The following is a 57671-nucleotide window of genomic DNA, read 5'->3' on the forward strand; positions in this document are numbered from 1 at the left end:
GTGTCGATTCGATGGTTTGGCGATTTTTGACAGTCATTGCACGTCGTTTCGGTAATCTCGCGCTCAATAACGAACGATTGGACGCGGGCCGCGCCGACGAGAATGAACAAGAATGCGCATCGCCTGATTAGCCTTGATCATTGAAGGTTTGCGATAGTGTGAACACACCCCATGGCGTGTTCACACTACATAAATTTAAGGTTATGCTTCGGAGATGGAAATCTCCGAAGCCCAATTCAAACAGATCGAACATTGCTTGCCGCGACAGCGGGGTAATGTGAGCCTGTCGAACCTGCAAGTGCTCAACGCGATCTTCTATGTTGCCGAGCACGGGTGTAAATGGCGCGGCCTGCCGCCACGTTTTGGCCGCTGGCACACGATCTACACGCGCATGAACCGCTGGTCTCGCAACGGCGTACTGGACCGAGTATTCACGGAGTTGCAGCGCGCACAGATCATCCGCGTTCGCATTGAAGCGGTGTCGCTGGATAGCACGATCGTGAAGGTTCATTCTGACGGTACCGGTGCGTTAAAAAAAATGGACCCCAAGCCATCGGCAAGTCTCGCGGAGGATGGACAACCAAGATTCATATGGTTGCCGCGGATGCTCGAACAGCCATAACGTTCGCACTGTTTCCCGGTCAGGCCGGCGATGCGCCGCACGGCCGTGCACTGCTCGAACGCCTGGGGCCGCCGAATCGACCGCTGCATCTATTGATGGACAAGGCGTACGAAGGGAATGAAACCCGGCAACTCGCGCTCGCTCTCGGCTTTATCCCTGTCGTTCCTCCGTTGAGCACGCGCGTTGAGCCCTGGGAGTACGACCGGGAAATGTACAAACGTCGCAACGAAGTCGAGCGGTTGTTTCGGCGGTTGAAGGGCTTTCGTCGCATCTTCTCCGCTTCGACAAACTCGATTTGATGTTCATCGCCTTTATCAACTTTGCCCTGATCGTCGAAGCCCTACGCTAGTGTGAACACGCCCTAGCCAATCGAAGCCAAGCGCAATCGCAGCTATCCCTATGAGTCCGAGGACGATACTGTCGATGCCGAACGCAGCAGTCCTGCGCCAAAAGCCGGCGCCCGTCGTGCAGTCTATGTTGAACGCCGCTTTGTCGCCATGGCCTGTTTCAACCATAGTTTGATTCGAATTCGATGATATGGAGTGTCGACCGCCCGCCTCTTGCCGGCGACTGCCAATACGGTCCGGCGACAGTTTGCGAGGAACTCCTTTAACCGAGCCGTCTGATCGCTGCGCCGTTACAACGAAGTTAACCATCCGGGCAGGTGGACGGAGCGGACGTGCCATAAACGCGCAGCCTCGGAAAAAGAGCCGCCAGACCGGGGAAATCTGGCGGCTCAGGAGCACGTGGACATCACAACGCCGGATAGCAGTTGCAAGAATCAGCTTAGCGATAAAATCGGGCCGTGACTGTCATGTATTGTCACGTCAGCTCAAAAAGGCGCCCCAATCAACTGACAGTTTCAAAATTGACGGCACACGATACTTCGTGTGCTGCTGGCGCCCCGCCGTCGACCATCCTTGCAACTGGGAGATCATGCTCCAAAATTCTCTCGAGTGAAGCGACGTCGGGCTGGCGATCCAGACAGCGCTACTGCACATGAATTTCGACGCGTCGATTCCCCGCATCCGGCGTATCGCCACTCACGCTCGCCGGTTTATCCAGGCTGACGCGTGATCCGTCGATACCAGTCGCCAACAACCCGGCCTTGACGGATTCAGCACGCTTCCTTGCCAATTCGGCGTTCAGCGTCGGATCGCCGCTCGAGTCCGTGAAACCCGACACACTCACCCTCGACGAGGGGTTGTCCTTGAGATAGGTGAGCACGTCTTTCACCTTGTCGGTGAAATCGACAGGCAGGTCGGCTTTGCCGAAATCGAAGAAGACTTTCAGTGCGGGCTTGCCTTCCAGCATCCCGGCAATCACACCAGCACCCTTCGGGATCACGTCCGTCACAGCACTTGCCGCATCCTTCGCCATCGTCGTCGCGGTGCTTGACGCCGCGATCTCAGTCGGCTGTGCCGTGTTCGGCGTGCGCTTCATGCAGAACCCGAGCGACAGGAGTGCCAAAAGCGCGAGCAACAGCAAACCGAGCAGTGTCCATATCCGCGTACGGTTGTTTACATCATGTTTGGCGGCCACCGCAGCGCGATTGGTATTGCCTTCATTCGGACGGATCTCACCACCGAGCTGCTTGTTTTTCGCGCCGAGCCAGCCAGCAAGGCCGCCGAGTCCTAGGACACCAAGCAACTTTTCCGAGAGGCGCCCGTCCAAGTGCTGACTTTGAGTGTCCAGTACAGTGCCGAGTACCGATGGCTCGAGCGGCCCCATGCGGGTCGCCGCCTGTTTGATCGAAGCCAATACAAAGGGAATCACCATGCCGGTGAGCAGTGTGGCGTGCTTCGACGCAAGATTGGTGGCTTCGGCAAGTGCGGCGTTAAAACCCTCTGTATTCGCACCGAACAGAAGCTCCAGTTGCGACTTGCCAAGATCGATCAGCTTGTGCGTTGCAGCTCCGCCGGCGAACATGCCCGCGAGATCCTGCGTGAGCAGGCTTGGATCGACGTTCGGCATACTCAACACGCGCAGGAGTGAATCCACTCCATTTGCGGTCGTGCCAAACCGTACGACGGCACCCAGCAAGTTCGACAGGGCCACACCGACGCCGTTGACCACACTCGTCCGCGATTCGGTGAGAAAAGCCGGTGCCTGTTGTGCAATCGGTTCGGTGAGCAGTGATTCCAGCGATTGCAAAAGATTGATCGGAGCCATCCAGATATCCTCATCGTTAGATACAAGTCGCGCCGCAGGATCCGTTGACATTGCCAAATTGATGTCGGGACTCCGCATCGTTCGAAGTGTGTTCCGGTGCGAATCTACCGGTATCGGAAATTTTCGACTGTCAAAGATTGCTAAGGCATCCGTACTCGCCATGTCGAACAATTCAGTAAAACAAATGAATCGGCGTCGCTGTTGAGAGCGGGCAACGTAAGCGTTGCCAACGCTGCGCAACTCAGTTCTGCAAAATAATTGACGATCATTGACACTGCGGGCAACCCGCATCGATCCCGGATTAAAATGCTGCATACCCGAAGATCCATGCGTCCGGCTTGTACCGGAAATCGCCGATCTGGTGATGACCTGCCGAGAGTGGGACGATACTCGTAGCTTTTGCGGCTCGTCCAGCGAGCTGCGGTTGGAGACGAGAACACACATGCAGATGAGCAATGACATCGTGTCGGCCGTATCGGGCCGATTTTCCGCCTGGCTTATCCGATTGGGATGGGGCGCGCTGTTCGCGAGCGGTGGTGTGTGTGGCTCGGTGATCGGGGTGTGGTTAGCGTTGGGGAGAATGCTGCGGTGGCCGTGAGTTCGACTCCCTCGTATGGGGCTGTGCTCGACAGTTTGCGACATGCTTGTCGTCGCCAAGTGGTGCGGTATCGGCATGGCCCGTTGTTCGACGTCCTTGCGCAGATCGGGTTGATCGTCTGGGTCCGCCAGCCGACTCGACTGTCGCAGCAGGTATCGGAACGGTCTCGGTACGTGCCCCCGCCGATCGAAACCGCCGAGTTGACGGCGCTCGGTCGCGCGGCGCTTGACCGGCTTGACGTGCTCGAGGCCACGACCCTATGGGAGACGTTGCGTACCCGGCCGTACGGCGCACGCGATCACCAAGGCACGTCTTGAGCCGCCCGCAGCCCGACCTGACTGCGGCGCCGCTATGACGGCCTGTGGATCATTGTTCCCGTCGCCGAGGGGCGACCGAGGACATTGGCGCTCGTCGAGAGGGGTAGGGTGCCTCCCACGGCATCAACACGGCGCGCTCACCGGCAAAAGTTTCTGGCCGGCACCCCGGGAACTACGCCGTAATACGTCGCCGTAGGCAAGTCCCGTCTCTGCGAAGTTTCATTGGAATCCAGTCAAGTTTTGTCAGTGCGCGATCGGATTGATTCTCGCCACTGCTGCAACTACGATGATTACATCGAGAATCGGGATCAATCGAGGCCGCTACAGTCTGGTGTCAAGTGCTGGAGTGTGGCGCTCGAGCGAACCAAGGCACAAATCCGCGCGCGGGTCGAACATCCGTTTCATGTCGTCAAGAACCTGTTCCGTCATCGCAAGGTGCGCTACAAGGGGCTACTCAAGAACACGGCGCAACGGTTCAGTCTGTTTGCCTTTAGGTAGATTTTAGGGCCTATTTCTTCGCACGACGGAACTGTTCCGATCGACGAGAGGGCAGGGCTCTGCCGAGGCATCACCGAACTCGCCGCCCCCGTCACAGCATGACCCCATACACCTCCCTCGCCGCCGCCCGAATCGCATCCGCCATCACCTCGACGGCCGGCGAATGCAGCCGGTCGGTGCGCGTGATGATCCCGAAATCGTCCATCCGGCAATCCATCTCCAGCGGCAGCACCGAGACGATCCCGTGTCGCGCGTAGTACAGCGCGACATCTTCCGCGAGCACCGCGATCATGTCGCTCTGCTCGATCAGCTGCGTGATGAACAGCAGCGCGGCCGTCTCGACGACGTTCGCGGGCGGCGCCAGGCTCGCGCGCTGGAACACGAGCTCGAAGCGGTGGCGAAGCACGCTGCCGGCCGGCGGCATCACCCACGCGGCGCGCTGCACGTCGGCGAGCGACAGCGGCGCCTGCGCGAGCAGCGGATGGCCGGGCCGCACGACCGCGGCAACCGGCTCGCCGGTCAGCGGCTCGTAGCGCAGGTGCAGCTTGTCGTGCTCGGCGGACAGCCGGCCGAGCACGATGTCGAGCTTGTCCTGCGCGAGGTGTTCGAGCAGCGCATTACTCGTGTCGATCGCGACGGACACGCGCACGTTCGCATGCGTGCCCTTCACCGCGGCGACGGCCGGCGGCACGAGCCGCAGCCCCGGCGACGTGATCGCGCCCACCGCCACGTGCCCGAGATGGCCGGCCTTCAGCGCGGCCAGTTCCTCGCGCGCCTGGTCGAGGCTGCCGAGCGCCGCGCGCGCGTGGCGGATCAGCACGTCGCCATACAGCGTCGGCCGCATCCCGCGCGGCAGGCGCTCGAACAGCACCGCGCCGATCGATTCCTCGAGCTCGCGCAGCAGCTTCGACGCGGCCGGCTGCGTCATGTTCAGCGCGGCCGCCGCGCGGTGAATGCTGCCTTCGTCGGCGAGCGCGACGAGCAGCAGGAGCTGGCGGGTCTTCAGGCGGTTGCGGTTTCCCCACGGGCTGGCTTCTTGCATCGTACGGGTTTATATCGATATCGGAATCGATATCGTAATCGCCTAAAACGTCATTAGCCAGTTATCAAAATTCTGCCTAGACTGCGCCGGTATCCCGTCACCACAGGACTGACGATGTCGGCAACAAAACCCAGGCTGCGCTCCACCCAATGGTTCGGCACGAACGACAAGAATGGCTTCATGTACCGGAGCTGGATGAAGAACCAGGGCATCCCCGATCACGAGTTCGACGGCCGGCCGATCATCGGCATCTGCAACACGTGGTCCGAACTGACGCCGTGCAATGCGCACTTCCGCAAGCTCGCCGAGCACGTGAAGCGCGGGATCTCGGAAGCCGGCGGCTTCCCGGTCGAGTTCCCGGTGTTCTCGAACGGCGAATCGAACCTGCGGCCGTCGGCGATGCTCACGCGCAATCTCGCGTCGATGGACGTCGAGGAAGCGATCCGCGGCAACCCGATCGACGCGGTCGTGCTGCTCGCCGGCTGCGACAAGACGACCCCGGCGCTGCTGATGGGCGCGGCGAGCTGCGACGTGCCGGCGATCGTCGTGTCGGGCGGGCCGATGCTGAACGGCAAGCTCGAAGGCAAGAACATCGGCTCGGGCACGGCCGTGTGGCAGTTGCATGAATCGCTGAAGGCGGGCGAGATCGACCTGCACCACTTCCTGTCGGCCGAGGCCGGGATGTCGCGCTCGGCCGGCACCTGCAACACGATGGGCACCGCGTCGACGATGGCGTGCATGGCCGAGGCGCTCGGCGTCGCGCTGCCGCACAACGCCGCTATTCCGGCCGTCGATTCGCGCCGCTACGTGCTCGCGCACATGTCCGGCATCCGCATCGTCGAGATGGCGCTCGAAGGGCTCGTGCTGTCGAAGGTCCTGACGCGCGCCGCGTTCGAGAACGCGATCCGCGCGAATGCGGCGATCGGCGGCTCGACCAACGCGGTGATCCACCTGAAGGCGATCGCGGGCCGCATCGGCGTGCCGCTCGAGCTGGAGGACTGGATGCGCATCGGCCGCGACACGCCGACGATCGTCGACCTGATGCCGTCCGGGCGCTTCCTGATGGAGGAGTTCTATTACGCGGGCGGGCTGCCGGCCGTGCTGCGCCGGCTCGGCGAAGGCGGGCTGCTGCCGCACCCGGACGCGCTGACGGTCAACGGCAAGTCGCTGTGGGACAACGTGCGCGAAGCGCCGAACTACGACGACGAGGTGATCCGTCCGCTCGACCGGCCGCTGATCGCGGACGGCGGCATCTGCATCCTGCGCGGCAATCTCGCGCCGCGCGGCGCGGTCCTGAAGCCGTCGGCGGCGAGCCCCGAGCTGCTGAAGCATCGCGGCCGCGCGGTGGTGTTCGAGAATCTCGATCACTACAAGGCGACGATCAACGACGAAGCGCTCGACGTCGATGCCAGCTCGGTGCTGGTGCTGAAGAACTGCGGGCCGCGCGGGTATCCGGGGATGGCCGAGGTCGGCAACATGGGGCTGCCGCCGAAGCTGCTGCGCCAGGGCGTCAAGGACATGGTGCGGATCTCGGATGCGCGGATGAGCGGCACGGCTTACGGCACGGTGGTGCTGCACGTCGCGCCGGAAGCCGCCGCGGGCGGGCCGCTGGCCGCCGTGCGCAACGGCGACTGGATCGAACTCGACTGCGATGCCGGCACGCTGCACCTGGACATTACGGACGACGAACTGCAGCGCCGCCTGTCGGACGTCGATCCGACCGCGGCGCCCGGCGTGGCCGGCCAGCTCGGCAAGGGCGGCTACGCGCGGCTGTACATCGATCACGTGCTGCAGGCCGACGAGGGGTGCGACCTCGACTTCCTGGTCGGCATGCGCGGTGCCGACGTGCCGAGTCATTCGCATTGAGCGGCAGGCGGGCGCGGGCGATGGCCCGCGCGACGCGAAGTGGCGATACGAAACCGTGAACGCTTGATGGCCTCGCCTCGAGGCCGACGCAGGACCGAACCATGACATCGAGCAGCACGCCGCGTTATCGCGGCATCTTTCCCGTCGTCCCGACGACGTTTTCCGACACCGGCGAGCTCGACCTCGCGAGCCAGAAGCGCGCGGTCGACTTCATGATCGACGCGGGCTCCGACGGCTTGTGCATCCTCGCGAACTTCTCCGAGCAATTCGCGATCACCGACGACGAACGCGACGTGCTCACGCGCACGATCCTCGAACACGTCGCCGGCCGCGTGCCGGTGATCGTCACGACGTCGCACTACGGCACGCAGGTGTGCGCCGCGCGCAGCCTGCGCGCGCAGCAGCTCGGCGCGTCGATGGTGATGGCGATGCCGCCGTATCACGGCGCGACGTTCCGCGTGCCCGAAGCGCAGATCTTCGACTTCTTCGCGCGCGTGTCGGACGCGATCGACATCCCGATCATGATCCAGGACGCGCCGGCGAGCGGCACCGCGTTGTCCGCGCCGTTCCTTGCGCGGATGGCGCGCGAGATCGAGCAGGTCGCGTACTTCAAGATCGAGACGCCCGGCGCGGCGAACAAGCTGCGCGAGTTGATCCGGCTCGGCGGCGACGCGATCGAAGGGCCGTGGGACGGCGAGGAAGCGATCACGCTGCTCGCCGACCTGCATGCCGGCGCGACCGGCGCGATGACGGGCGGCGGGTTTCCGGACGGCATCCGGCCGATCCTCGAAGCCTTCCGCGAAGGGCGGCACGACGATGCGTTCGCGCGCTATCAGGCGTGGCTGCCGCTGATCAATCACGAGAACCGCCAGTCCGGGATCCTCACCGCGAAGGCGCTGATGCGCGAAGGCGGCGTGATCGCGTGCGAGCGGCCGCGGCATCCGATGCCGGAACTGCATCCGGACACGCGCGCGGAGCTGATCGCGATCGCGCGCCGGCTCGATCCGCTCGTGCTGCGCTGGGCGCACTGAGCAAGTGGCGAAGGAGGAACGCAGATGAGCAACGTGATTTCGCTGGGCGTGATCGGGATCGGCAAGATCGCGCGCGACCAGCACCTGCCGGCGATCGCCGCCGAACCGGGTTTCGTGCTGACCGCGTGCGCGAGCCGTCACGCGGAAGTCAGCGGCGTGCGCAATTATCAGGACCTGCGCGCGCTGCTGGCCGCCGAGCCCGAACTCGACGCGGTGTCGCTGTGCGCGCCGCCGCAGGTGCGCTACGCGCAGGCGCGCGCCGCGCTCGAAGCCGGCAAGCACGTGATGCTCGAGAAGCCGCCGGGCGCGACGCTCGGCGAAGTGGCCGCGCTCGACGCGCTCGCGCGCGAACGCGGCCTCACGCTGTTCGCGACCTGGCATTCGCGCTGCGCGAGCGCGGTGGAACCGGCGCGCGCATGGCTCGCGACGCGCACGATCCGCGCGGTGCAGGTGCGCTGGAAGGAAGATGTGCGGCGCTGGCATCCGGGCCAGCAGTGGATCTGGGAACCCGGCGGCCTCGGCGTGTTCGATCCCGGCATCAACGCGTTGTCGATCGTCACGCGGATCCTGCCGCGCGAACTCGTGTTGCGCGAGGCGACGCTCTACGTGCCGAGCGACGCGCAGATGCCGATCGCCGCCGAACTCGATTGCGCCGATACGGAAGGCGTGCCCGTGCGCGCGGAATTCGACTGGCGGCACGGCCCGGTCGAGCAATGGGAGATCGCGGTCGACACGTCGGACGGCGTGCTCGCGATCAGCCGCGGCGGCGCGCAATTGTCGATCGGCGGCGAGCCGGTCGAGATCGGGCCGCAGCGCGAGTATCCGGCGCTGTATGCGCAGTTCCGCGCGCTGATCGCGCGCGGCGAAAGCGACGTCGACGTGCGGCCGTTGCGGCTCGTCGCCGATGCGTTTCTGTTCGGGCGGCGCGTCGGGACCGACGCGTTCGGCCGCTGACACCGTGCCGGCGCGCGCCATCGCGAGCGCGACCGCGCACGACGGTAGTTGAAGACCCAAGCCAATACAAGGAGACACCGCATGAACCGCACGATTCGCCGACACACCCTGCGCGCGCTGCTGGCCGCGCTTTGCATTGCGCCGCTCGGGATGCACGGCGCGGCGCACGCCGACGCGCCGCTGAAGATCGGCTTCCTGGTGAAGATGCCCGAGCAGGCATGGTTCATCAACGAGCAGAACGCGGCGTCCGCGCTGGGCCAGAAGGAAAACTTCTCGGTCGTGAAGATCGGCACGCCGGACGGCGAGAAGGTGCTGGCCGCGATCGACAACCTCAACTCGCAAGGCGCGCAGGGCTTCGTGATCTGCGCGCCCGACGTGCGCCTCGGGCCGGCGATCGCCGCGCGCGCGAAGCGCTACAACATGAAGTTCGTGACGGTCGACGACCAGCTCGTCGACTCGACCGGCAAGCCGCTCACGAACGTGCCGCACCTCGGGATGTCGGCGACCAAGATCGGCAACCAGGTCGGCCAGGCGATCGCCGACGAGATGAAGCGGCGCGGCTGGAAGCCCGAGGAAGTCGGCGCGCTGCGCATCACCAACTACGAGCTGCCGACGGCGAAGCTGCGCACCGACGGCGCGACGCAGGCGCTGCTCGCGAACGGCTTTCGCAAGGAGAACATCTTCGACGCGCCGCAGAAGACGACCGACGACAGCGGCGGCCTCGAGGCGGCCTTCCCGGTGCTCTCGCGCCATCCGAACGTGAAGAAATGGGTGGTCTTCGCGCTGAACGAGGAAACCGTGCTCGGCGCGGTGCGCGCGACCGAACAGCTGCACATCCCGGCGGCCGACGTGATCGGCGTCGGCATCAACGGCGCGGGCGAGGCGTTCGCCGAATTCCAGAAGAAGGAACCGACCGGCTTCTACGGAACGATCGCGGTCAGCTCGACGAACCACGGCAAGGACAGCACGCAGAACCTCGTCGACTGGATCCGTAACGGCAAGACGCCGCCCGCCGACACGCAGACGAGCGGCAAGCTGATGACGCGCACGAACTGGCAGGCCGTGCGCACCGAGCTCGGCATCTGAGCGTGCGGGGCGACGACGCGATGACGATGCAGACGATGACGGCCGTGTCCGACCACGACGACGCGGCCACGTCCGGCGATGCGCTGCTCGCGCTCGACGGCATCACCGTGACGTTCCCGGGCGTGCGCGCGCTCGACGGCGTGTCGCTGTCGGTGCGCGCGGGCGAAGTGCACGGGCTGATGGGCGAGAACGGCGCGGGCAAGTCGACGCTGCTGAAGGTGCTGTCCGGCGTCAACCAGCCGCAGGCCGGCACGCTGACGCTGAACGGCACGGTGCAGCGCTTCGCGTCGACGCGCGCCGCGCTCGAGGCCGGCATCGCGATCATCTACCAGGAGCTGCATCTGGTGCCCGAGCTGACGGTCGCGGAGAACTTGATGCTCGGCCAGTTGCCGAGCCGGCTCGGCGTGGTCGACGAACGTGCGCTTGCGGTGCGCGCGCTCGATGCGCTCGAGCGGCTCGGCGAGCATATCGATCCGGACATTCCGGTGAAGTATCTGTCGATCGGCCAGCGCCAGATGATCGAGATCGGCAAGGCGCTGATGCGCGACGCGCGCGTGATCGCATTCGACGAACCGACCAGCTCGCTGTCCGCGCGCGAGACCACGCAGCTGTTCCGCATCATCCGTTCGCTGCGGGCGGAAGGCCGCGCGATCATCTACGTCACGCACCGGATGGAGGAAGTCGACGCGCTGTGCGACCGCGTGACGGTATTCCGCGACGGCCGTCGGATCGAGACGTTCGAATCCGTCGCCGATCTCGACCGGGACCGGCTGATCGGCTGCATGGTCGGCCGCTCGATCGAGGACGTGTACGGCTACCGGCCGCGCACGGCCGGCGACGTGCTGATCGAGGCGAAGGGGCTGATGGGGCCCGGCCTGTCCGAGCCGGTGTCGTTCGCGGCGCGGCGCGGCGAGATCGTCGGCTTCTTCGGGCTCGTCGGCGCGGGGCGTTCGGAGCTGATGAAGCTGCTGTACGGCGCGGCGCGCCCGAGCGGCGGGCACGTCGAGCTGGGCGGCAAGCGCGTCGCGTTCGCGAGCCCGCGCGACGCGGTGCGTGCCGGCATCGCACTGTGCCCGGAGGACCGCAAGCAGGAAGGCATCGTCGCGATCGCATCGGTCGCCGACAACCTGAACATCAGCGCGCGCCGCCATTTCAGCCCGGCGCGCGTGCTGCTCGACGCGCGGCGCGAACGCGAACTCGCGCAACGCTACATCGAGCGGCTCGCGATCAAGACCCGCGACGGCGAGACGCCGATCGGCGCGCTGTCGGGCGGCAACCAGCAGAAGGTCGTGCTCGCGCGCTGGCTGGCCGAGCGCATCGACGTGTTCCTGATGGACGAGCCGACGCGCGGCATCGACGTCGGCGCGCGCGCGGAAATCTACAACCTGTTCTACGAGCTCGCGGAAGCGGGCCGCACGGTGATCATCGTGTCGAGCGACCTGGCCGAGGTGATCGGCGTGTCGGACCGCATCGTCGTGATGAAGGAAGGGCGGATCGCGGGCGAGATCGCGAAGGCGCAGGCGACGCCCGATGCGCTGATCAAGCTCGCGCTGCCGCGCTAGCGCAGTCAACCGGAAAGCAACCGATATGAGCCAGGCAATGCAACCCCAACGTACTTCCCCGTCCCCGGATGCCGCGGCCGCGCCCGCGCGAGCGCGCGGCGGCGTGTGGCAACTGATCAACCGCTCCGGCATCGTGATGGTGTTCCTCGTGCTGTTCGCGACGCTGTCGCTGACCGTGCCGGACTTCCTCACGCCGCGCAACATCCAGGGCCTGCTGCTGTCGGTCACGCTGATCGGCTCGATCGCGGTGACGATGATGTTCGTGCTCGCGCTCGGCGAAGTCGACCTGTCGGTCGCGTCGATCGTCGCGTTCTCGGGCGTCGTCGCGTCGACGCTGATCACCGCGACGCACAGCGTCGTGCTCGGTATCGCGGCCGGCGTGCTCGCGGGCGGCGCGGTCGGGCTCGTCAACGGCGTGCTGATCGCGCGCTGGCGGATCAATTCGCTGATCGTCACGCTCGCGATGATGGAAGTCGTGCGCGGGCTCGCGTTCATCACGTCGAACGGCGACGCGGTGATGATTTCCGAGGAGCGCTTCTTCGATCTCGGCGGCGGGTCGTTCCTCGGCATTTCGTATCCGATCTGGAGCAACATCGTCGGCTTCGTCGTGTTCGGCTTCCTCCTGCGCAAGACCGTGTTCGGCAAGAACGTGCTGGCCGTCGGCGGCAACGGCGAGGCCGCGCTGCTCGCGGGGCTGCCGGTGATGCGCATCAAGATCGCGGTGTTCGTGCTGCAGGGGCTCGTGACCGGCTTCGCCGGCGTGATGCTCGCGTCGCGGATGAGCCTCGGCGATCCGAAGACGTCGGTCGGCCTCGAACTCGGCGTGATCTCCGCGTGCGTGCTCGGCGGCGTGTCGCTGACGGGCGGCGTCGCGACGATTTCCGGCGTGCTGGTCGGCGTGCTGATCATGGGTTCCGTGCAGGACGCGATGAGCCTGCTGAACGTGCCGACCTTTTACCAATATCTGATACGCGGCGGAATTCTGTTGCTCGCGGTGCTGTTCGACCAGTATCGTCGCAACCAGCGGCGCGCGATGAAGATCTGACCCTGACGAACGCGCGTCCGCCCGCGAAGGCGACAGATATCGGGAGACGGCATGCAACAGATTGATCCGGGCGCGGCGGCGCTGCTCGTCGACAGCCGCAACACGCTCGGCGAAGGCGCGACGTGGTGCGACGCGACGCACGCGCTGTACTGGACGGACATCGAAGGCGCGCGGCTGTGGCGCTGCCGCGCGGACGGCTCGGACCTCGCGCAGTGGCCGATGCCGGAGCGGCTCGCGTGCTTCGCGCTGACGCACGAGCCGCATGTGCTGCTCGTCGGGCTCGCGACGCATTTCGCGTTCTTCGATCTGCGCAGCGGCGAATTCACGCGGATCGTCGACGTCGAACCCGATCTGCCGACGCGGCTGAACGACGGCCGCTGCGATCCGTTCGGCGCGTTCGTGTTCGGGATGAAGGACGAAGGCGGCGACCCGCCGCGCGCGGTCGGCGGCTTCTACCGGCTCAATCCGGACCTCACGCTCGAACGGCTTGCATTGCCGGCGGCGGCGATCGCGAACAGCATCGCGTTCTCGCCGGACGGCACGAAGATGACGTTCTGCGATTCGATGGTGCGCGAGATTTTCGTCTGCGATTACCGCGCGGGCGGCGACGTGGCCAACGCGCGGCCGTTCGCGCGACTGACCGATGCGGACGGCGACCCGGACGGCTCGACGATGGATCGCGACGGCGGGCTGTGGAACGCGCAGTGGGGCGGCCGGCGCGTGGTGCGCTACGGGCCGGACGGCGTCGAGACGGACCGCGTGACCGTGCCGACCGCGCAGCCGAGCTGCGTGACGCTCGACGGCGAAGGCCGGCTGTACGTGACGAGCGCGCGCGTCGGGTTGAGCGACGACGCGCTGGCGAGCGATGCGCACGCCGGCGGCGTATTCGTCGCCCGGACGCGCTACACGGGGCTGCCGACCGCAAGATTCGCGGGGGCGCCGCGCGGCTGACCGCGTGTCGGATCCCGTTCATGGGATGCGTCCGACGCAGCGAGCCAGGCGATCCGGCGCGCGGTCGGCCGCGCATGCACGCGCGCACGGAGGCGATCCGGCGTGCCGGAACACGCCGTTCGCTCCCCGACGTGCTGGTAAGATGGCCCGCAATTCCATCCTGCCCGCACCATGAGTTCCGCACCGACCAAGCCCGCGAACCCGAAAAACGCCGCGAAGAACGCCGCCCGCGCGACGGGCGACAAGCAGAAGGCCCGCGTGCCGCAGCGCCTGACCTATGTGGTCGGCAGTCTCGAACGGCTGCTGCGCCGCCACATGACCGACGCGCTCGCGCCGCTCGGCATCACGCTCGCGCAATACACGGCGCTGTCGGTGCTCGAGGCTCGCGGCGCGTCGTCGAACGCGCAACTCGCGGAACGCTCGTTCATCACGCCGCAATCGGCGAACGAGGTGATGAGCGTGATGGCCGCCCGCGGTTTCGTCACGCGCGAAGCCGACCCGTCGCACGGCCGCATCATCCTGCTGACGCTGACCGACGAAGGCGCGGCGATGCTGCGCGAATGCGAAGCCGTGCTGCGTCCGCTCGAGACGCGGATGCTCGGCGACGTCTCCATCGACGACGCCACGCACGTGCAGCGCACGCTCGAACTGTTCGCGCGCAACCTGCGCCGCTGACCCTTTCCCGAACCTTCACGACACGGGCCCGTGCGGCCCGTGTTCGCGTTCCCGCCTGCTCGCCGGTCGCCTGACCGTTCCCCGATTCCAGCGTCGCCGCCGCTTTCCGCTCCGGGTTTACACCGGCGCTCGTGCCGCTTGCAATATCAGGTAGCCTGATATTAAATGAAGCCGTCCGCAGCAGGAATGCTGCGCACCGAATCGCACAGGAACGAACGACAGGAACAGACATGAGCAAGTACGACAACCGCTGGCAGACCGTTGAAGTGAAAGTGGAGGCCGGCATCGCGTGGGTCACGCTGAATCGCCCCGAGAAGCGCAACGCAATGAGCCCGACGCTGAACCGGGAGATGCTGGAGGTCCTCGACGCGGTCGAATTCGACGACGAGGCGAAGGTGCTGGTGCTGACCGGCGCGGGCGCCGCGTGGACGGCCGGCATGGATCTGAAGGAATATTTCCGCGAGATCGACGGCGGCTCCGACGCGCTGCAGGAAAAGGTGCGGCGCGACGCGTCGGAATGGCAGTGGCGCCGCCTGCGGATGTACAACAAGCCGACGATCGCGATGGTGAACGGCTGGTGTTTCGGCGGCGGCTTCTCGCCGCTCGTCGCGTGCGACCTCGCGATCGCGGCGGACGAAGCGGTGTTCGGGCTGTCCGAAATCAACTGGGGCATCCCGCCGGGCAACCTCGTCAGCAAGGCGATGGCGGACACGGTCGGGCATCGTCGCGCACTGCACTACATCATGACCGGCGACACGTTCACCGGTGTCGAGGCAGCCGAAATGGGCCTCGTGAACAGCAGCGTGCCGCTGGCCGGCCTGCGCGACGCGACGATCGCGCTCGCCGCGCGGCTGATGGACAAGAACCCGGTCGTGCTGCGCGCGGCGAAGCACGGCTTCAAGCGTTCGCGCGAACTCACGTGGGAGCAGTGCGAGGATTACCTGTATGCGAAGCTCGACCAGGCGCAGCTGCGCGATCCGGAGCGCGGCCGCGAGCAGGGGCTGAAGCAGTTCCTCGACGACAAGACGATCAAGCCGGGCCTGCAGGCATACAAGCGCTGATACAAGCGCCGACGCAACCGACAGAAACAGGCAAGGCAGGAGACGACATGACCGACAGACGGATGCTGATCGCCGGCGAGTGGTGCACCGCCCGCGACGGCCGAACCTTCGACCGATTCAACCCCGCGACGGGCGCGCTCGCGTCGCGCGCGCCGGCGGCCGGCCCGGCCGACGCCGACGCGGCGATCGAAGCCGCGCATCGCGCGTTCCCCGCATGGGCGGCGCTCGCGCCGACCGAACGGCGCCGCCGCCTGCTGAAGGCCGCGGACCTGATGGATGCGCGCATCGACGCGTTCATCGCGACCGGCGTCGCCGAAACCGGCGCGACGCCCGGCTGGCTCGGCTTCAACGTGACGCTCGCGGCGAACATGCTGCGCGAGGCCGCGTCGATGACGACGCAGATCGACGGCGACGTGATCCCGTCCGACGTGCCCGGCAATCTCGCGCTGGCGATGCGCGTGCCGTGCGGCGTCGTGCTCGGCATCGCGCCGTGGAACGCGCCGGTGATCCTCGGCACGCGCGCGCTGGCGATGCCGCTCGCATGCGGCAACACGGTCGTGCTGAAGGCGTCCGAAGCATGCCCGGGCGTGCACGCGCTGATCGGCGCGGTGCTGGAGGAGGCCGGGCTCGGCGCGGGCGTCGTGAACGTGATCACGCACGCGGCGGCCGATGCGCCCGAACTCGTCGAGCGGCTGATCGCGCATCCGCACGTGAAGCGGATCAACTTCACCGGCTCCACGCACGTCGGGCGCATCATCGCGCGCCATGCGGCCGCGCACCTGAAACCCGTGCTGCTCGAACTCGGCGGCAAGGCGCCGGTGCTCGTGCTCGACGATGCCGATCTCGATGCGGCCGTCGATGCGATCGCATTCGGCGCGTTCTTCAACCAGGGGCAGATCTGCATGTCGACCGAGCGCGTGATCGCCGCGCGGCCGATCGCCGATGCGCTCGTCGAACGGCTGGCCGACAAGGCGCGCTCGCTGGTCGCCGGCGATCCGCTGGCGGGCCATGCGCTCGGCACGATGGTCGATGCGGCCGCGGCCGCGCGTGCCGCGTCGCTCGTCGAGGATGCGCGTGCGCACGGTGCGCGCCTGCCGCTCGGCTGCCGGATCGAGGGCGCGACGATGCAGCCCGCGATCGTCGACGGCGTCACGCGCGACATGCGGCTGTATCGCGAGGAATCGTTCGCGCCGGTGGTGGCGATCCTGCGCGCGGACAGCGACGACGAAGCGGTCGCGCTCGCGAACGACAGCGAGTTCGGGCTGTCGGCGAGCGTGTTCAGCCGCGATATCGCACGCGCGATGACGGTCGCGCGCCGGATCGAATCGGGGATCTGCCACATCAACGGGCCGACCGTGCACGACGAGGCGCAGATGCCGTTCGGCGGCACGAAAGCGAGCGGCTACGGCCGCTTCGGCAGCCGCGCGTCGATCGCCGAATTCACCGAGCTGCGCTGGATCACCGTGCAGACCACACCGCGTCACTACCCGATATGAGCGAGCCGACGATGAATGTTGCGACGCCCGTAAGCGGGCCGGCGAACGACACCGGCGGCGTGCGCTATCGCGCGGCGGCCGTCGCGGTCGGCGCGGCCGAGATTCGTCGCGCGGAAAACGGCACGTGGTACCTGCGCTCGCGCGAACCGCTCGGCGACTACCCGACGCGCCTGACCGACTGCCTCGTGCGCGGCGCGCACGCGCATCCCGACCGCGTGCTCGCCGCGCGGCGCGGCGCCGACGGCCGCTGGATCGAGATCACTTACGCGCAGATGCTCGAACGCGCCCGCACGCTCGGCCAGGGCCTCGTCGATCTCGGGCTGTCGGTCGAGCGACCGCTCGCGGTGCTGTCCGGCAACGATCTCGAGCATCTGCAGCTGATGTTCGCGGCGATGCTGGCCGGCGTGCCGTATGCGCCGATCTCGCCCGCGTATTCGCTGGTGTCGACCGATTACGGCAAGCTGCGTCACACGCTCGGCGTGCTGCGGCCGGGCGCGGTGTTCGTCGCCGAGCGCGCGCCGTTCGCGCGTGCGCTCGACGCGACGCTGCCGGCCGATGCGGCGCTGATCGTCGCGAGCGATGCGGATGCCGATGGCGCCGCGGCGGGCCGCGTCGTGCCGCTGTCGCGCCTGCTCGCGACCGTTCCGCGCACGATCGACGCGATCCATGAAGCGATCGGCCCCGATCATCTCGCGAAGATCCTGTTTACGTCGGGGTCGACGAAGCAGCCGAAGGCCGTGCCGACCACGCACCGGATGCTGTGCAGCAACCAGCAGATGCTGCGCCAGACGATGCCCGAGCTGACGCGCGAACCGCCGGTGCTGGTCGACTGGCTGCCGTGGAATCACACGTTCGGCGGCAGTCACAACCTCGGCATCGCGCTGTACAACGGCGGCACGCTGTACATCGACGACGGCCGCCCGGTGCCGGGCCGCTTCGACGAAACCGTGGGCAACCTGCGCGAGATCGCGCCGACGATCTACTTCAACGTGCCGAAGGGCTGGGAAGAGCTGACCGCCGCGCTCGAACGCGATGCCGTGCTGCGCGACACGTTCTTCTCGCGTGTGAAGCTGTATTTCTTCGGCGGCGCGGGGCTGTCGCAGGCCGCGTGGGACCGGCTCGACCGCGTGACCGACGCGCATTGCGGCGAGCGCATCCGGATCATGGCCGGCCTCGGGATGACGGAGGCGTCGCCGTCGTGCCTGTTCACGACCGGGCCGCTGATGCGCGCCGGCTACATCGGCCTGCCCGCACCCGGCTGCGACGCGAAGCTCGTGCCGTGCGGCGGCAAGCTCGAACTGCGCTTCAAGGGGCCGAACGTGATGCGCGGCTACTGGCATGCCGACGTCGATCCGCGCGACGTATTCGACGACGAGGGTTATTACCGCAGCGGCGACGCGGGGGTCTTCGCCGATCCCGAGCGGCCGGAACTCGGGCTGCTGTTCGACGGCCGGCTGACCGAGGATTTCAAGCTGAGCAGCGGCACCTTCGTCAGCGTCGGGCCGTTGCGGGCGAACGCGGTGTCGAGCGGCGCGCCGTACGTGCAGGACGTGGTCGTCACCGGGATCAACCGCGACGACATCGGGCTGCTGGTGTTTCCGCGCATCGACGCATGCCGCGCGCTGGCGGGGCTCGCAGCCGATGCACCGGTTTCCGACGTGCTGCGCGCGCCGGCCGTGCGCGCGGCGTTCGCGTCGTGGCTTGCCGTGCTGAACCGGCATGCAAGCGGCGGTTCGACGTTCGTCGCGCGCATCCGGCTGATCGATACGCCACCGTCGCTCGATCTCGGTGAAGTGACCGACAAGGGTTCGCTGAACCAGGCGGCCGTGCAGAAGCATCGCGCGGCGACGATCGACGCGCTGTACGACCCGGCGCGGCGCGATCCCGACGTGATTTACGCGTAGGCGCAAGCCAACCGAAGCAAACCGAAGCAAGCAGCGACAACGACCTGCCGGCCACGATACCGGCAGGCATTCTTGCGGCCAGTGAATCAGGCTGCCTGATAAGGTCGGCCGATGCAGGCCGACCGACTACAAGACATGGGACTGGAGACACGATGAACACTTACGTTGCCGAAAAACCCACGGTCGCGACCACGCTCGCGCTGTGTTTCGCGATCGCACTCCTCGAAGGGCTCGACCTGCAGTCGGTCGGCGTCGCCGCGCCGCGCATGGCGCGCGAATTCGGGCTCTCCGTGTCGCAGATGGGCATCGCGTTCAGCGCGGGCACCTTCGGGCTGCTGCCGGGGGCGATGCTCGGCGGGCGCCTCGCCGACCGGATCGGACGCAAGCGCGTGCTGATCGCGTCGGCCATGCTGTTCGGACTGCTGTCGATCGCCACCGCGCAGGTGTCGACCTTCGCGATGCTCGTCGTCGTGCGCGTGCTGACCGGCATCGGCCTCGGCGGCGCGATGCCGAACCTGATCGCGCTGTCGTCCGAAGCGGTCGAGCCGCGCTCGCGCAGCAGCGCGGTGGCGACGATGTATTGCGGCATCCCGTTCGGCGGCGTGATCGCGTCGCTGATCGGCGTGCTGCTCGCCGGCGACACCGAATGGCGCCATATCTTCTACGTCGGCGGCGTGGGGCCGCTGCTGCTCGTGCCGCTGCTGGCGTTGTTCCTGCCGGAATCGCGCGCGTATCTCGACGTCGCCGGCACGCCGGCCGCGCGCACCAGCGTCGCGCGCACGCTGTTCGGCGACGGCCGCACGACGTCGACGGTCGCGCTGTGGGTCAGTTATTTCTGCACGCTGATCGTCCTCTACTTCCTGCTGAACTGGCTGCCGTCGCTGATGGCCTCGCGCGGGCTCGATCGCGCGCACGTCGGCCTCGTGCAGATCGCGTTCAACGTCGGCGCGGGGCTCGGCGCGCTCGGCATCGGCGCGGCGCTCGACCGGATGCGCGCGTCGCGCGTGGTCGGCGGCATGTATGTCGGCATCGTGCTGTCGCTCGCCGCGCTCGCGGCCGCGCCCGGCTTCGCGTCGCTCTCGGCGGCCGCGTTCGCGGCGGGGATGTTCGTGGTCGGCGGGCAGTCGGTGCTGTATGCGCTCGCGGCGATCTACTACCCGACCGCGATGCGCGGCACCGGCGTCGGCGCGGCGGTGGCCGTCGGCCGGCTCGGTTCCGTCGTCGGGCCGCTCGCGGCCGCGACGCTGCTGGCCGCCGGCCGCAGCGCGCCCGTCGTGATCGGCGCGAGCATCCCCGTCACGCTCGTCGCGGCCTTCGCTGCATTCGTGCTGATTCGCCGCCCGCAAGCCGGCGACTGAAACGTTTCGTTTTTTCAATGCGCGCCGTCAGAGCGCGCGATTCAACACGGTCTGGAGACGCAACGCTATGAAGACGAAGACAAGGAACGGCCTGCTGGCCGCCGGCGCGTGCTGCGCGCTCGCCGCGCCGGGCGCGCACGCGCAGTCGAGCGTGACGCTGTACGGGATCATCGATACGGGCGTCGAGTTCGTGTCGCACGCGAACGCGGCCGGCGATCACGTCGTGCGCATGCCGGGCGTGACGGGCGAGCTGCCGTCGCGCTGGGGCCTGCGCGGCACCGAGGATCTCGGCGGCGGCTACCAGGCGGTGTTCACGCTCGAAAGCGGCTTCAACGTGCGCGGCGGCGATCTCGGGCAGGGCGGCCGGCTGTTCGGGCGGCAGGCGTTCGTCGGGCTGAAGAGCGGCTTCGGCACGCTCGCGTTCGGCCGCCAGTACACGATGACCTATCTCGCGCTGCAGGGCGCGGACATCATCGGCCCCGACATCTACGGGCTCGGCTCGTTCGACGCATACGTGCCGAACGGCCGCGCCGACAACGCGGTGACCTACGTCGGCACGTATCGCGGCGTGACGCTCGGCGCCGCGTATTCGTTCGGCCGCGACGGCGCGGGCACCGGCAACTCGCCGGGGCAGGGCACGTGCGCGGGGCAGGTGCCGGGCGATGCCGTCCAGTGCCGCAACTGGTCGGTGATGCTCAAGTACGACAGCGCGTATTTCGGTGCGGCGGCGTCGTACGAGGAGCAGCGCGGTGGCACCGGCGCGGCCGCGAACTTCTTCGACGGCGTCGCGCCGGTCGCCTTCACCGGCAGCGGCGGCAAGGACGCGCGCACGCACGTGAGCGCGTATGCGCAGGCGGCCGGCGCGCGTATCGGCGCGGGGTGGATCGGGCGGCGCGTGTCGACCGGTTCGCCGGCCGCGCCCGGCGCGCATTCGGATCTGTTCTTCCTCGGTGCGTCGTATGCGATCAAGCCCGACTTCGTCGTCGACGGCGAGGGTTACCGGATCGTCAACAGCGCGCACGACACGCGCGCGACGATGGCCACGCTGCGCGCGACCTATCTGCTGACCAAGCGCACGGCCGTCTACGCGCAATCCTCGTATCTGTGGAACAGCGCGCATGCACGCTACGCGGTCAGCGGCGGCGGGCCCGGCACGACGCCCGGCGCGGGGATGGGGCAGCTCGGCGCGATGGTCGGCGTGCGGCACATGTTCTGATCCGGCAGCCTGACGAAGGGGAGATATCTTGAACGGAAAATCTGCATTCCTTTGCATTGCGCCGCTGTCGGCGGCGGCCATGCTCGCCGGGTGCGGCGGCGACGATTCGGTCAGCGCCACGCCGACGCACCTGAGCGCCGCGACGCCGGCCGCGATGACGCAGGCCTGCGACGCGCTCGCCGCGAAGCTGTCGTATGCGAACACGTCGTTCACGTCGGTGACGACCGCGGCCGCCGGCGCGCTGAAGGTGGCCGGCAAGCCGATCGCCGAACACTGCGTGATCGACGGGAAGATGAACGAGCGCGTGAGCGCGGTGGACGGCCAGACCTATGCGATCGGCTTCGAGATGCGTTTGCCGAAAGCGTGGAACGGCCGCTTCTTCTACCAGGCGAACGGCGGGCTCGACGGCAACGTCATGACCGCGACCGGCGAGATCGGCGGCGGCGGGCCGCTGACCGATGCGCTGAACATGGGCTTCGCGGTGATCAGCTCGGATTCCGGGCACAGCGCCGCGCAGAACCCGCTGTTCGGCCTCGACCCGCAGGCACGGCTCGACTACGGCTACGGCGCCGTCGACACGCTCACGCCGATGGCGAAGCAGGTGATCCGGCTCGCATACGGGAAGATGCCCGACCGCAGCTATTTCGGCGGCTGCTCGAACGGCGGCCGTCACGCGATGGTCACGGCCGTGCGCAACGCGGGCGACTACGACGGGATCATCGCGGGCGACCCGGGCTTCCACCTGCCGAAGGCGGCGATCGGCGAGATGTACGGCGCGCAGCAGTTCGCGAAGATCGCGTCGGCGACCGGCGCGAACGGGCTGCCGGATATCCGTAGCGGCTTCACCGACACGGAGCGCCGGTTGGTCGGCGCGGCGATTCTCGACAAGTGCGATGCGCTCGACGGCGTGGCCGACGGGATGGTGCAGGACGTCGGCGCATGCCAGGCGCATTTCAGCGTCGAGACCGACATCCCGACCTGCGCGAACGGCACGCGCACCGGCGCCTGCCTGACGACCGCGCAGAAGAGCGCGCTCGAGAACGTGTTCGCGGGCGCGCGCAACAGCGCGGGCACGGCGCTCTATGCGAGCTTTCCGTACGATCCGGGCGTCGCGGCCGGCGGCTGGGCCGCGTGGAAGCAGTCGAATTCGGTCACGCTCGATCCGGCCGCGATGGCGTTTACGTTCACGACGCCGCCGAAAACCGCCGCGACGCTCGCGAACCTCGCCGGTTTCGCGCTCGGCTTCGACATGGACAACGACGCGCCGGCGATCTTCGCGACGAACGGCGTCTACACGCAATCCGCGTGGTCGTTCATGACGCCGCCCGACGAGACCAACCTGTCCGCGCTGAAGTCGCGCGGCGCGAAGCTGCTGGTCTATCACGGCACCGGCGACCCGGTGTTCTCGTACAACGACACGAGCGACTGGTACGGCCGGCTCGCGCAGGCGAACGGTGGCGACGCGTCGGACTTCGCGCGCCTCTATCCGGTGCCGGGCATGAACCATTGCTCGGGCGGGCCGGCAGCCGACCAGTTCGACGTGCTGACGCCGCTCGTCGCGTGGGTCGAGCAGGGGCAGGCGCCCACGGCGATCGTCGCCACGGCGCGCGACACGACGAACGCGGTGCCGAATGCGGATGTGCCGACGTCGTGGGGCGCGGGACGCACGCGTCCGCTGTGTCCGTATCCGCAGGTCGCGCGCTACAACGGGTCGGGCGACGTGAATTCGGCGGCGAGCTTCAGTTGTCGCTGACGCAGCGGGCGTGCAGGCCTGAACGGACCTGGCGATGCGCCACGCACGACGACGGCGTTTGCCGCCCGACACCGTATCCGGGGATACTATGGCGCTTTTCCGTCGGCGCGACGCGTCCCGATCGACGTGGCGCGCCAGGTATCCTTCCTCCGATTCGACCATGCAAACCGTAGCGGTACTCGACTTCGAAACAACCGGGCTTTCCCCGAACATGGGCGACAGGGCGACCGAGATCGCCGTGATTCTGCTGCGCGACGGCGAGATCGTCGACCGCTACCAGAGCCTGATGAACGCTGGGCGCCGCATTCCGTCCGACGTCGTCGCGCTCACCGGCATCACGAACGAGATGATTGCGTCGGCGCCGCCGGTGTCGAAGGTCATGAAGGAAGCCGCCGCATTCGTCGGACGCCACCCCGTCGTCGCGCACAACGCCGGCTTCGACAAGCGGTTCTGGCAGGCCGAGCTCGGCATGCTCGGCGTGGCGGCCGAGCATGCGTTCGCGTGCACGATGCTCGTCGCGCGGCGCATCTACCCGCACGCGCAAAGTCACCGGCTGTCGAGCCTCGCCGACATGCTGCGGCTGCCGAAGACAGGCCGCGCCCACCGCGCGATGGTCGACGCGGAGATCGCGAGCCATCTGTGGTGCCGGATGCAGCGCGACATCGGCGAGACTTACGGGCTGCGACAAGTCGATCACGGGCTCATGTCGCGATTGCAGACGACGAGCAAGGCCAAGGTCGCGACGTTTTTCGGTTCATTGGCCGCCGACCGGCGCTGACGCCGGTCGTCAGTCTCCGATCTCCACCGGCACCGCGAGCCCGACCTTCATGCGGCTGCCGCCGGAGCAGGGCGGCCTGCGCGCGGCCGGCTTTACGCTTCGGCCGCCCGCTTGCCCGGCGCATCGGCCGTGCTCGTGCGATCGAGGATCGCCAGCACTTCGCGCGCGGTGTTTTCCGAATGGCTGCGCAGCACCTGCGGCAGCTGCGTGTGGTCGGGATCGGCGAGCGCGGCCATGATGGCTTCGTGCTCGTGCAGCGATTCGGCCCAGCGCAGCGTGTCCGCGTTCGCGGCGCCGCGTGCGCGGTGCACCTTCGACATCAGCGACGCGTAGATGCCCGACAGCACCGGGTTGCCCGCCGCGTCGACGATCATCTGATGAATCTGCTGGTTCAGCCGGAAATATTCGACGCGCTTGCCGGCCTCGTGGCACTCGACCATCCGCCGGTGCTTCGCCTGCAACGCGGCGAGCGTCGACGCGGCGATGCGCTTGCGCAGCAACTCTCCCGCCATCGCCTCGAGCCCGTGCAGCAGCTCGAACGTCGACACGAGATCGTCGACGTCGATCGGTGCGACGCGATAGCCGATGTACTGGCGATGCGTGACGGCGCCTTCCGCGACGAGCACCTTCAGCGCTTCGCGCAGCGGCGTCTTCGACACGTCGAACGCGAGGCTCAGTTCCTTTTCGTCGATCCGCGCGCCGGGCGGCAATTCGCCTTCGTCGATCATCACGCGCAGGCGCGCGGCGATCTCCGCGGCCATGCCGCGGGTGCGCAGAAGCAGGGGATTGCGGGGTGTCTGGCTCATGATGGGGCAAGCTTATCACGATATCGGGGCTTACCCTGCACCATCGTAGTGATCAAACAAATTCAATGAAACCAAGTGTTTACGCTAACGGTAATTATAAATTTCTAATCCTATACTCGGTTCCACGTTGCGCGACGTCCTGACCATCCTCGTTCACTCCTGGAGTCCGTCCATGTCTTCAACCTCCGGTGTCGCCGGCCTGACGGTCGGCAAATCCGCCGTCCGCTGGAAGATATTCGTCGTCATGCTGAGCCTCATCGCGATCAACTACGTCGATCGCGCGTCGCTGTCCGTCGCCATGCCTTACATCTCGCAGGAGTTCAACATCGGGCCGGCGATGGAGGGTCTGATCCTCAGCTCGTTCTTCTGGACCTATGCGGTGATGCAGATCCCGGGCGGGATGCTCGCCGACCGGTTCAAGCCGCGCATCGTGATCGCGACGGCGACCGTGTTCTGGGGCTTCTTCCAGGCCATCGCCGCGCTGTGCACGAGCGCGCCGGCGCTGCTGCTCACGCGCCTCGGCCTCGGCGCGTCCGAAGCGCCGATCTATCCGGCCGGCGGCAAGCTCAACGCGATCTGGATGACGCAGACCGAGCGCGGCCGCGGCGCCACGCTGCTCGACGGCGGCGCGCCGCTCGGCGCGGCCCTGGGCGCGGTGCTGATCGCCGGGCTGATCGCGCTGCTCGGCTCGTGGCGGCTCGCGTTCGCGGTGGCCGGGGTCGGCACCGTGCTGGCCGGTTTCCTCGCGTGGTACTACATCCGCAACACGCCGCGCGAGCACCCGGGCGTCAACGATCTCGAAGCCGACTACATCGAGGCGTCGCACGCGAGCGATCTCGCGGCCGAGCCGGCCGATGCATCGGGCCGCTCGCGCGACTTCTTCAAGTACCGCTCGGTGTGGTGCATGTTCTTCGGCTGGATGTGCTTCAACAGCGTGTTCTACGGGCTGCTCACGTGGATGCCGAACTATCTGCACAAGGTGCACGGCTTCGACATCAAGCAGATGGGCGGCTCGACCTTCATCATCTTTTTCTGCGGCTTCGTCGGCGAACTGCTCGGCGGCTGGATCGCCGACAAGTGGAAGGCCGCGGGCGGCCGGCCGAACGTCGTGATGCGCACGCTGTTCGGCATCGCGGCCGTGATCGCGACCGTGTCGATCTTTTCCGTCGCCTACGTGAAGAGCCCGGTCGTATGCGTCGCGCTGCTGTCGTCGACGCTGTTCTTCCTGCGCTGGTGCGGGCTGTACTGGTGCATTCCGTCGTCGCTCGGCACGCGCGACAAGATCGGCTTCCTCGGCGGCTTCATGAACCTCGGCGGCAACATCGGCGGCATCACCGTGCCGATCGTCGTCGGCGCGATCGTGCAGTTCACCGGTTCCTATTTCCTTGCGCTGATGGTGTTCGCGGCGGCCGGCGTCGGCCTGCTCGCGTGCTCCAGCGCGATCGACTACGAAAACAAGCTCCCCGTCTGACCGACCCCTTTCACTGCATCGGCTGCATTCACTGGTAAAGAGAAATCCATCATGAAGAAACGTACCCTGCTCGGCATGCTCACCCCGTCGTCCAACACGTCGCTCGAACCGCTGACGAGCGCGATGGTCGCCGGCCTGCCGGGCGTGTCCGCGCACTTCGCGCGCTTTCCCGTCACCGAGATCTCGCTGACGGGCCAGGCGCTCGGCCAGTTCGACGACGACAAGATCATCCAGGCCGCGATGCTGCTCGCCGACGCGAAGGTCGACGTGATCGCGTGGAACGGCACGTCGTCCGGCTGGCTCGGCTTCGAGGCGGACGAGCGGCTGTGCCAGCGCATCACCGCAGCGACCGGCATTCCGGCCACGACCTCCGTGCTCGCGCTCAACGAGATCCTGAAGAAGACCGGCGCGCACGAGTTCGGCCTCGTCACGCCGTATCTGGACGACGTGCAGACGAAGATCGTCGACAACTACCACCGCTCGGGGCTGAACTGCATCGCCGAGCGCCACCTGAACCTGAAGGTCAATTTCTCGTTCTCCGAAGTGACGGGCGACCAGATCGGCGCGATGGTGCGCGAAGTCGCGAAGGCCGGCCCGCGCGCGATCTCGATCTTCTGCACGAACCTGAACGCCGCGCACCTGGTGCCGGCGCTCGAGGAAGAGACGGGCATTCCGATCTACGACACGATCTCGACCGTGGTGTGGAAGTCGCTGCAGCTCGCCGACTACGACACGCGGCAGGTGAAGGGCTGGGGGCGTCTCTTCAGCGACGTGATCTGAGGCGCGCGCCATGTCGAACGATCTCGATTTCGTGATCCGTCACGCGGACGTCGTGACGGCGGCGGACCGGTTCTCGTGCGACATCGGCATCCGCGCGGGGCGCGTGGCCATGCTCGGCCACGGGCTCCCGCGCGCGCCGCGCGAGCTCGATGCGACCGGGATGCTGGTGATGCCGGGCGGCGTCGATGCGCACTGCCATCTCGACCAGCCGATGCCCGACGGGCTGAAGATGGCCGACGACTTCCTGTCCGGCACGCGCTCCGCGCTGTGCGGCGGCACGACCACCGTCGTGCCGTTCGCCGCGCAGGCGAAGGGGCAGTCGCTGCAGGCGGCCGTCGACGACTATCACCGGCGCGCGGAAGGGCGCGCGTTGATCGACTACGGCTTTCACCTGATCGTCGCCGATCCGACGCCGCACGTGCTGGCCGAGGAGCTGCCGCGGCTGATCGCGAACGGCTACACGTCGTTCAAGGTGTACATGACCTACGACGACCTGAAGCTGAACGACCGGCAGATGCTCGACGTGCTGTCGGTCGCGCGCGAGCACGGCGCGCTCGTGATGGTGCATGCGGAAAACTCGGACTGCATCGGCTGGCTGACCGAGCGGCTGCTCGGCGACGGCCACGTCGCGCCGCATTTCCATGCGCATGCGCGGCCGGCGGTGGTCGAGCGCGAGGCGACACATCGCGCGATCGCGTTCGCGGAACTCGTCGACGTGCCGATCCTGATCGTGCACGTGTCGGGCGCCGAGGCGATCGAGCAGATCCGCTGGGGGCAATCGCGCGGGTTGCCGATCCTGGCCGAAACCTGCCCGCAGTATTTGTATCTGACGGCAGCCGATCTCGGTCATCACGGTCACGACGGCTACGAAGGTGCGAAATGCGTATGCAGCCCGCCGCCGCGCGATCCGGCCAACCAGCAGGCCGTATGGAAGGCGCTGAAGCAGGGCGTATTCTCGGTATTCTCGTCCGATCACGCGCCGTTCAACTACGACGATCCGTGCGGCAAGCATCCGGGCGGGCAGGCCGTGTCGTTCGACCATATCCCGAACGGAATCCCGGGCCTGGAGACGCGCCTGCCGCTGCTGTTCGACGGCGTGCGCAAGGGGCAGTTGTCGCTGCATCAGTTCGTCGAGCTGACGTCGCTGCGGCCCGCGAAGCTGTACGGGCTGTATCCGCGCAAGGGGACGATCGCGGTCGGCGCCGATGCGGATATCGTCGTGTGGGATCCGGACAAGCGCGTGCGGATCGCGAATGCGTCGCTGCATCATGCGGTCGACTACACGCCTTACGAGGGGATCGAGGTGACGGGCTGGCCGCGTCATTGCCTGTCGCGCGGCGAGCTGCTCGTCGAGGACGGCCGGCTGCTCGCGGCGGAGCCGGGGCGCGGGCGCTTCCTGCCGGCCGGCAAGCCGTGTCTCGACTGACTTCCCGGGATTCGACGCGACAGCCCGCTCGACATGGCGGGCGCGCGTTTCAACAGGAGCAAGGATGAGCGTTTCCCTCGCAATGCGCGGCATCGCGGCCGCTGCGATCGTCGCCGGGTCGTGCGGCGGCCCGGCGCTGGCCGCGGGCGGCGCGCCGCAGGACCTGCCGAGCGTCGTGCCCGAAGCGGCCGGCGTCGATTCGGCGCCGCTCGTGCAGATGTCCGAATGGCTGCGCCGCGACCGGATGGACGTGCGTAGCCTCGTCGTCGTGAAGGACGGCAGGATCGTGTTCGAGCGCTACGGCGACGGCCTCACGCGCGACAACAACTACGAGCTGTATTCGGTGACGAAGACGATCACCGCGCTGCTCGCCGGCATCCTCGACGGCGAGGGCAAGCTCGGCCCGTCGACGAAGGTCGCGCCGCTGATCGCGGCCGCGCGGCCCGATCTCGCGAGCGAACTCGCGGACAAGCAGGACATCGAGCTGCGGCATCTGATGTCGATGTCGAGCGGCTTGCGCTACACGACGCGCGAAGGCACCGATCCGCTGTACTACGACGCGCCCGACCGGCTGCGCGTCGCGGTGACGAGCCGGGCCGCGCAGGCGCCCGGCACGCATTTCGACTACATCGACGTGAACCCGGTGCTGGTCGGCACGGCCGTGTCGATCGCCGCGCGGGAACGCGAGGACGACTTCGCGCGCCAGCGGCTGTTCGAGCCGCTCGGCTTCGCGCATTACCGCTGGAGCGGCGCCGACGGCACCGGCGCGGTGGCGGGCGGCTGGGGCCTGCGGCTGCGCGCCGTCGACATGGCGAAGATCGGCATGCTGCTGCTCGACAACGGCCGCTGGAACGGCAAGCAGATCGTGCCGGCCGGCTGGGTCCGGCAGATGACCACGCCGTCGCCGGCCGCGGCCGACTACGGCTATTACTGCTGGATCAGCCACGTCGTCGAACACGGCACGCCGGAATTCGGCGCGATGGGCTTCAAGGGGCAGTTCATCACGGTGCTGCCCGCGCAGCGCGCGGTCGTCGTGATGACGAGCCTGCTGCCGACCGACGGCGGCTTGCGCGACGCGACCTATCTGAACCTGTATCGACGGATGGTCGGCGATTACATCCTGCCGGCGCTCACGCCCGCGCAGCCGCCGGTCGAGCGCGCGGAAACCACGCAGGCGCTGCGCGACGAACTCGCGCGCAGCCGTCGGACGAAGGGTGTGCCCGGCACCGCCGCCGCGTTCAACGATGCGCCGGAGATTTGATGAGGATTGCACATGTAATTGACCCTTCGTCCACGTGGCGTCGCGATGGGCGGCGTCCCGCGGCGCCTTTCATGCGACGGCTGCTCGCGCGGGTGGCGGCGCTGCTGATCGGCGGCGGCGTGCTGGCGTCGGCGCCGGTGCTGTCCGCGGCGCATGCGGACGATACGTTGCCGCCGCTGCATGAAACCGGCATCGCGGCGGCCGCGCCCGAAGACGTCGGCGTGGATTCGCGCAAGCTCGTCGAGCTGTCGCGCTGGATTCGCGAGCAGAAGCTCGACGTGTACAGCCTGCTCGTCGTGAAGGACGGCAAGCTGATCTTCGAGCGCTACGGGGCGAACGCGTCGCGCGATTCGACCTACGAACTGTATTCGGTGACGAAGGCCGTGACGTCGCTCGTCGCGGGCATCCTGGTCGATCGCGGTGCCGTGCATCTCGACGAGCCGGTGGCCGCGCGGCTCGCCGCATGGCGCCCCGATCTCGGCGACGCGCTCGCGGACAAGCGTGGCATCGAGCTGAAGCACGTGCTGTCGATGTCGAGCGGCCTGCATTACGACTTCAGCCCGAAGGACGATCCGATCTACTACACCGCGCCGGACCGGCTGAAGCTTGCCGCGTCTGCCGCGCCGAAGATCGCACCCGGCACCGCGTTCGAGTACACCGACGTGAATCCGATCCTCGCGTCGGCGATGCTGAGCGCGGCGGCCGGCGAACCCGTCGAGCGCTATGCGCAGGCGCATCTGTTCGGCCCGCTCGACATGAAGCGCGCCGCATGGGAGCGCGCGGACCGCACGGGGCTCGTATCGGCCGGCTGGGGGCTGCGGCTGCGCGCGGTCGACATGGCGAAGATCGGCATGCTCGTGCTCGACGGCGGGCGCTGGCAGGGGCGTCAGGTCGTGCCGCAGGCGTGGATCGCGCAGATGACGTCGCCGCGCGTGTCGCCGCATTTCGGCTACTACTGGTGGATCAACAACATCGTCGCGAGCGAGCCCGAATTCGACGCGATGGGCTTCAAGGGGCAATTCATCACGGTGCTGCCGAAGCGCAACACGGTGATCGTGATGACCGGCGTGCTGCCGGTGGACGGCGGCTTGCGCGACGCGGAGAACGTGAAGCTGTTCCGCCGGATGGTGAATGGCTACATCCTGCCGGCACTCGATGGCGGCGGTGCGTCGGGGCAGGATTCCGGCGGCGGCGACACGCGCGCGGCGCTGCGCGACGAGCTTGAAGCGAGCGCGCGCACCGCAGGCGTGCCCGGCACGCAGTTCGATCCGACGGATCTGCCGAAGTAGCGCCGGGCGTGCGTTCGGCTTGCCGTCGCGGGCGAGCCGAACGCTCGCTGCATCACGTCACGCCAGTTCGCCCAGACATGCGTCGAACTGCGCGACGAGCGTATCGACGTCGTCGGCCGTCGTTTGCGGGCACACGAGCATCATGTTGTGGAACGGCGTGATCAGCACGCCGCGGTTCAGCAGGTACAGATGCACGATGTGCTCGAGCTCGCTGTCGAGCTGTTCGCCCGCGATCGTGCCGTTGCGCGGCGGCACGGGCGTGAACTGGAACTCGGTGCGCGCGCCGATGCGCGTCACGCACCACGGCAGCCCGTGTTTCGCGATCGCCCGTTCGAGCCCGGTCGCGAGCCGCGCGGCCAGTTCGAACATGTGCGCATACGCGGCATCGGTCGCGACTTCGGCGAGCGTCGCGCGCATTGCATGCATCGCGAGCATGTTCGCGGTGAGCGTCGTGCCGATCCCGGAATGGCCGGGCGGCGCGTTCAGCTTCGCCTCTTTCGCGCGCGCGGCGAATTCGGCGCTGAACCCGTAGACCGCGCACGGGACGCCGCCCGCGATCGGCTTGCCGACCACCAGCGCGTCCGGTTCGAGACCGTGCGCGGCCGCATAGCCGCCGGGGCCGCTGCTGATCGTGTGCGTTTCGTCGATCACGAGCAGCGTGCCGTAGCGGCGCGTCAGTTCGCGTGCGGCTTCCCAGAAGCCCGGATCGGGTAGCACCATCCCGATGTTCGTCATCGCCGGCTCGGCGAGCACGCACGCGACGTCGCCGTCCTTCAGCGCCGCTTCGAGCGCGTTTAGATCGTTGAACTCGACGACGCGCGTGTTCGCGAGCAGGTCGTAGGACTGCCCGAGCAGGCTGTCGCGCTGCACCGGGCGGCCGTCGACGAGATCGACGAACACGTCGTCGACCGTGCCGTGATAGCAGCCGTTGAACACGACGATCGTATTGCGGCCGGTGGCCGCGCGCGCCCAGCGCAGCACGAAGCGGTTCGCGTCGCTCGCGCTCAGCGCGAATTGCCAGACCGGCAGCTTGAAGCGGCGCGCGAGTTCGCGCGAGACCCACGCCGCGTCCTCGCTCGGCAGCATCGTCGTGTAGCCGCGCGTCGCCTGCTCGGCAAGTGCGCGCGCGACCGGCTCGGGCGCGTGGCCGAACATCGCGCCGGTGTCGCCGAGACAGAAGTCCGCGTAGCGATGACCGTCGACGTCGGTGAAGGTCGCGCCGCGCGCTTCCTTCACGAGCAGCGAGAACGGCGTCGACCAGTCCTGCATCCAGTGCAACGGCACGCCGAACAGCAAATGCTCGGACGCTTCCGCGGACAACGCGCGGGAGATCGGCATGGCTTCCGTGAATGCACGGCGCTCGCGATCGAACAGTGCGCGGGCGCGGATGAGGTCGACTCCGTGGCGGGTCTGCAATTGAGGCTCCTGTGACGGGGTTGCATGGACGGGTGATGCTTCCGCGAGCTTGTCATATTCCATGCGCGCGGTCGATTCGGGCCTGACCGCGTATCCATCAGGCATGGAGTTTTTGCGCATAAAGATACGACAACGTATGTCTTTTTCTCTATGGCTGAGAAGTGAGTGGGCGCACACAGGCGATCGGCGCGCAGGGGCCGATCCATGCGTTCAACGTGAGTGCGATGACGCTGACGAACGTGACGATCACCGACAAGCGGTGACGGAGCGATGCGTCATGCCAGCGTCTTGACCATGTGGTGTTCGTCGTAGAAGCGGCCGTCGACGAACAGCGACCGCGGTTCCGTGCCGAACCGGACGAACCCCTGCGACGCGTACAGCCGTTCCGCGGTGCCGTTGATCGCGTTCACGCACAGGACCAGTTGCGTGCACTGCCACGTTTGCGCTGCGTGCGCGGTCGCGCTGTCGAGCAGCGATTGCGCGATGCCGCGCCCGCGATACGCGGGGTCGACGAACACACCCCAGATCGTCGCCTTGTGCGCGACCTTCGCGCGCGCATCGCGGCGCACGCCCGTGATGCCGACGAGCGTTGCGCCGTCGAACGCGCCGAACACGGCGCGCTCGCGGGTCGGGGTGATGCGCGTCGCGAATTCATCGATCGGGACGCCTGCTTCTTCGTCGCGGGTCGGCAGGAAGGAGGTCGGCGACGTGTCGACCGCGCGCAGGCGGACGGACTGGAATTGCGCCGCGTCGGCGGCGTCGAGCAGGCGGATCGTGATCATCGGTCGGGATTGTCGTTGGTGTGCCGGGATATCGGAATCTGCGGCGCGATGCGCGGCAGGGCATCGGCAATGCTAAGCGGAAACGCATGCGCTTGCTCGTGCGTTCGACGTGCCACATCGGCATGCGTGAAGCAACACGGCACCGATGGGCGAAAGGGCGATGGAGGTGACGCGTGGAGAATCGATGAGCGTTCGCGATGCCTGCGGGCAATCGCGCACTCGGTGTCGAACGGATGCAAGTGGAAACGAGCCGGATGCGGACATACCGGCCGCTGCGTTCGATGCGAGCCCGACCGCGGGTGGCGCGCGACGTGCGGTGCGTGACGACGCCATGCCGTACGCGACAAGCATGCCGCGCGGAGGGAAGGAGCGGGATGAAGCGAGGCGCGCCCTTGCGTTGCGCCGAAGCGGCGCATGATGCCGGGCGCGCGAAATTCCGACGCGACGTGAGGTGAGGCGAGGTGCCCGCGATGCGCCCGATCAGCTCAGGCGCATGCGACTCATGTCAATACCGCGACAGCTGATTGCCGTTGATCTGGACGCGATCGCCCGGGCGCAGGTTGCCCGGCGACTGCACGTCGAACGAGCGCGTCGAGCCGTCGCTGACCTGCACGTCGATCCGATAGCTGCTCGGCGGTTGGGCCGCGCCCATCTGCTGGCCGATCTGGTTGCCGGCGACGGCGCCGCCGAGCGCGCCGATCACGGTGGCTGCATCGCGGCCGTGGCCGCGGCCGAACTGGTTGCCCACCAGGCCGCCGACCAGCGCACCGACGACGGTGCCGGCCACGCCCGACGCGCCGATCGAGCCGCTGACCGGCTGGATGTTCGCGACGGTGCCGTATTGCGTGCCGTAGCCGTTGCCGTACTGGCCGCCGTACTGCGGGTTGCCGTATTGGTCGTACTGCGGCGCCTGGCTCGGATACGCCGGCTGCTGCACGTAGCCGGGTTGCGAATACGCGGGCTGCGCGTAACCGGGCGTCGCGTATTGCTGCTGCGGATAGCCCGGCTGCGCGCCATAGTAGCCCGGCGCGACACAGGCGGTCAGCGGAAGCGCCGCCACGGCGACGAGCGAGGCGAACAGAACGGTCTTCGTGGAAGGCATGCGCATCATGATGTTTCCTGCATCGGCAACGTGTTCGCCGACGAATTCCGGGACGGGTGGCGAACTCGGCGTGAGTATAAGGAAAGGGCGATTGCGCGTCCGGTGCGGCCGGGTAACAACGTGTAAAGTCTGTTGCCGCGCAAATCGCGGCCGGGCGCGGCGGCGCGAGATGCCCGACCGAGACCGCGCCGATGCCCGTTTATCGGCAAGGCGGGCGCCGCCCCGATGATCGCACCCCATCGCCATGCCGGGCCCGACGGGACGGCCCGTCCGCACATCGCGAAATCGAATGCGCGGCATCGCGACATTTAATTGGCCACTGGCCGCCCCGTCCGATATCGTGACCGCATTCCCTGCCGACGGTCGTGCCATGCCGGCCGCGGTGCTTTCCCCCGTCCGCGCCGGCGTCGCGCAGCAACCGCCCCACCCATTCCGAGTCATGACCGATCGCTTCTTCACCAACGCCGTCGATGCCGGCGGCCAGCCCGTCAACCTCGCCGTCCATGACGGCCGCTTCGTCGCGATCGGGGCCGATTGCACGGCCGCGCCCGGCGCGGAAACGATCGACCTCGGCGGGCGCGTCGTGCTGCCCGGCTTCGTCGACGGCCACATCCATCTCGACAAGAGCTTCGTCGGCGACCGCTGGGTGCCGCACGAACCGGTCGGCTCGCTGCGCGAGCGGCTCGCGGTCGAGAAGCGCCAGCTCGCGGCCGCGCCGCCGATCGTCGAACGCGCGAATGCGCTGATCGCGCAGGCCGCCGCGTTCGGCACGATCGCGATGCGCAGCCACGTCGACGTCGACGCGACGACGGGCCTGTCGAACCTGCAGGCCGTGATGGCCGCGCGCGAACAATGGCGCGGGATCGTCGACATCGAACTGGTCGCGTTCCCGCAGGCCGGCGTGGTGACGTGTCCGGGCACCGCCGCGATCCTCGATGCGGCCGTGCGCGACGGCGCGGACGTGGTCGGCGGGATCGACCCGACGACGCTCGACGGCGACGCGGACGGCCAGCTCGACATCGTGTTCGGCATCGCCGAGAAGCGCGGCGCGAAGATCGACATCCACCTGCACGAACCGGGCGAGACCGGCATCGCGCAATTGTTGCGGATCGCGGCGCGCACGCGCGCGGCGGGCCTCGGCGGCCGCGTGAACGTGAGCCACGCGTATGCGCTCGGCCAGGTCGATCACGGCGACGTCGAGCGTGCGGCCGCGGCACTCGCCAGCGCCGGCGTGTCGATCCTGACCAATGCGCCGGGCGACTGCGCATTTCCGCCGGTGCGGCAACTGCGCGATGCGGGCGTGCACGTGTTCGCCGGCAACGACAACATCCGCGATGCGTGGTGGCCGTACGGCAACGGCGACATGCTGCAGCGCGCGATGATGGTCGGCTACCGCTCGGGTTTCTACACCGACGAAGCGCTCGGCATCGCGCTCGACATGGCGACGCATGCCGGCGCGCGCGCGATCGGCAAGACCGACTACGGCATCGCGGTCGGCTGCGACGCGAGCTTCGTCGCGGTGCGCGCGCCGAACGCGGCGGCCGCCGTCGCCGGCGTGCCGGCCGAACGCTGGGTGTTCCGACGCGGCGAAAGCGATACCGGTGCGCCGTTCGCGCCGGCACAGCGTTTCACGCAATAACGCGATAACGACCTGACCGCCGTCGCGGTGCGTGCATCGTGACGGCCTTGCACTGACCGACCACACCGGAACCGACATGACGAACCTGCTGATCCGCAACGTGCGCACGCACGCCGACGAAGCGCTCGACATCCTGATCGAAGGCGAGCGCATCGCGCGCGTCGGCCCGTCGCTCGACGCGCCCGCCGGCTGCGCGATCGAGGACGGCGCGCGCGCGCTCGCGCTGCCTGGCCTCGTCGAAGGCCACACGCACCTCGACAAGACCCACTGGGGGATGCCGTGGTATCGCAACGCGGTGGGGCCGCGCCTCGTCGACCGCATCGAGAACGAACGCAACTACCGCGCGACGAGCGGCCATGATGCCGGCGCCGCATCGCTCGCGCTGTCGCGCGCGTTCCTCGCGGCCGGCACGACGCGCATCCGCACGCACGTGGACATCGACACCGAGGCCGGGCTGCGGCATCTGCACGGCGTGCTCGCGACGCGCGAGACGCTGCGCGGCCAGGTGGAGATCCAGATCGTCGCGTTTCCGCAGTCGGGCGTGCTGAAGCGGCCCGGCACCGCCGCGCTGCTGTCCGACGCGCTCGGCGCGGGCGCCGACCTGCTCGGCGGGCTCGACCCGTGCGCGATCGAAGGCGATCCGGTCGAGGCAGTGGACGTGCTGTTCGGGATTGCCGAGCGTCACGGCCGCGGGCTCGACCTGCACCTGCACGAGCGCGGGTCGATGGGCGCGTACTCGCTCGACCTGATCCTGCAGCGCACCGCCGCGCTCGGCATGCAGGGCAAGGTCACGATCAGCCACGGCTTCTGCCTCGGCGACATCGCGGAGCGCGAGCGCGACGCGCTGCTCGCGCGGATGGCCGAACTCGGCGTCGCGATCGTCACGACCGCGCCGGCCGCGGTGCCGGTGCCGCCGGTCGCCGCGTGCCGCGCGGCCGGCGTGACCGTGATCGGCGGCAACGACGGCGTGCGCGATACGTGGACGCCGTACGGTTCGCCCGACATGCTCGAACGCGCGATGCTGATCGGCATGCGCAACGATTTCCGCCGCGACGACGCGCTCGAAGTCGCGCTCGATTGCGTGACGCACGGCGCGGCACGCGGCTGCGGCTTCGCCGACTACGGTCTGGAGGCGGGCAAGCGTGCGGACGTCGTGCTCGTCGATGCGCTGACGTTCGCCGAGGCCGTCGTCGCGCGGCCGACGCGGCGGCTTGTCGTGTCGTCGGGGAAGATCGTCGCGCGCAACGGCGTGCTGGTCTGAGCCGAGCGCCGCATCGTGCCGGTATGATCGGGCCTTCTTCAGCCTGATCTCCGGGGAGACGACGATGCGATGCACGCGCACGAGGGCGGCACGCGCCGCCAGATGGATGGCGGCGGCAACGTTCGCGGCGACGGCCGCGCATGCGATGGCGGCCGGCCCCGACGACGCGCGGCAGGAAGCGAATCGCCGCACGGTGCTCGCGTTTTACGAGAAAGGCCTGAACGAGAAGGATGCGGATGCCGCGCTCGCCTATGTCGGCGACCGATACGTGCAGCACAACCCGAACGCGGCCGACGGCTGCGACGGCTTCCGCCAGTTCGTCGCGTTTCTGCGCGACAAGTATCCGCGGTCGCACAGCGAGATCAAGCGGTCGTTCGTCGACGGCGACTACGTGATCCTGCACGTGCACGCGGTGCGCGAACCCGGCACGCGCGGTAGCGCGATCATGGATATCTTCCGACTCGAGCACGGCAAGATCGTTGAGCATTGGGACGTGAACCAGCCGGTGCCGGAGCAGGCGGCAAACGGGAACACGATGTTCTGATGCGCGTGCATTCCACGGTTACGCGGTTGCTCGGTTGATGCGGACCCGCATCGCCGCGCTCAATCCTCTTCGTGCTCCAGCATCGCCGCGAGCGCCTTCGTCAGTTCGCTGACCATCGGATCGGCCGTCGGCCGATGCAGGATCGCGATGTCCATGTTCTCGATCGGCGCGAAGCCGCCGTGTTCCTCGGTCAGCACCACGTGGTCGTCGGTCACCACGCGCGCGGGCAGCACGCTGATGCCGAGCCCGTCCGCGACGGCCGCCTGGATGCCGCTCAGGCTCGATGTCGTGAAGCTGATCCGCCAGCGGCGGCCGCGTTCCTCGATTGCCTTGATCATGTCGTCGCGATAGAGCCCGCGCGGCGGAAACACGACGATCGGCACCGGGTCGAGCTCGATCGTCGGATGTTGCGCGCTGTCGATCCAGCGCAGCTTCTCCGGCCAGCGCGCCACCGCCTCGCGGCTGTCGCGCCGCTGCTTGATCAGCACGAGATCGAGCTCGCCGCGATCGTAGGCCGCGCAGATGTCGCGGCTCAGCCCGCACATCACTTCGAGCTTCACCTGCGGATGATCGCGCTTGAACGCGGCGAGCGCATGGGTCGTGCGGCCCGCCGCGAAATCGTCGGGCACGCCGAGCCGGATCGTCAGCGCGACGGTCGCGCCCGACAGCGCCTCCAGCATCTCGTCGTTCAGCGCGATCATGCGCCGCGCGTAGCTGAGCACCGTCACGCCGGCGTCGGTCGGCCGCACGTCGCGCGTGCCGCGGTCGAGCAGGCGGTGCCCCGCGATCTCCTCCAGCCGCCGCACCTTCTGGCTGACCGTCGACTGCGTCGAATGCAGGCGCGCGGACGCGGTCGTGAAGCTGCCGCAGTCGGCGACCATCACGAGCGCGCGCAACAGGTCGAGGTCGAACAAAGGTCTATTCATATCCGCACTTTTTCGGCTTGCAACATTTCATTTTCAAATACGCGCGACGATTTTTAACATGGGCCGAGCCCGTGGGCAATCGCGGTTTCGCCGGACCCGGCGCCCCGCGGACCGGCTGCGCGGCTGATTGCGGTGCACGGGCGGCGATGATGTGGAAGCGGTGCGGGCGGGTATGAACGCCGATCACATGATTCGGTTCGACCGTGGCATCGATGCGGTATAGGTCGGAATCGCAGCCAAGGTAACTCCCGAAGGGCGACGGTCTGATTTGCCGGCGATTTCTGATCGTCCCGGCTTGTGGATATCCGATCAGATATGCTCTCTGCTACCTGTGCTCAGCACCGGGTAAACGCCTGAACACCCACAAACTCCCGGCAAGTTTCTATATTTTGTGGGTTAGATCGCTCTTTCTGCGCGATTTCTCCGCGTAATTCCCGCCCGTCCACTCCGCCTCCATTTCTTCGGCTTGCACTCGAAAATCGAGCGGTCTAGACTGCATCGCAGTTTCATCGAAGTCCCAGTCTTTCGCGTACCGCGCCGGGCCTGCCGGCACGACGCTTCCCAACGGACGCCCGGCGCTCGCCCGCCGCGTCGAGACCACAAGGACACACCATGAACCGCACTGCAAAGCTCGTCGTTTCCGCGCTGGCGTTCGCGCCGCTCGTCTCGGTCGCGCAGGACACGGCGACGATCCGCTGGGGCATCGATCCCACCTATCCGCCGTTCGAGGCGAAGCAGCCCGACGGCTCGCTCGCCGGCTTCGACATCGACCTGCGCAACGCGATCTGCGAGCAGTTGCGCGCGAAATGCGTGTGGGTCGAGCAGGGCTTCGACGGGATGATTCCGGCGCTGCGCGCGCGCAAGTTCGACGTGATCATGTCCGCGATGACGGCCACCGACGAGCGGCTCAAGCAGATCGACTTCTCGAACAAGCTGTACGCGTCGCCGGGTGCGCTCGTCGCGCCGGCCGGCTCGAAGCTGCTGCCGACCGCCGCGTCGCTCGCCGGCAAGCGCGTCGGGATCGACCAGGGCACGACGCAGGAGGCGTACGCGAAGGCCGAATGGGCGACCAAGGGCGTGACGATCGTGTCGTACCAGAACCAGGACCAGGTGTATCAGGATCTGGTGAACGGTCGTCTCGACGCGACCTTCCAGGACAAGACGCAGGCCGGCTATTCGTTCCTGAAGACACCGCGCGGCAAGGGCTACGCGTTCGCGGGCCCCGACGTAACCGACGTGCGCATCACCGGCTACGGCGTCGCGATGGGCGTGCGCAAGGGCGACGCCGAGATGAAGAAGCGGCTCAACGACGCGATCGCCGCGATCCGCGCGAACGGCACGTACCAGAAGATCGCCGCGAAATATTTCGACTTCGACATCTACGGCGCGAAGCAGCAGCTGACCGCCGCACCGTGACCCCGTGACGCATTCAATCGACAGGCAAGCCATGACGAGTATCCAGGACCGCGTCGCGACAGCCGTGACGCCCGAACTGATCGCCGCCTTCCGTGAAGAAGGCGCGGTCTGCATCAAGGGCATCTTCTCGCCCGACGAAGTGGCCGCGCTGCGTGCCGGCATCGACGCGAACCTCGCGCAGCCCAGCGAGCGCGCGAAAGTCGCGAGCCGGCCCGACGACCCGGGCTGGTTCTTCGAGGACTTCTGCAACTGGCAGCACAACGACGCGTACCGCGACTTCATCGTGCGCTCGCCCGCGCCGTCGGTGGCCGCCGCGCTGATGGGCACGCGGACGGTGCGGCTGCATCACGACCATCTTCTGGTGAAGGAGCCCGGCACGCGGCAGCGCACGCCGTGGCATCAGGACCAGCCGTACTACAACATCGAAGGCGACGACAACGTCAGCATGTGGATTCCGGTCGATCCGGTGCCGCTCGAATCGACGCTGGAGTTCGTCGCGGGTTCGCACCGGGGGCCGTGGCTGATGCCGCGCACGTTCATGGACAAGGAGGCGAAGTGGTTTCCGGAAGGCAGCCTCGCCGACCTGCCCGACATCGAGGCCGACCGCTCGGCGTTCCCGATCCGCCACTGGGCGCTCGAGCCGGGCGACATGGTGTGCTTCCGGATGCTGACGCTGCACGCGTCGGGGGGGACGCAGAACCGCCGGCGCGCGTTTTCGATTCGCTTCGTCGGCGACGACATCCGTCACGCGCCGCGCCGCTGGAAGACGTCGCCCGATTTCCCCGGGCTCGCGGACGAACTGCCGGACGGCGCGCCGCTCGAGCATCCGCTGTTTCCGGTCGTGTGGTCGCGCGGCGCGGGGCAGGTCGGGGCGATCCGGGCGTAAGCGGCGGATCGCGACGACATCAAGTGACATCACGCGCGCGGCGTCCGCTTCGCGATGAAGCGGACGCCGCGCGTGGTCGTTTTCGAGCGTCGCGGGAGGTTCAGGTCTGGTGCCGCCCGGCGCCCGGCTTGAAGCGCGAGCCGAGCCGATAGCGGTTGCCCGGATGCAGGAAGTGTACGAACGTGACGGGTAGTCCGTTCGTCCAGGTGCGGCGCGTGAGCGTGAGGCACGGCTCGTCGGCGCGCATGTCGAGCAGCCGCGCCTGTTCGCCGGTCGGCAGCGACGCGTCGACCACGTGCTCGATCTCCAGTTCGTAGTGCGACACGTTGTTGAACAGGTATTCGGACGGCGGCTCGACCTGGAAATCCTGGTCGATGAATTCGGGCGCGGCGGCCGGGTTCACGTAGCGATCCTCCAACTGGATCGGGCGGCCGTTTTCCTCGTGCACGCATACCACGTGAAAGACCGGCGTGTTGACCGCCAGCCCGAACGCGGCCGCGACGTCGAACGACGCGGGCTCGCGCGACTGGCTGAGCACGCGGCAGCGATATTCGTGGCCGCGCGCGCGGATCTCGTCGCGGATGTGCGCGATCATCAGCAGGTTCGACTGCGGCTTCACCTCGGCGACGAAGGTGCCGACGCCCGCGATGCGTTTCAGCACGCCTTCCTCGGTCAGCTCGCGCAGCGCGCGGTTGACCGTCATGCGCGCGACGCCGAATTGCGCGGCAAGATCGAGTTCGGACGGAATGCGGTCCCCCGGGCGCCAGTCGCCCGCGTCGACATTCTGGCGGACGAGCGTCTTGATCTGCTGGAACGGAGCGGTGGTCTTCGTGACCATCGGGGGATCCTCGGGGGAAGGCAACCGCGAAATTCTATCCCGGATCAGGTTGCGGGCAATTCGCGAACGTCGACCGTCGGCACCGAACCGAACGCGTCGCTCAGTGCATAGCCGATCAATTGCCGCGCGGCCGCCTCGGGCGTCGACAGCGCGCCGCTCGACTTCAACCGGTCGAATTTCTCGCGCATCGGGAAGTTCGCTTCGCTGGTCGAGCGGATCGTCGCCTGCATGCCCGTGTCGACGACGCCCGGCGCGACGCTGCAGATCCGCAGCGCGCGGTTCGCGTCGAGCGCGACGGCGCGCGCGTGATGATCGAGCGCCGCCTTGGTCGCGCAGTAGACGCTCCAGCCCGCATACGCGTTGCGCGCGGCGCCGCTCGACACGTGCAGGATCCGGCATTCGGTCGGCGCCGCCGCCGCCTGCACGAGCGCGGCCGACAGCATCAGCGGCGCCGCGACGTTCACGCCGACCGCGCGCGCGACGAGCGCCGGGTCCTGCGCGTCGAGCGAGCCGATCGGATCGACGACGCCCGCGTTGTTGAAGAGCAGCACGATCGACGCGCCGTCGACGAAGCGGCGCAGCGTGTCGCCGGCGAGCCAGGCCGCGACGGCCGACGTGTCCGACAGGTCGAGCTCGATGTCGGCGAAACGGTCGCCGGCCTGCGCGGCGAGCGACGGATGACGGCTGCGCGACACGCCGAGCACGGCGATGCCTTCCTGCAGCAGTTGTTCGGCAAGCGACGCGCCGAGGCCGCGCGTGTGTCCGGTGACGATGGCGCGCACGTGCGGCGCTGAGATGGATGTGGTCATGGTGGTGAATGAGTGAACGGATGAAGCGTGTTGACGCGTGGCGCGCATGCGCCGCGGCACGGCGTGCGGGACGGGCGATGCGCGGTGCTGGCGTGGCGGGCGAAGTCGGCCGCGTGCGGCGCGGCATGTCCAAAAGTGAACGCGTATCGTAGCGCCGGCCCGCGCGACGCGCAAACGCGGGCGACGCCGCGCGCGGGCGCGGTGCGTGAATTCGCGACGTCGAACGCATGCACCGCCGCGCGGCCGATACGTTGGACGAAAGCGGACTGCGGCAAGTCCGCACGCCATGGCGGCGCGTGGCGCCGGGCCCCACGTCGCGAGCTATCATATGGCTCGCCCGTTCGCGACGCCGGACGGGGCGCGACCGTTTCCTTTCACTTGCTGCACGCTGCGACGCATCCATGAACACCACGCCGGACATGCCCACGCCACGCGCCTTGCGCGAACTTACGCCCCTCGAGGCCCGCATTCTCGGGGTGCTCGTCGAGAAGCAGCACACCGTGCCCGACACCTATCCGCTCTCGCTGAATGCGCTGACCTCGGGCTGCAACCAGAAGACCGCGCGCTCGCCGGTGATGAACGTCAGCGAGGACGAGGTCACGACCGCGCTCGACGGGCTCAAGCACCTGAGCCTCGTGATGGAAGGAAGCAGCAGCCGCGTGCCGCGTTTCGAGCACAACATGAACCGTGTGCTCGGGATTCCGAGCCAGGCGATCGCGCTGCTGACGATCCTGCTGCTGCGCGGCCCGCAGACGGCCGCCGAACTGCGCCTGAACAGCGCACGCCTGCACGGCTTCGCCGACATCTCGTCGGTCGAGGCGTTTCTCGACGAACTCGCGGCGCGTGCGCAGCCGCTCGTCGTCCGGTTGCCGCGCGCGCCCGGTGCACGCGAGAATCGCTGGATGCACCTGATGTGCGGCGAAGTGAACGTCGCCGACTTCGCCGGTTCGGACACGGGCGGCGGCGCGGATTCCGTTCCGCCGTCCGAGTTCGAGGCGCTGAAGGCCGAACAAAAGCGGCTTGCGGATGAAGTGGCGCGGCTGAACGCGCTCGTTCAGCGCATGGCGACCGAACTCGGGATCGACGTCGACACCCCGGGCGACGCCGGCTGACCGCCCGCCCGAGCCAACTCGACACCGGCGCGGATCAAGGCGCGCCGGCTGACGAACGCACCTCCCGACACCGCTCGAACCTGCGCTACCAGCGGCACCCCGTCTTCTCGGACGCATCGACGTCCTGCGCCCACGCGAAATCGGTCTTCTTGCCGGTGCGTGCATTGGTGTACGTCATCGAATAGACGATCGCACCCTGGCTCATCATTTCGTATTCGCCGTTGATCTTGCCGTCGACCATTTCCCACCACGTCGTCGTGAACTGGTACGGGCGGCCTTCCGCGAGTGCTTCCTGATCCACGTGCTTGAGCAGCAGCGGAATCACCGTCTTCGATTTCGCGTAGCGGACGACGCCCCCTTGCCACTTCGCCACGTCGTCGTAATACGTGCGCAATTCGAAGCGCACGGGTTTGTCGCCGGTCGTCCTGAAGCACAGCACCTCGGTGCTGACCTCGGCCGACGCAGGCAACGCGATGCACAGCAGCAACGCGGCAAGTGTCTTTTTCATGTATGTGTGTGAGTCGTGGATGGCTCGTGCCGAACGTCGGGCCCCATCGGCGGCGGACAGTCGTGATCGTACGATACCTAAGTTATACGCGACACTCGGCCGTACGGCCGGAGCGTCTCGCGGAGCGTGATCGTCGCGACGGGGTTTAGGCGTTTACCTTCAAACAACGGGAAATCCGCATCGATTCCGTTATCGCTGTGCTTCAATTCATCCGGTTTGCAGTCCTACTAAATGAGATAACGAAAACAGAAGGGACCCTTCACTCAAAGGAGACATCCGATGGCCAGGAACCCGTCTTGACGCCGCAGTCCGGACAAGTCGCAACACAGCGAACTTCCTCGATGAAAAGCAGGTTATCCCCAGAGGCCACTCCGATGTCCTCCAAACGTTTGATGACGATCGCGGCCGCCGTGCTGGCCGTCGCCACGTCGTCGGTTCATGCAGGCGCGGCCACCGTGACCGACCCGTTCTACACGTATACGGGCGCCACGCCGTTGAAATCGATTCCACCCGGCACGGTGCTCAACACGCGAACCGTTACCTATCACGTGGCCGGAATGCCGACCGCGGTGACCGCCCAGCAGTTGCTGTATCGCACCAACGACGCGCAGAACCGGCCGGTCGTCAACGTGACGTCGGTGATCCGGAGCCCGGTCAGCAACGGCCGGGCGATCTCCTACCAGTCGGCCTACGACTCGCTGAATCCTTACGACGAACCGTCGCAGGTGATCGCCGGCGATCGCGACGTCACGAAGATCATCAACGCCGGCACCTTGCTCTACAGCGCGGAATCGATCCCGCTGTCGACGCTGCTGCTGCTCGGCTACGACGTGATCGTGCCCGACACGGAAGGCCAGACGGGGGACTTCGCCGCCGGCCCCGAATACGGGATGACGACGCTCGATTCGATCCGCGCGGCGCTCAACACGCCGTCGACGGGCCTCGCGCCGTCCAGCAAGGTCGCGATGATCGGCTATTCCGGCGGTGCGATCGCGACGAACTGGGCCGCGCAACTCGCGCCGAGCTATGCGCCGGACGTCAACAAGCAGCTCGTCGGCGCGGCCGAGGGCGGCGTGCTGGTCGACCCCGCGCACAACCTGCGCTACGTCGACGGCAGCATCGTCTGGGGCGGTGTCGCGGCAGCCGCGCTCGCCGGGCTGTCGCGCGGCTTCGGCTTCGATCTGACGCCGTATCTGAGCGACAGCGGCGTCGCCGTATTCAACGACATCCAGAACCAGTCGCTCGCCTACATCCTGCCGAAATACACGGGGCTGCGTTGGGCGACGCTGTTCAAGCCGCAATACGCGAACGACATCAACAGCATTCCGGCGTACGTGACCTACGCGAACAAGGTGAACGCCGGGCTGGCCCCGTCGCCGACGATTCCGATGTACATCGTTCAGGGCACGGCCGGCGTGCTCGACGGCACGTTCGGCAGCCAGGTGGGCGACGGCGTGATGCTCGCGTACGATGTACGCGCGCTGGCGCAGAAGTTCTGTGCCAGCGGCGTGCCGGTCGTGTACACCGAATATCCGCTCGAACATGCGGGCGCGATCGCGCCGTGGGTGGCCGGCATGCTGCCCTGGCTCTACGACCGCTTCGGCGGCAAGGCCGCGCCGAGCAATTGCGCGCTGACGGCATTGTTGCCGAGCAACTCGCTCGCGCCCGAGACGCTGCACTAGCCGCCCCGCGCATCGACGCAATCGCCGGGCGATCCTTCGCGGATCGCCTTTTTTCATCCGGCGCCTTGACGCCGGTCGCCTTCCCCCGCCGCGCCTCGCTGCCGCCACGCGCGAGTGCCATAATCGAGCCTGCACATCATTCCAGACGTCCCCGGAGAACCCCCATGCAGAACCTCGACAATCCTTCTCACGATCGCGAGGTAGGCAGCGCCGACGCGACGCAGGACACCACGCGCATCGACGACGTCCGCATCGGCGCCGTGCGCCCGCTGATCTCGCCCGCGCTGCTGCAGGACGAACTGCCGGTGCCGGCCGCCACGCAGACGCTCGTCGAGGACACGCGCCGCGCGATCGGCGACATCCTGCACGGCCGGGACGACCGGCTGCTGCTCGTCGTCGGCCCGTGCTCGATCCACGACCACGACCAGGCGCTCGACTACGCCCGTCGCCTGAAGGCCGCCGCCGATGCGCTGAAGGACGACCTGCTGATCACGATGCGCGTGTACTTCGAGAAGCCGCGCACGACCGTCGGCTGGAAAGGCTACATCAACGATCCGCGCCTGGACGGCAGCTTCCGCATCAACGAAGGGCTGCGCGCGGCGCGGCAACTGCTGCTCGACATCAACGCGCTCGGCCTGCCGGCGTCGACCGAATTCCTCGACCTGCTGAGCCCGCAGTACATCGCGGACCTGATCGCGTGGGGCGCGATCGGCGCGCGCACGACCGAGAGCCAGAGCCATCGGCAGCTCGCGTCGGGGCTCAGCTGCCCGATCGGCTTCAAGAACGGCACCGACGGCGGCGTGCAGGTCGCGTCGGACGCGATCGTCGCCGCGCGCGCGAGCCACGCGTTCATGGGGATGACGAAGATGGGCATGGCCGCGATCTTCGAGACGCGCGGCAACGACGACGCGCACGTGATCCTGCGCGGCGGCAAGAACGGGCCGAACTACGATGCCGAGCACGTCGAGGCGAGCTGCGCGGTGCTGCGCAAGAGCGGGTTGCGCGAGCAGGTGATGGTCGATTGCTCGCACGCGAACTCGAACAAGTCGCATGAGCGGCAGATCGAAGTCGCGCAGGATCTTGCGCGGCAGCTGTCGCAGGGCGAGCACCGGATCGTCGGCGTGATGGTGGAGAGTCATCTCGAGGCGGGGCGTCAGGATCTGAAGCCCGGCGTGCCGTTGCAGTATGGCGTGTCGATTACGGATGCGTGTTTGAGCTGGACGCAGACGGAGCCGGTGCTCGACGTGCTGGCGGAGGCGGTGCGGCATCGGCGCGTGTATTCGCGCAATGCATGAGGTTGCGGCGGCGGGTTGATGCCCGCCGCCGTCATGGTCGGCCCATCGACGAAGACGGGTGCCGAGCGGCGGCACGTCGCATAGCGGCGATATCCGAACGACTGGAATAGCGGCGCGCGCGCCCGAAGTGCCGTGCGGCGAGCGGTCGCGCTGTGGGCGATCCTGCAGATACGAATCCCCTCGCCTCCGGCCAAAATTAGGACAATTCCTAAGGCGTCTGTCTGAAATAGGATTGGATGGACGGCCGATTTGCGGATCGTCGGATAGAGTCGCCCCATCTGCAAACCTCAACCGACGGCGCATGCCGTGCATGGTCTCCGATGCACTCGCTCCGGCCGCCGTATCGTACATGGAAGGACGTCTTATCGCGTGCCGCGCCGCACCGCGCCTGCTCTTGCGCGCAATATTCCTTTGGTTCGTCGTCTCGTCGCTCCCTGCGAACGGCGCGACCGCCTGCTGGAAGCCCACCTTCACTGACGAGGAGCTTCGGTGGATGCGCGCGCATCCGGTCGTCAATATCGCAGTCGAGGCGAACTGGCATCCCATCGAATACATGCGCAACGGCAACCATGCCGGCCTCGTCGCAGGGTACCTGAACGCAATCTCGAAAATGACCGGGCTGACGTTCAAGACGGTGCCGGGCACGGAATGGGGACATGCGTACGATGCGCTTGCATCGCACAAGGTTGATCTGCTGCCCGGCGTATGGCGCGACCTGGTGCCGGACCGCGTCGGCGCCGGTGCTCTCGTCAGTGCGCCCTACCTGGTCGGGCGGCTGACGGCCGTCACGCGCAACGACTCCGCGATGATCTTCAACCTGAAGCGGCTCGAAGGCCGGCGCGTCGCGATCAAGGGGCGAGGCGCGGTCGAGTATTTCACGCGCAACAGCGGCGTGATGCTCGACGTGCTTACGTTCGACACCGAGGAACTCGCGCTTGCCGCGGTTGCCAACGGCGAGGCCGATGCCGCGCTCGGCGTCGACGTCACGATTCTGCCGATCGTGCAGCGGCAGTTTCCCGGGCAGCTTTACATGTCGGGGATGCTTGCCGACCGCCCCGTATCGCTGGCGATGCTTACATGGGCAGACCTGCCCATCCTGGCGTCGATCATCGACAAGTCGCTCGCGGCCATTCCCGTGAGCAAGACGGCGGAGCTCACGCGCGACTGGGTCGAGATGGCCGATTACGGCAAGCCGACGCTCCGTTCGATCCTGCATTACCGGGCGCCCCAGGTGCTCGCGATTGCCGCCGCGCTGCTGGCATTCGCGATGCTCGCATTCCTGTCGTGGAAGTCGCGCGTGGCCGCGATCCGCAGCGAGCGCGAAAAGGCGACGTTTCTCGCGTTCGTCAGTCACGAAATCCGCACGCCGATGCATACGATCCTGTCGTCGCTGGAATTGCTGCAACGCTCGCGGTTGACCGGGCAACAGGCGAATCGCGCGGATGCGGCAATCTCGGCATCCGAGACGCTTCTGACGCTACTCGACGATATCCTCGAATATTCTCGCCTCGAATCGCGCAAGGTCTGGCTTGCCACGCAGGCCGTCGAGCTTGAGTCGTGGGCGCGGCATACGGTCGACATGGTGCGCTGGCGTGCCGACGAGAAAAATCTGAGCCTGGAGCTCGACTTTGCTTGTCCGTCGGCGGTGCGTGTTGCAATCGATCCGGTCCGTGTGCGCCAGATCGTGCTGAATCTGCTCGTCAACGCAATCAAATTCACATCCGCGGGCTCGGTGACGCTGCGCGTCGAGTATGTTTCAGGTCGCCACGGGCAAAATGGCACGCTGACCCTCGCGGTGCGCGATACCGGCATCGGCATTGCGCCCGAGCGGCTCGAACACATCTTCGATGCATACTGGCAGGGGCCTGCCTCGCTTCACCAGGACATCAACGGCAGCGGGCTTGGCCTCGCGATCTGCCGTGAACTGGTCGCATTGATGCACGGCACGATCACCGTCCAAAGCCTGCCGCACGTCGAAACGACGATGACGGTGCGATTGCCGGTCACGACAGTGGACGAGCCGTTGCCGGTGCGGTCCGCCGCATCGATGCCCGTGCTGGTCGACGCACTGCCTGGACACGCTCATCCTGAATCGCCGCGTATCCTGATTGTCGACGATCACGAAACCGTGCAGTTCGCGCTGCAGCAGCAATGCGAGGAACTCGGCTGCGTCGGCATCGTCGCCGGCACCGGCGAGGACGCGTTGCGTCAATTGGCGGACGGCCGTGTCGACCTCGTGCTGCTCGATGGCGATCTGCCGGACGTCGACGGCTATGCGCTCGCGAAGATGATCCGTCAGGACGAATCGGCACGCGAGGCCAGACACGTTCCGATCATCGGGATTTCCGCTGTATCCGGCGATGCGCATCGCGAGCGCTGCTTCGACAGCGGCATGGACGGCGTGCTGGGCAAGCCGCTGCGGCTCGAAACGTTGCGGCAACTGATCGCGATGTGGTGCCCGGCGTATGCCGAGATGGAACCGGCGGCAGCGCATGCCGACGATGCCGCCAATCTCAACGCCGTCTATGACCGCGAAGTGGCGAAGGATCTCGACGCGCTTGTCAACGAATTGCTGTCGCGCGATTTCGCCGCAGCCGCCCGGGCCGCGCACCGGATTGCGGGGGCGTCGCATCTGGCCAAACTGGGCGATATCGCCAATATCGCGTCGCATGTCGAAACGCGGCTTCGCGAACTCCACGGCGTTCATCAAGTCGACCCGTCTCCGACAGATCGATAGTCCCGGTCCACTGCCGTTCACGCGGCGGCTGCCCGGCTGCTTGACGCGTGGGTACGGCGCGAAAATGCGACGCTGGCGATCGGGTGGAATGCCGATGCCGGTGTCGCGGACTTCGATTGCGCGCGAGCTGGCATGGCGCGGTTTACCGTCGAGATAAACGACGCGCAGCGCAATCGAGCCGGCCGACGTGAACTTGATCGCGTTGGCAAGCAGGTTCAGCACGCTCTGCCGCATGCGCACCGGATCGATCGGCACGCACAGCGCGGCGGGCACGCGAGTTCGAGTTCCAGGTTGAGGTTTTTCTCGTCGACGCGCCAGCGCATCATGTCGGCGCTGCGCTACGCTCATGCGCGGCCGGGCGTCGACTCGAACGCGAGCGTCACGTTTCGAGACTCGAGACGAATATTTCAGGATGTCGTCGAGCAACGTCAGCAGCGATTCCGAAGCAACCGCCGCGTTCGTCGTCGCAAATCAGCAGGATCACGGGCACGCCGGCATGCCGGATCGCTTATTCGAGCCTGCCGCTACCGTTGATCGCGATCTGCTTGCCTGCCGGAGTCTCAAGATCGACGAAGAGATTCAAGGGCTCCGTTGCGACGACGACCATCGTGCCGACGAACCACGGCAGGCTGACGATGGCGCCGCTTCTTGACGCGTCCGCCGCCATGTCGATCTTCCCCGTCATGAGAGCGTGGTACGAATTTGCCGATGTTACGTTGTCGACATACTCGAAGCGCAGTCAGCTGATTTGCGAAATTCGAACGGACGCCAATGCGTGTCGGCACAGGTGCGCACGCCCGGATGCGCGGCTATCGATGCCTTCGCCTCAGGCGTGAACCGCGCACGTGTGATGACCTGTATCAGGCGCTGCAGTGGTAGCGTGAGAAATACTCGGAGCGAGGTCGTCATCACAAAGGGTCTGTTGCGTCGACGCAACGCGGTGCGGACGCGAGCAACAACATCAACCGTGCCTTTCGATGACGCGAGCGCCTGCGTCGGCGATTCGTTGCGGGGCGCGCGGGCCGTTTCCCACGCTGTCGCTGCCGCGGATGCCGAATCGGACTGCATGGCGTCCGCCATGACTGCCCGCACCTCGGCTGTTTAGCTGGCGGGGTTAAAAATTATCCAGAAAGCCGGTAAGCTAATCCGGATCATCCGTTCCGGTTTGCCATGGCAAGAAGCGGCCAACCGTTGATGGGCCGTATCGCCAGAATGAAAAGGGGTAGTAATGAGACCAGAGCTCCAACCGATCCGCGTCGTGATCCTGGACGACCATGCCGTCGTCCAGCACGGGATCGCGAGTTATCTGACGGAGAGGACCGGCATCGAAGTGGCGGCGAGCTTTGCGAGGTCGCGCGATCTGATCAGCTGGCTCGAGTCGAATCACGCCGACGTCGTGCTGCTCGACTACACGTTGGGCCCGGACGAGATCGACGGCCTCAATCTCGTCAAGTTGGTGAGCACGCGCTTCCCGGATTGCAAGATCCTGATGACGTCGAGCAGCGATACGCCCGCGACCGTCAACATGACGATGCGCGCAGGCGCGCTCGGTTTCTTCGGCAAGAGCGAAAATCTTCGCGAACTGGTGCATGCGATCCGTGTGGTCGCAGACGGACGTTCGTATATCAGTGCCGAACTGGCAGGCAGGGTGATGGCGAGTGCGACGCCTGTCCAGAGTGTGACGGCGCCGAAACCGGCGGTCAGCGACGATGCGCCGGCGGCCGAATCGGAAGCGTCCGCCGACCTGCGCCTGAGCCCGCGCGAGCACGAGGTGCTGCGCTGTTATCTGGCGGGCATGTCGGTATCCGATATCGCATTGAAATTTTCCCGCAGCCGCAAGACGATCAGCGCGCAAAAGCAATCGGCGTATCGCAAGCTCGGCATCCGTAGCGATGCCGAATTGTTCGCGTCCCGCAAGCTGCTCGAGAAACATTGAGCGTCGTCTGATTCCGACTCTCCCTCGGCATTTTTCACGCCGACATTGATCTTCGTTCATCGCTGTGCAATGCAGCCTCATGGCAGCACTTCTCGACTGGCGCTACCATGACCCGTGTTGCGTTAACCGACGGGCCCGTCCGGGCCCGTTGCGCGCACACGCAGCGGCGGCGCGGCCGGCCGCTGCTGCATCGACGAAGCGCGGGGTGCTCACCGATTCGCCACCGCACCCGCGCCGCTTCGCTCCCGGCACCAACAACAACCTAACCGGAGTGCAATCAGCATGGCTTTCACCAAGACAATCGTCGCAGCCGCCGTTCTCGTATCGAGCCTCAACGTGCATGCGCAGATCGCGGGCGCCCAGCCACTCAGCGTCACCGTCGAGCAATCGCAGGCGCTGCTCGAAGGCTGGAGCGTGAAGAAGAGCGTGCTCGGCAAGGCCGTGTACAACGACCAGAACCAGAAAGTCGGCACGGTGCGCGACCTGATCGTCGCGCCTGACGGCTCGGTCTCGGCCGCGATCGTGTCGGCCGGCGGTTTCCTGGGCGTCGCGGCGCATGACGTCGCGGTGCCGATCGCGTCGCTCGACGTCCGCAACGGCAACATCTATCTGCCGGGCGCAACGAAGGACGCGCTGAAGGCAACGCCCGCGTTCCAGTACGCGAAGGTGCCGTCGCCGCCGAAGCCGAAGAAGCTCGACGACAAGCACTGATGCAACCGACCCGGCGCGCAATGCGCCGGGCGTGGCCAACCGCGGGGCGTGTCCGGCCGCGCGTCGGTCGGTCACGGCCGCAACCCGAGCTTTCGCCCCTCGGCTACGTAATTCTACGTAGCCTCGCATACGTAGTTGTGCGCTTGTAAGCCTCCCCCGTCGCGCGGAATACTACGGCCCACCGCCGTGTCTTCCGCGAGACGCGGCACGACGCATCGACGTCACGCGGGTCCGGCGCCTCGCCGGATCCACTCAAAACCACATTGGAGACCAGGAGACGCCATGAATCGGGCTTCCAGTACCCTGCTCTGGATCGCGGTCGCGCTGCTCGGCGCGTTCGCGTTCGGGACGATCGCACTTGCGCACGGCGAACGCGTCAGCGCGCTCTGGATCGTGATCGCCGCAGTCTGCGTATATCTGATCGCATATCGCTTCTACAGCCGTTTCATCGCCAGCAAGGTCATGCAGCTCGACGGGCTGCGGATGACGCCGGCCGTCCGGCATAACGACGGCCTCGACTACGTGCCGACCAACAAGTACGTGCTGTTCGGCCATCACTTCGCCGCGATCGCCGGCGCCGGGCCGCTCGTCGGGCCCGTGCTCGCCGCGCAGATGGGCTACACGCCGGGCATGCTGTGGATCCTGGCCGGCGTCGTGTTCGCGGGCGCGGTGCAGGACTTCATCGTGCTGTTCATCTCGACGCGCCGCGACGGCCGCTCGCTCGGCGACCTCGTCAAGATGGAGCTCGGCACGGTGCCCGGCGTGATCGCGCTGTTCGGCGCATTCCTGATCATGGTGATCATCCTCGCGGTGCTCGCGCTGATCGTCGTGAAGGCGCTGACGAATTCGCCGTGGGGCACGTTCACCGTCGCCGCGACGATTCCGATCGCGCTGTTCATGGGCGTCTATACGCGCTACATCCGCCCGGGCCGCATCGGCGAAGTGTCGATCATCGGCTTCGTGCTGCTGATGGCGTCGATCGCGTTCGGCCAGACCGTGCACGATTCGCCGGCGCTCGCCGCATGGTTCACCTTCAGCGGCACGCAGCTGACGTGGATCCTGATCGGCTACGGCTTCGTCGCATCGGTGCTGCCGGTGTGGCTGCTGCTCGCACCGCGCGACTATCTGTCCACGTTCCTGAAGATCGGCACGATCCTCGGCCTCGCGATCGGCATTCTGGTCGTCGCACCGGAACTGAAGATGCCCGCGCTGACGAAGTTCGTCGACGGCACGGGCCCGGTGTGGTCGGGCAACCTGTTCCCGTTCCTGTTCATCACGATTGCATGCGGCGCGGTGTCGGGCTTCCACGCGCTGATCTCGTCGGGCACGACGCCGAAGCTGATCGACAACGAAACCAATGCGCGCTTCATCGGTTACGGCGCGATGCTGATGGAATCGTTCGTCGCGATCATGGCGCTGGTCGCCGCGTGCGTGATCGAGCCGGGCATCTACTTCGCGATGAACGCGCCGGCGGCCGTGCTCGGCTCGACGCCTGAAGCCGTCGCGAACACGGTTACGCAATGGGGCTTCGTGCTGACGCCCGACATGCTCACGCAGACCGCGAAGGCCGTCGGCGAAACGACGATCATCGCGCGCGCGGGCGGCGCACCGACGCTGGCCGTCGGCATGGCGCACATCCTGCACCAGGTGATCGGCGGCGAAGCGATGATGGCGTTCTGGTATCACTTCGCGATCCTGTTCGAGGCGCTGTTCATCCTGACGGCCGTCGATGCCGGCACGCGCGCGGGCCGCTTCATGCTGCAGGACCTGCTCGGCACGTTCCACCCGGCGCTCAAGCGCACCGAGTCGCTGCCGGCGAACCTTGTCGCCACCGCGCTGTGCGTGGCCGCGTGGGGCTATTTCCTGTATCAGGGCGTGGTCGATCCGCTCGGCGGCATCAACACGCTGTGGCCGCTGTTCGGCATCTCGAACCAGATGCTCGCCGCGATCGCACTGGTGCTCGGCACCGTCGTGCTGTTCAAGATGAAGCGCGAGCGCTACGCATGGGTGACGATCGTGCCGACCGCATGGCTGCTGATCTGCACGCTGACGGCCGGCTGGCAGAAGATCTTCGATTCGAATCCGAAGGTCAGCTTCCTCGCGCACGCGGCGAAGCTGCAGGCCGCGGTGGACGAAGGCAAGGTGCTCGCGCCGGCCAAGTCGATCGCGCAGATGAAGCGGATCATCTTCAACGACTACATCGATGCGGCGCTGGCCGGCCTGTTCATCTTCGTCGTCGTGGCGATCGCGGGGTACGGCCTGCTCGCCGTGCTGCGCGCGCGTCGCGAGTCGAAGCCGACCGTGCGCGAGACGCCGTACGAAGCGATGCCGGCCGCGCAGGCGCTCGGCAGCGGACGATAACGGGAGGCCGCGATGTTCACCGATCTCGGCAGCGACCTGCGCAGTGCGGGGCGTTACCTCGGGCAGGCGTTGCGGCTGATGGTCGGCCTGCCCGACTACGACACCTATGTCGCGCACATGCGCGAAACCCATCCGGACCGCGAGCCGATGACGTACGAGGAATTCTTCCGCGAGCGTCAGAATGCGCGGTACGGGTCGGGGGCAGGGAAGTGTTGCTGAACCGGGCCGGCGCAGCCGGCCGGTGAGGCGGTCCGGTGACGGACCGGGAAGCGCCGCGAAGACATTCGCGGCGCTTTTTCTTTGGCGGGCCGGTGCGGTGCGCGCGAGGCGCCCGTCACTGCGGCGTTTGACTTCGTCCAGCGCGGAGAAGTCCGGGCGTCGGTATCATATGAGGCATCCTCTTTTCCCGAAGAATCCGCGCAGGAGAACCCGTCGTGCATGTCGGTGAGCGTTTCAACAGCATTTCCCATCTCGTCGGCGCGGTGCTGTCGGTGGCAGGGCTGGTCGCGCTGGTGACGATGGGCGCGCTCGACCGCGATCCCTACAAGATCGTGAGCTTCAGCGTGTACGGTGCGATGCTGATCCTGCTCTACGGAATCTCGACGGCGTATCACAGCGTGCGCAACCCGCGCCTGAAGGCGATCCTGCAGAAGTGCGACCATTCGGCCATCTATCTGCTGATCGCGGGCAGCTACACGCCGTTTACGCTCGTCACGCTGCGCGGCCCGTGGGGCTGGTCGCTGTTCGGCGTGAGCTGGGGGCTCGCCGCATTCGGGATCGCGCAGGAACTCACGCTCGGTCGACGCACGCGCATCGTGTCGATGGTGCTGTACGTGCTGATGGGCTGGCTCGCCCTCGTTGCAATCCGCCCGCTGATTCATGCGCTGCCGCCGGTGGGTGCCGTATGGCTCGTGGCCGGCGGCGTCATCTACAGCGCGGGGATCTACTTCTTCATCAACGACGAGCGCATCCGCCACGGGCACGGTATCTGGCATCTTTTCGTGCTGGCCGGCAGCCTGTGCCAGTTCGTCAGCGTCGCGATGTATGTCGCGTGAGCGTGCATGCGGGCGGCACGGCGCGCGTCATGCGTGCCCGGCCGCCCGTGCCGCGCCGCGCAGCGCCATGAACCCGACCCACCCCCAGTAGACGCGGTGATGCGCGATCAGCCCGTCGCGCAGATCCATCACCTCGACGAGATCGACCTGATCGCCTTCCGGCGTTTCGCGCGGATATTCCCACGTGAGTTGCCGGCCGTTCGAGAAGAACAGCCCGGTTCGATACCAGCGTCCGAGCTTGTTTCCCGGATTGCGCAGGCCCGCCGCGAAAAACGCGCCGATCGCGCCCTTGCCGTGCAGCACGCCCGAGCCGTGATCGGGCAGCGTGACGACGATCAGCGGCGTTTCGAGTATCGCGTCGTCCGCGTACAGCGACATCAGTGCGTCGAGGTCGCGTGCGACGACGGCGGCGTGCCAGTCTTGATGGATGCGTTGTGCATCGGTGTCGGCTTGTGTCATGGCGGGTTCCGGCAAACGTGGGTAACGGAACCACTGTATCGACGCCGCGCCGCCGGACGTTTCAGCTCGGGCCGAAACGTGGATGCCGCGTATGTCGAACGCGACCGCGTGCGGCTCGTCAGCCCGCGAGCGCGCCGAGATTCAGGTCATGCGACTTGCCGATCCACACCGCGCTGTCGCGATGGTCGCGCAGATCGTCGCCGGTATTCGGATGCAGGAAGATGTCGAGCGCGCCGTGATTCAGGATGAGCCACGGCACGATGGTGTCGAAGCGCGCGGCGTCGAACGCGATCTGGTACGACCAGGCCGGATGCGGGCCGACGAGGCGCTCGTGAAAGCGGCCGAGTTCGATGATCGCGCCGAATCGTTCTTCGACGACGAGGCGCAACGCCCAGGCTGCGTCGCGGCTCGCGGCGTCGAAGTAGACGTGTGCGTGCCAATTGTCGATGGCGGTGGTGTCGATGGCAGCCATGGCGGAACTCGGGAAAAGAATAGGGAACGGATAAGCGCCGTGACTGACGGCGCGATGCGCAATTATCGCGCGTCCGTGTCGCACACGTCTTCTCGCGGAGCGGTAAATCGGCGCGGAGGTTTTGTCGTATGTCAGGAAAACGAGCGCATTTGTCGAATCGTTTCCCGCCTGTGCCGGCGTGTGCGGCATCGCGCCGAAAGCCGCGCCGGGCAGGGCTTTGGCCGAAATCGCATCGGCAATACGTCATTTCAAAAAACGCAAAAGCGATTCACGCGGCACGTCGATTCGTCTGCAAAAACGCGATCAGGTAGTTGAATGAAATAAAGAAATTCCGCTCGGGCAGCATTGGCGAATCGCATGGATCACAACCCGTCCGTCGGTGCCGAAAATATCAATTGCGGAATCGGCTATTCAAGCGCGTGGTCACGCGACATACGATGATTGCACCGCATCGACGACGACGATCGATGCGGAAACAACCATCTGGAGGCCATGATGCGATCCGTTGTTTCCCTTGCTGTCCTGTCCGGCGCGCTTGCCGTGCTGCCCGCTGCGAGCTTCGCGCAGTCCGTCGATACCGAGTGGCAGTCGAACGTCGCGCCGTTGACCTGGTCGGCGGCGCGTGCCGAAACCGATGTGCAACTGCGGCAGATGACGCGCGCCGGCTATCGTGCGACGACAGCCGGCAATCAGAACTACCCGCTCG

The 57671-nt window shown here is 67.0% G+C and carries 51 protein-coding genes and 2 pseudogenes (1 of these 53 running past the window's edge); 38 read left to right on the top strand and 15 right to left on the bottom strand.

The genetic code is table 11. The annotated features are described in order from the left end of the window. Positions 1 to 214 precede the first annotated feature (214 nt). Positions 215 to 971: pseudogene (locus ACV22V_RS19465) on the top strand (IS5 family transposase). A gap of 641 nt (positions 972 to 1612) precedes the next feature. Here the strand turns inward: ACV22V_RS19465 and ACV22V_RS19470 are convergent. Then, entirely contained in the window at positions 1613 to 2794 is a 1182-nt protein-coding gene (locus ACV22V_RS19470; protein WP_448015164.1) for a DUF937 domain-containing protein, read from the bottom strand. Between the two features lie 442 nt (positions 2795 to 3236). On the opposite strand from ACV22V_RS19470, the gene ACV22V_RS19475 reads away from it, so the two are divergent. Together ACV22V_RS19475 and ACV22V_RS19480 are read left to right on the top strand one after the other, a co-directional pair. Next, positions 3237 to 3392: a hypothetical protein gene (locus ACV22V_RS19475; RefSeq protein WP_448015166.1), complete on the top strand. Its 156-nt coding sequence runs from the start codon at positions 3237 to 3239 to the stop codon at positions 3390 to 3392. 563 nt (positions 3393 to 3955) lie between these two features. Continuing rightward, entirely contained in the window at positions 3956 to 4207 is a 252-nt protein-coding gene (locus ACV22V_RS19480) for a transposase (protein ID WP_448015318.1), read from the top strand. 91 nt (positions 4208 to 4298) lie between these two features. Here ACV22V_RS19480 and ACV22V_RS19485 read toward each other — a convergent pair whose 3' ends face one another. Then, a complete protein-coding gene (locus ACV22V_RS19485; RefSeq protein WP_448015167.1) occupies positions 4299 to 5249 on the bottom strand; it encodes a LysR substrate-binding domain-containing protein in 951 nt (316 codons plus the stop codon). Between the two features lie 114 nt (positions 5250 to 5363). Between ACV22V_RS19485 and ACV22V_RS19490 the strand changes: the two genes are divergently transcribed. The 15 genes from ACV22V_RS19490 to ACV22V_RS19560 all read left to right on the top strand — a co-directional run bounded on the left by ACV22V_RS19490 (position 5364) and on the right by ACV22V_RS19560 (position 23985). Beyond that, positions 5364 to 7115, top strand: a complete 1752-nt coding sequence (locus tag ACV22V_RS19490) for an IlvD/Edd family dehydratase (RefSeq protein WP_059528963.1) — start codon at positions 5364 to 5366, stop codon at positions 7113 to 7115. A gap of 101 nt (positions 7116 to 7216) precedes the next feature. Continuing rightward, positions 7217 to 8146, top strand: a complete 930-nt coding sequence (locus ACV22V_RS19495) for a dihydrodipicolinate synthase family protein (protein ID WP_059528961.1) — start codon at positions 7217 to 7219, stop codon at positions 8144 to 8146. A 24-nt stretch (positions 8147 to 8170) separates the two neighbouring features. Beyond that, a complete protein-coding gene (locus ACV22V_RS19500; protein WP_059689236.1) occupies positions 8171 to 9100 on the top strand; it encodes a Gfo/Idh/MocA family protein in 930 nt (309 codons plus the stop codon). Positions 9101 to 9181: 81 nt separating this feature from the next. Beyond that, positions 9182 to 10186 (top strand): arabinose ABC transporter substrate-binding protein, encoded by a 1005-nt coding sequence (locus tag ACV22V_RS19505; protein ID WP_059689237.1) that lies wholly within the window; start codon positions 9182 to 9184, stop codon positions 10184 to 10186. Positions 10187 to 10206: 20 nt separating this feature from the next. Further along, positions 10207 to 11748, top strand: coding sequence for an L-arabinose ABC transporter ATP-binding protein AraG (araG, locus tag ACV22V_RS19510; RefSeq protein WP_059529121.1), 1542 nt, complete (start codon positions 10207 to 10209; stop codon positions 11746 to 11748). 25 nt (positions 11749 to 11773) lie between these two features. Further along, positions 11774 to 12793, top strand: a complete 1020-nt coding sequence (gene araH / locus ACV22V_RS19515) for an L-arabinose ABC transporter permease AraH (RefSeq protein ID WP_044847378.1) — start codon at positions 11774 to 11776, stop codon at positions 12791 to 12793. 51 nt (positions 12794 to 12844) lie between these two features. Then, positions 12845 to 13744: an SMP-30/gluconolactonase/LRE family protein gene (locus ACV22V_RS19520; RefSeq protein WP_448015170.1), complete on the top strand. Its 900-nt coding sequence runs from the start codon at positions 12845 to 12847 to the stop codon at positions 13742 to 13744. Positions 13745 to 13915: 171 nt separating this feature from the next. After that, positions 13916 to 14419 (top strand): MarR family winged helix-turn-helix transcriptional regulator, encoded by a 504-nt coding sequence (locus ACV22V_RS19525; RefSeq protein ID WP_059698158.1) that lies wholly within the window; start codon positions 13916 to 13918, stop codon positions 14417 to 14419. Between the two features lie 230 nt (positions 14420 to 14649). Then, positions 14650 to 15480, top strand: coding sequence for a p-hydroxycinnamoyl CoA hydratase/lyase (locus tag ACV22V_RS19530; protein ID WP_059448873.1), 831 nt, complete (start codon positions 14650 to 14652; stop codon positions 15478 to 15480). A gap of 47 nt (positions 15481 to 15527) precedes the next feature. After that, on the top strand, positions 15528 to 16976 hold the full coding sequence (locus tag ACV22V_RS19535; protein WP_059689240.1) for an aldehyde dehydrogenase: 1449 nt from the start codon (positions 15528 to 15530) through the stop codon (positions 16974 to 16976). Beyond that, the gene (locus ACV22V_RS19540) at positions 16973 to 18880 is read left to right on the top strand and encodes a feruloyl-CoA synthase (protein ID WP_448015173.1); all 1908 of its coding nucleotides are present in this window, start codon (positions 16973 to 16975) and stop codon (positions 18878 to 18880) included. The genes ACV22V_RS19535 and ACV22V_RS19540 overlap by 4 nt, the downstream gene beginning before the upstream one ends. A gap of 152 nt (positions 18881 to 19032) precedes the next feature. Further along, the gene (mhpT, locus tag ACV22V_RS19545; protein WP_059528943.1) at positions 19033 to 20238 is read left to right on the top strand and encodes a 3-(3-hydroxy-phenyl)propionate transporter MhpT; all 1206 of its coding nucleotides are present in this window, start codon (positions 19033 to 19035) and stop codon (positions 20236 to 20238) included. Positions 20239 to 20305: 67 nt separating this feature from the next. Further along, complete coding sequence (locus ACV22V_RS19550; RefSeq protein ID WP_448015175.1) at positions 20306 to 21454, top strand: porin; 1149 nt, start codon at positions 20306 to 20308, stop codon at positions 21452 to 21454. A gap of 28 nt (positions 21455 to 21482) precedes the next feature. Further along, positions 21483 to 23207, top strand: coding sequence for a tannase/feruloyl esterase family alpha/beta hydrolase (locus tag ACV22V_RS19555; protein ID WP_448015177.1), 1725 nt, complete (start codon positions 21483 to 21485; stop codon positions 23205 to 23207). 160 nt (positions 23208 to 23367) lie between these two features. Next, entirely contained in the window at positions 23368 to 23985 is a 618-nt protein-coding gene (locus ACV22V_RS19560) for a 3'-5' exonuclease (RefSeq protein WP_448015178.1), read from the top strand. 92 nt (positions 23986 to 24077) lie between these two features. Here the strand turns inward: ACV22V_RS19560 and ACV22V_RS19565 are convergent, their stop codons facing one another. Continuing rightward, positions 24078 to 24791, bottom strand: coding sequence for a GntR family transcriptional regulator (locus ACV22V_RS19565; protein WP_124901764.1), 714 nt, complete (start codon positions 24789 to 24791; stop codon positions 24078 to 24080). A gap of 172 nt (positions 24792 to 24963) precedes the next feature. On the opposite strand from ACV22V_RS19565, the gene ACV22V_RS19570 reads away from it, so the two are divergent. From ACV22V_RS19570 to ACV22V_RS19590, 5 genes are all read left to right on the top strand, one after another. Then, on the top strand, positions 24964 to 26262 hold the full coding sequence (locus tag ACV22V_RS19570) for an MFS transporter (protein WP_059689247.1): 1299 nt from the start codon (positions 24964 to 24966) through the stop codon (positions 26260 to 26262). A 51-nt stretch (positions 26263 to 26313) separates the two neighbouring features. Continuing rightward, positions 26314 to 27042 carry a maleate cis-trans isomerase family protein gene (locus tag ACV22V_RS19575; RefSeq protein ID WP_448015181.1) on the top strand — a complete coding sequence of 243 codons (729 nt, stop codon included), beginning with the start codon at positions 26314 to 26316 and terminating at the stop codon, positions 27040 to 27042. A 10-nt stretch (positions 27043 to 27052) separates the two neighbouring features. Further along, positions 27053 to 28468 (top strand): dihydropyrimidinase, encoded by a 1416-nt coding sequence (hydA, locus tag ACV22V_RS19580; RefSeq protein WP_059689249.1) that lies wholly within the window; start codon positions 27053 to 27055, stop codon positions 28466 to 28468. A 64-nt stretch (positions 28469 to 28532) separates the two neighbouring features. Continuing rightward, a complete protein-coding gene (locus ACV22V_RS19585) occupies positions 28533 to 29729 on the top strand; it encodes a serine hydrolase domain-containing protein (RefSeq protein WP_448015183.1) in 1197 nt (398 codons plus the stop codon). 71 nt (positions 29730 to 29800) lie between these two features. Then, entirely contained in the window at positions 29801 to 31018 is a 1218-nt protein-coding gene (locus ACV22V_RS19590) for a serine hydrolase domain-containing protein (RefSeq protein WP_448015184.1), read from the top strand. A gap of 57 nt (positions 31019 to 31075) precedes the next feature. Here ACV22V_RS19590 and ACV22V_RS19595 read toward each other — a convergent pair whose 3' ends face one another. The 3 genes from ACV22V_RS19595 to ACV22V_RS19605 all read right to left on the bottom strand — a co-directional run bounded on the left by ACV22V_RS19595 (position 31076) and on the right by ACV22V_RS19605 (position 34327). Continuing rightward, positions 31076 to 32434, bottom strand: coding sequence for an aspartate aminotransferase family protein (locus tag ACV22V_RS19595; protein ID WP_448015186.1), 1359 nt, complete (start codon positions 32432 to 32434; stop codon positions 31076 to 31078). A gap of 275 nt (positions 32435 to 32709) precedes the next feature. Continuing rightward, positions 32710 to 33216: an N-acetyltransferase family protein gene (locus tag ACV22V_RS19600; protein ID WP_448015187.1), complete on the bottom strand. Its 507-nt coding sequence runs from the start codon at positions 33214 to 33216 to the stop codon at positions 32710 to 32712. A gap of 505 nt (positions 33217 to 33721) precedes the next feature. Next, on the bottom strand, positions 33722 to 34327 hold the full coding sequence (locus ACV22V_RS19605; RefSeq protein WP_059528908.1) for an outer membrane lipoprotein: 606 nt from the start codon (positions 34325 to 34327) through the stop codon (positions 33722 to 33724). A gap of 430 nt (positions 34328 to 34757) precedes the next feature. Here ACV22V_RS19605 and ACV22V_RS19610 point away from each other — a divergent pair, with 430 nt between their 5' ends. The 3 genes from ACV22V_RS19610 to ACV22V_RS19620 all read left to right on the top strand — a co-directional run bounded on the left by ACV22V_RS19610 (position 34758) and on the right by ACV22V_RS19620 (position 37762). Continuing rightward, entirely contained in the window at positions 34758 to 35957 is a 1200-nt protein-coding gene (locus tag ACV22V_RS19610; protein ID WP_448015189.1) for an amidohydrolase family protein, read from the top strand. Between the two features lie 76 nt (positions 35958 to 36033). After that, the gene (locus ACV22V_RS19615; RefSeq protein WP_321848819.1) at positions 36034 to 37218 is read left to right on the top strand and encodes an amidohydrolase family protein; all 1185 of its coding nucleotides are present in this window, start codon (positions 36034 to 36036) and stop codon (positions 37216 to 37218) included. Positions 37219 to 37324: 106 nt separating this feature from the next. Continuing rightward, on the top strand, positions 37325 to 37762 hold the full coding sequence (locus ACV22V_RS19620) for a nuclear transport factor 2 family protein (protein WP_448015191.1): 438 nt from the start codon (positions 37325 to 37327) through the stop codon (positions 37760 to 37762). A 59-nt stretch (positions 37763 to 37821) separates the two neighbouring features. On the opposite strand, the gene ACV22V_RS19625 is transcribed toward ACV22V_RS19620, so the two are convergent. Beyond that, entirely contained in the window at positions 37822 to 38688 is an 867-nt protein-coding gene (locus ACV22V_RS19625) for a LysR family transcriptional regulator (protein ID WP_059689257.1), read from the bottom strand. A 612-nt stretch (positions 38689 to 39300) separates the two neighbouring features. Between ACV22V_RS19625 and ACV22V_RS19630 the strand changes: the two genes are divergently transcribed. Beyond that, entirely contained in the window at positions 39301 to 40104 is an 804-nt protein-coding gene (locus ACV22V_RS19630) for an ABC transporter substrate-binding protein (protein WP_059528891.1), read from the top strand. A 31-nt stretch (positions 40105 to 40135) separates the two neighbouring features. Next, on the top strand, positions 40136 to 40990 hold the full coding sequence (locus tag ACV22V_RS19635) for a phytanoyl-CoA dioxygenase family protein (RefSeq protein WP_059528887.1): 855 nt from the start codon (positions 40136 to 40138) through the stop codon (positions 40988 to 40990). A 100-nt stretch (positions 40991 to 41090) separates the two neighbouring features. On the opposite strand, the gene hutC is transcribed toward ACV22V_RS19635, so the two are convergent. Further along, on the bottom strand, positions 41091 to 41828 hold the full coding sequence (hutC, locus tag ACV22V_RS19640) for a histidine utilization repressor (RefSeq protein WP_059528884.1): 738 nt from the start codon (positions 41826 to 41828) through the stop codon (positions 41091 to 41093). Positions 41829 to 41872: 44 nt separating this feature from the next. Continuing rightward, positions 41873 to 42637: an SDR family oxidoreductase gene (locus ACV22V_RS19645; RefSeq protein ID WP_448015193.1), complete on the bottom strand. Its 765-nt coding sequence runs from the start codon at positions 42635 to 42637 to the stop codon at positions 41873 to 41875. A gap of 401 nt (positions 42638 to 43038) precedes the next feature. On the opposite strand from ACV22V_RS19645, the gene ACV22V_RS19650 reads away from it, so the two are divergent. Further along, a complete protein-coding gene (locus ACV22V_RS19650; RefSeq protein ID WP_059689262.1) occupies positions 43039 to 43749 on the top strand; it encodes a YceH family protein in 711 nt (236 codons plus the stop codon). A gap of 85 nt (positions 43750 to 43834) precedes the next feature. Here the strand turns inward: ACV22V_RS19650 and ACV22V_RS19655 are convergent, their stop codons facing one another. After that, positions 43835 to 44257 (bottom strand): hypothetical protein, encoded by a 423-nt coding sequence (locus tag ACV22V_RS19655; protein WP_448015195.1) that lies wholly within the window; start codon positions 44255 to 44257, stop codon positions 43835 to 43837. A 374-nt stretch (positions 44258 to 44631) separates the two neighbouring features. Between ACV22V_RS19655 and ACV22V_RS19660 the strand changes: the two genes are divergently transcribed. The 3 genes from ACV22V_RS19660 (at position 44632) to ACV22V_RS19670 (ending at position 49971) form a co-directional block, all read left to right on the top strand. Then, entirely contained in the window at positions 44632 to 45939 is a 1308-nt protein-coding gene (locus tag ACV22V_RS19660) for a lipase family protein (RefSeq protein WP_448015197.1), read from the top strand. Positions 45940 to 46103: 164 nt separating this feature from the next. Further along, on the top strand, positions 46104 to 47234 hold the full coding sequence (locus ACV22V_RS19665) for a 3-deoxy-7-phosphoheptulonate synthase (protein WP_059528867.1): 1131 nt from the start codon (positions 46104 to 46106) through the stop codon (positions 47232 to 47234). 493 nt (positions 47235 to 47727) lie between these two features. After that, the gene (locus ACV22V_RS19670; protein ID WP_448015199.1) at positions 47728 to 49971 is read left to right on the top strand and encodes an ATP-binding protein; all 2244 of its coding nucleotides are present in this window, start codon (positions 47728 to 47730) and stop codon (positions 49969 to 49971) included. Between the two features lie 21 nt (positions 49972 to 49992). Here ACV22V_RS19670 and ACV22V_RS19675 read toward each other — a convergent pair. The 3 genes and pseudogenes from ACV22V_RS19675 to ACV22V_RS19685 form a co-directional block, all read right to left on the bottom strand. Further along, a pseudogene (locus ACV22V_RS19675) lies at positions 49993 to 50319 on the bottom strand (ATP-binding protein); the annotation flags it as partial. Positions 50320 to 50479: 160 nt separating this feature from the next. Further along, a complete protein-coding gene (locus ACV22V_RS19680; RefSeq protein ID WP_448015201.1) occupies positions 50480 to 50656 on the bottom strand; it encodes a hypothetical protein in 177 nt (58 codons plus the stop codon). Positions 50657 to 50682: 26 nt separating this feature from the next. Further along, positions 50683 to 51051 (bottom strand): hypothetical protein, encoded by a 369-nt coding sequence (locus tag ACV22V_RS19685; RefSeq protein WP_448015202.1) that lies wholly within the window; start codon positions 51049 to 51051, stop codon positions 50683 to 50685. Positions 51052 to 51199: 148 nt separating this feature from the next. On the opposite strand from ACV22V_RS19685, the gene cblR reads away from it, so the two are divergent. The 5 genes from cblR (at position 51200) to trhA (ending at position 56034) form a co-directional block, all read left to right on the top strand. After that, on the top strand, positions 51200 to 51907 hold the full coding sequence (gene cblR / locus ACV22V_RS19690; RefSeq protein ID WP_059689267.1) for a cable pilus system response regulator transcription factor CblR: 708 nt from the start codon (positions 51200 to 51202) through the stop codon (positions 51905 to 51907). 282 nt (positions 51908 to 52189) lie between these two features. Further along, positions 52190 to 52618, top strand: a complete 429-nt coding sequence (locus ACV22V_RS19695) for a PRC-barrel domain-containing protein (protein WP_059528861.1) — start codon at positions 52190 to 52192, stop codon at positions 52616 to 52618. 282 nt (positions 52619 to 52900) lie between these two features. Next, positions 52901 to 54979, top strand: coding sequence for a carbon starvation CstA family protein (locus tag ACV22V_RS19700; protein WP_059528858.1), 2079 nt, complete (start codon positions 52901 to 52903; stop codon positions 54977 to 54979). Between the two features lie 12 nt (positions 54980 to 54991). Further along, complete coding sequence (locus ACV22V_RS19705; RefSeq protein ID WP_027781714.1) at positions 54992 to 55198, top strand: YbdD/YjiX family protein; 207 nt, start codon at positions 54992 to 54994, stop codon at positions 55196 to 55198. A gap of 215 nt (positions 55199 to 55413) precedes the next feature. Further along, the gene (gene trhA, locus ACV22V_RS19710) at positions 55414 to 56034 is read left to right on the top strand and encodes a PAQR family membrane homeostasis protein TrhA (protein WP_059689268.1); all 621 of its coding nucleotides are present in this window, start codon (positions 55414 to 55416) and stop codon (positions 56032 to 56034) included. A 27-nt stretch (positions 56035 to 56061) separates the two neighbouring features. Here trhA and ACV22V_RS19715 read toward each other — a convergent pair whose 3' ends face one another. Both ACV22V_RS19715 and ACV22V_RS19720 read right to left on the bottom strand, forming a co-directional pair. After that, the gene (locus ACV22V_RS19715) at positions 56062 to 56493 is read right to left on the bottom strand and encodes a nuclear transport factor 2 family protein (protein ID WP_448015205.1); all 432 of its coding nucleotides are present in this window, start codon (positions 56491 to 56493) and stop codon (positions 56062 to 56064) included. Between the two features lie 118 nt (positions 56494 to 56611). Further along, entirely contained in the window at positions 56612 to 56965 is a 354-nt protein-coding gene (locus tag ACV22V_RS19720; RefSeq protein ID WP_448015207.1) for a DOPA 4,5-dioxygenase family protein, read from the bottom strand. Positions 56966 to 57460: 495 nt separating this feature from the next. Here ACV22V_RS19720 and ACV22V_RS19725 point away from each other — a divergent pair, with 495 nt between their 5' ends. After that, positions 57461 to 57671 carry the 5' portion of a hypothetical protein gene (locus ACV22V_RS19725; RefSeq protein ID WP_448015320.1) on the top strand. Its footprint extends 167 nt past the window's final position, so 211 of the gene's 378 nt are visible here — the first part of the coding sequence; its start codon is at positions 57461 to 57463; its stop codon lies beyond the right edge, outside the window.

Source organism: Burkholderia sp. AW33-5 (genome assembly GCF_053427615.1).

Coding starts and splice junctions, on each gene's coding strand:
- cblR (WP_059689267.1), top strand. CDS start 51,200: ATGAGACCAGAGCTCCAACCGATCCGCGTCGTGATCCTGGACGACCAT.
- ACV22V_RS19585 (WP_448015183.1), top strand. CDS start 28,533: ATGAGCGTTTCCCTCGCAATGCGCGGCATCGCGGCCGCTGCGATCGTC.
- ACV22V_RS19610 (WP_448015189.1), top strand. CDS start 34,758: ATGACCGATCGCTTCTTCACCAACGCCGTCGATGCCGGCGGCCAGCCC.
- ACV22V_RS19490 (WP_059528963.1), top strand. CDS start 5,364: ATGTCGGCAACAAAACCCAGGCTGCGCTCCACCCAATGGTTCGGCACG.
- ACV22V_RS19620 (WP_448015191.1), top strand. CDS start 37,325: ATGGCGGCGGCAACGTTCGCGGCGACGGCCGCGCATGCGATGGCGGCC.
- ACV22V_RS19670 (WP_448015199.1), top strand. CDS start 47,728: ATGCGCGCGCATCCGGTCGTCAATATCGCAGTCGAGGCGAACTGGCAT.
- ACV22V_RS19630 (WP_059528891.1), top strand. CDS start 39,301: ATGAACCGCACTGCAAAGCTCGTCGTTTCCGCGCTGGCGTTCGCGCCG.
- ACV22V_RS19605 (WP_059528908.1), bottom strand. CDS start 34,327: ATGATGCGCATGCCTTCCACGAAGACCGTTCTGTTCGCCTCGCTCGTC.
- ACV22V_RS19565 (WP_124901764.1), bottom strand. CDS start 24,791: ATGAGCCAGACACCCCGCAATCCCCTGCTTCTGCGCACCCGCGGCATG.
- ACV22V_RS19520 (WP_448015170.1), top strand. CDS start 12,845: ATGCAACAGATTGATCCGGGCGCGGCGGCGCTGCTCGTCGACAGCCGC.
- ACV22V_RS19590 (WP_448015184.1), top strand. CDS start 29,801: ATGCGACGGCTGCTCGCGCGGGTGGCGGCGCTGCTGATCGGCGGCGGC.
- hydA (WP_059689249.1), top strand. CDS start 27,053: ATGTCGAACGATCTCGATTTCGTGATCCGTCACGCGGACGTCGTGACG.
- ACV22V_RS19495 (WP_059528961.1), top strand. CDS start 7,217: ATGACATCGAGCAGCACGCCGCGTTATCGCGGCATCTTTCCCGTCGTC.
- ACV22V_RS19550 (WP_448015175.1), top strand. CDS start 20,306: ATGAAGACGAAGACAAGGAACGGCCTGCTGGCCGCCGGCGCGTGCTGC.
- ACV22V_RS19645 (WP_448015193.1), bottom strand. CDS start 42,637: ATGACCACATCCATCTCAGCGCCGCACGTGCGCGCCATCGTCACCGGA.
- araG (WP_059529121.1), top strand. CDS start 10,207: ATGACGATGCAGACGATGACGGCCGTGTCCGACCACGACGACGCGGCC.
- ACV22V_RS19470 (WP_448015164.1), bottom strand. CDS start 2,794: ATGGCTCCGATCAATCTTTTGCAATCGCTGGAATCACTGCTCACCGAA.
- ACV22V_RS19475 (WP_448015166.1), top strand. CDS start 3,237: ATGCAGATGAGCAATGACATCGTGTCGGCCGTATCGGGCCGATTTTCC.
- ACV22V_RS19700 (WP_059528858.1), top strand. CDS start 52,901: ATGAATCGGGCTTCCAGTACCCTGCTCTGGATCGCGGTCGCGCTGCTC.
- ACV22V_RS19635 (WP_059528887.1), top strand. CDS start 40,136: ATGACGAGTATCCAGGACCGCGTCGCGACAGCCGTGACGCCCGAACTG.
- ACV22V_RS19540 (WP_448015173.1), top strand. CDS start 16,973: ATGAGCGAGCCGACGATGAATGTTGCGACGCCCGTAAGCGGGCCGGCG.
- ACV22V_RS19530 (WP_059448873.1), top strand. CDS start 14,650: ATGAGCAAGTACGACAACCGCTGGCAGACCGTTGAAGTGAAAGTGGAG.
- ACV22V_RS19650 (WP_059689262.1), top strand. CDS start 43,039: ATGAACACCACGCCGGACATGCCCACGCCACGCGCCTTGCGCGAACTT.
- hutC (WP_059528884.1), bottom strand. CDS start 41,828: ATGGTCACGAAGACCACCGCTCCGTTCCAGCAGATCAAGACGCTCGTC.
- ACV22V_RS19485 (WP_448015167.1), bottom strand. CDS start 5,249: ATGCAAGAAGCCAGCCCGTGGGGAAACCGCAACCGCCTGAAGACCCGC.
- ACV22V_RS19505 (WP_059689237.1), top strand. CDS start 9,182: ATGAACCGCACGATTCGCCGACACACCCTGCGCGCGCTGCTGGCCGCG.
- ACV22V_RS19660 (WP_448015197.1), top strand. CDS start 44,632: ATGTCCTCCAAACGTTTGATGACGATCGCGGCCGCCGTGCTGGCCGTC.
- araH (WP_044847378.1), top strand. CDS start 11,774: ATGAGCCAGGCAATGCAACCCCAACGTACTTCCCCGTCCCCGGATGCC.
- ACV22V_RS19665 (WP_059528867.1), top strand. CDS start 46,104: ATGCAGAACCTCGACAATCCTTCTCACGATCGCGAGGTAGGCAGCGCC.
- ACV22V_RS19625 (WP_059689257.1), bottom strand. CDS start 38,688: ATGAATAGACCTTTGTTCGACCTCGACCTGTTGCGCGCGCTCGTGATG.
- ACV22V_RS19705 (WP_027781714.1), top strand. CDS start 54,992: ATGTTCACCGATCTCGGCAGCGACCTGCGCAGTGCGGGGCGTTACCTC.
- ACV22V_RS19615 (WP_321848819.1), top strand. CDS start 36,034: ATGACGAACCTGCTGATCCGCAACGTGCGCACGCACGCCGACGAAGCG.
- ACV22V_RS19655 (WP_448015195.1), bottom strand. CDS start 44,257: ATGAAAAAGACACTTGCCGCGTTGCTGCTGTGCATCGCGTTGCCTGCG.
- ACV22V_RS19575 (WP_448015181.1), top strand. CDS start 26,314: ATGAAGAAACGTACCCTGCTCGGCATGCTCACCCCGTCGTCCAACACG.
- ACV22V_RS19720 (WP_448015207.1), bottom strand. CDS start 56,965: ATGGCTGCCATCGACACCACCGCCATCGACAATTGGCACGCACACGTC.
- ACV22V_RS19685 (WP_448015202.1), bottom strand. CDS start 51,051: ATGGCGGACGCCATGCAGTCCGATTCGGCATCCGCGGCAGCGACAGCG.
- ACV22V_RS19570 (WP_059689247.1), top strand. CDS start 24,964: ATGTCTTCAACCTCCGGTGTCGCCGGCCTGACGGTCGGCAAATCCGCC.
- mhpT (WP_059528943.1), top strand. CDS start 19,033: ATGAACACTTACGTTGCCGAAAAACCCACGGTCGCGACCACGCTCGCG.
- ACV22V_RS19500 (WP_059689236.1), top strand. CDS start 8,171: ATGAGCAACGTGATTTCGCTGGGCGTGATCGGGATCGGCAAGATCGCG.
- ACV22V_RS19525 (WP_059698158.1), top strand. CDS start 13,916: ATGAGTTCCGCACCGACCAAGCCCGCGAACCCGAAAAACGCCGCGAAG.
- ACV22V_RS19680 (WP_448015201.1), bottom strand. CDS start 50,656: ATGACGGGGAAGATCGACATGGCGGCGGACGCGTCAAGAAGCGGCGCC.
- ACV22V_RS19715 (WP_448015205.1), bottom strand. CDS start 56,493: ATGACACAAGCCGACACCGATGCACAACGCATCCATCAAGACTGGCAC.
- ACV22V_RS19695 (WP_059528861.1), top strand. CDS start 52,190: ATGGCTTTCACCAAGACAATCGTCGCAGCCGCCGTTCTCGTATCGAGC.
- ACV22V_RS19560 (WP_448015178.1), top strand. CDS start 23,368: ATGCAAACCGTAGCGGTACTCGACTTCGAAACAACCGGGCTTTCCCCG.
- ACV22V_RS19535 (WP_059689240.1), top strand. CDS start 15,528: ATGACCGACAGACGGATGCTGATCGCCGGCGAGTGGTGCACCGCCCGC.
- ACV22V_RS19600 (WP_448015187.1), bottom strand. CDS start 33,216: ATGATCACGATCCGCCTGCTCGACGCCGCCGACGCGGCGCAATTCCAG.